The 57,671-nt window shown below is 66.2% G+C and carries 42 protein-coding genes (1 of these 42 running past the window's edge); 8 read left to right on the plus strand and 34 right to left on the minus strand.

From position 1 onward, the window contains the following. Positions 1-129: 129 nt before the first annotated feature. Both trpD and KF724_12555 read right to left on the minus strand, forming a co-directional pair. The gene (gene trpD / locus KF724_12550; protein MBX3356518.1) at positions 130-1,254 is read right to left on the minus strand and encodes an anthranilate phosphoribosyltransferase; all 1,125 of its coding nucleotides are present in this window, start codon (positions 1,252-1,254) and stop codon (positions 130-132) included. Next, entirely contained in the window at positions 1,251-2,426 is a 1,176-nt protein-coding gene (locus KF724_12555) for a tetratricopeptide repeat protein (protein ID MBX3356519.1), read from the minus strand. The genes trpD and KF724_12555 overlap by 4 nt, the downstream gene beginning before the upstream one ends. A 53-nt stretch (positions 2,427-2,479) precedes the next feature. Here KF724_12555 and KF724_12560 point away from each other — a divergent pair, with 53 nt between their 5' ends. Continuing rightward, positions 2,480-2,806 (plus strand): hypothetical protein, encoded by a 327-nt coding sequence (locus KF724_12560; GenBank protein MBX3356520.1) that lies wholly within the window; start codon positions 2,480-2,482, stop codon positions 2,804-2,806. 484 nt (positions 2,807-3,290) lie between these two features. Here the strand turns inward: KF724_12560 and KF724_12565 are convergent, their stop codons facing one another. From KF724_12565 to radA, 10 genes are all read right to left on the minus strand, one after another. Further along, the gene (locus KF724_12565; protein MBX3356521.1) at positions 3,291-4,364 is read right to left on the minus strand and encodes a deoxyribonuclease IV; all 1,074 of its coding nucleotides are present in this window, start codon (positions 4,362-4,364) and stop codon (positions 3,291-3,293) included. Beyond that, positions 4,361-5,404: a Gfo/Idh/MocA family oxidoreductase gene (locus tag KF724_12570; protein ID MBX3356522.1), complete on the minus strand. Its 1,044-nt coding sequence runs from the start codon at positions 5,402-5,404 to the stop codon at positions 4,361-4,363. The genes KF724_12565 and KF724_12570 overlap by 4 nt, the downstream gene beginning before the upstream one ends. A gap of 12 nt (positions 5,405-5,416) precedes the next feature. Further along, on the minus strand, positions 5,417-7,123 hold the full coding sequence (locus KF724_12575; GenBank protein ID MBX3356523.1) for a tail fiber domain-containing protein: 1,707 nt from the start codon (positions 7,121-7,123) through the stop codon (positions 5,417-5,419). 228 nt (positions 7,124-7,351) lie between these two features. Further along, complete coding sequence (locus tag KF724_12580) at positions 7,352-8,170, minus strand: hypothetical protein (protein MBX3356524.1); 819 nt, start codon at positions 8,168-8,170, stop codon at positions 7,352-7,354. A 53-nt stretch (positions 8,171-8,223) separates the two neighbouring features. Continuing rightward, the gene (locus KF724_12585) at positions 8,224-9,057 is read right to left on the minus strand and encodes a phosphoribosylformylglycinamidine synthase subunit PurQ (protein ID MBX3356525.1); all 834 of its coding nucleotides are present in this window, start codon (positions 9,055-9,057) and stop codon (positions 8,224-8,226) included. Then, positions 9,054-12,170, minus strand: a complete 3,117-nt coding sequence (locus KF724_12590; protein ID MBX3356526.1) for a hypothetical protein — start codon at positions 12,168-12,170, stop codon at positions 9,054-9,056. Before KF724_12590 ends, KF724_12585 begins: the two co-directional genes overlap by 4 nt. Positions 12,171-12,223: 53 nt before the next feature. Continuing rightward, a complete protein-coding gene (locus KF724_12595; protein ID MBX3356527.1) occupies positions 12,224-13,744 on the minus strand; it encodes a hypothetical protein in 1,521 nt (506 codons plus the stop codon). A gap of 239 nt (positions 13,745-13,983) precedes the next feature. Then, positions 13,984-16,038 carry a hypothetical protein gene (locus KF724_12600; GenBank protein MBX3356528.1) on the minus strand — a complete coding sequence of 685 codons (2,055 nt, stop codon included), beginning with the start codon at positions 16,036-16,038 and terminating at the stop codon, positions 13,984-13,986. Between the two features lie 470 nt (positions 16,039-16,508). After that, positions 16,509-18,605: a hypothetical protein gene (locus tag KF724_12605; protein ID MBX3356529.1), complete on the minus strand. Its 2,097-nt coding sequence runs from the start codon at positions 18,603-18,605 to the stop codon at positions 16,509-16,511. 140 nt (positions 18,606-18,745) lie between these two features. Next, the gene (gene radA / locus KF724_12610) at positions 18,746-20,197 is read right to left on the minus strand and encodes a DNA repair protein RadA (protein ID MBX3356530.1); all 1,452 of its coding nucleotides are present in this window, start codon (positions 20,195-20,197) and stop codon (positions 18,746-18,748) included. 235 nt (positions 20,198-20,432) lie between these two features. On the opposite strand from radA, the gene KF724_12615 reads away from it, so the two are divergent. Further along, entirely contained in the window at positions 20,433-20,660 is a 228-nt protein-coding gene (locus tag KF724_12615; protein ID MBX3356531.1) for a hypothetical protein, read from the plus strand. Positions 20,661-20,744: 84 nt separating this feature from the next. On the opposite strand, the gene KF724_12620 is transcribed toward KF724_12615, so the two are convergent. The 4 genes from KF724_12620 to carB form a co-directional block, all read right to left on the minus strand. Next, the gene (locus KF724_12620) at positions 20,745-23,504 is read right to left on the minus strand and encodes a VWA domain-containing protein (protein ID MBX3356532.1); all 2,760 of its coding nucleotides are present in this window, start codon (positions 23,502-23,504) and stop codon (positions 20,745-20,747) included. Between the two features lie 165 nt (positions 23,505-23,669). Next, the gene (gene nuoH / locus KF724_12625) at positions 23,670-24,944 is read right to left on the minus strand and encodes an NADH-quinone oxidoreductase subunit NuoH (GenBank protein MBX3356533.1); all 1,275 of its coding nucleotides are present in this window, start codon (positions 24,942-24,944) and stop codon (positions 23,670-23,672) included. Positions 24,945-25,199: 255 nt separating this feature from the next. Continuing rightward, entirely contained in the window at positions 25,200-25,886 is a 687-nt protein-coding gene (locus KF724_12630) for a 2-amino-4-hydroxy-6-hydroxymethyldihydropteridine diphosphokinase (GenBank protein MBX3356534.1), read from the minus strand. After that, positions 25,886-29,434, minus strand: coding sequence for a carbamoyl-phosphate synthase large subunit (gene carB / locus KF724_12635; protein ID MBX3356535.1), 3,549 nt, complete (start codon positions 29,432-29,434; stop codon positions 25,886-25,888). Before carB ends, KF724_12630 begins: the two co-directional genes overlap by 1 nt. A 222-nt stretch (positions 29,435-29,656) precedes the next feature. On the opposite strand from carB, the gene KF724_12640 reads away from it, so the two are divergent. After that, positions 29,657-30,832, plus strand: coding sequence for a hypothetical protein (locus KF724_12640; GenBank protein MBX3356536.1), 1,176 nt, complete (start codon positions 29,657-29,659; stop codon positions 30,830-30,832). 198 nt (positions 30,833-31,030) lie between these two features. On the opposite strand, the gene KF724_12645 is transcribed toward KF724_12640, so the two are convergent. Both KF724_12645 and KF724_12650 read right to left on the minus strand, forming a co-directional pair. Beyond that, a complete protein-coding gene (locus KF724_12645) occupies positions 31,031-31,657 on the minus strand; it encodes a choice-of-anchor E domain-containing protein (protein ID MBX3356537.1) in 627 nt (208 codons plus the stop codon). A gap of 330 nt (positions 31,658-31,987) precedes the next feature. Next, the gene (locus KF724_12650) at positions 31,988-32,845 is read right to left on the minus strand and encodes a hypothetical protein (GenBank protein MBX3356538.1); all 858 of its coding nucleotides are present in this window, start codon (positions 32,843-32,845) and stop codon (positions 31,988-31,990) included. A 192-nt stretch (positions 32,846-33,037) separates the two neighbouring features. On the opposite strand from KF724_12650, the gene KF724_12655 reads away from it, so the two are divergent. Both KF724_12655 and KF724_12660 read left to right on the plus strand, forming a co-directional pair. Next, positions 33,038-34,231, plus strand: coding sequence for a site-2 protease family protein (locus KF724_12655; GenBank protein ID MBX3356539.1), 1,194 nt, complete (start codon positions 33,038-33,040; stop codon positions 34,229-34,231). Positions 34,232-34,263: 32 nt separating this feature from the next. After that, complete coding sequence (locus tag KF724_12660; GenBank protein ID MBX3356540.1) at positions 34,264-35,073, plus strand: 1-acyl-sn-glycerol-3-phosphate acyltransferase; 810 nt, start codon at positions 34,264-34,266, stop codon at positions 35,071-35,073. A 49-nt stretch (positions 35,074-35,122) separates the two neighbouring features. Here the strand turns inward: KF724_12660 and KF724_12665 are convergent, their stop codons facing one another. After that, positions 35,123-37,045, minus strand: coding sequence for an ABC-F family ATP-binding cassette domain-containing protein (locus KF724_12665; protein ID MBX3356541.1), 1,923 nt, complete (start codon positions 37,043-37,045; stop codon positions 35,123-35,125). 100 nt (positions 37,046-37,145) lie between these two features. Between KF724_12665 and KF724_12670 the strand changes: the two genes are divergently transcribed. Both KF724_12670 and KF724_12675 read left to right on the plus strand, forming a co-directional pair. Then, a complete protein-coding gene (locus KF724_12670) occupies positions 37,146-37,868 on the plus strand; it encodes a hypothetical protein (protein ID MBX3356542.1) in 723 nt (240 codons plus the stop codon). A 32-nt stretch (positions 37,869-37,900) separates the two neighbouring features. Then, positions 37,901-39,046, plus strand: a complete 1,146-nt coding sequence (locus tag KF724_12675) for an NTP transferase domain-containing protein (GenBank protein MBX3356543.1) — start codon at positions 37,901-37,903, stop codon at positions 39,044-39,046. A gap of 51 nt (positions 39,047-39,097) precedes the next feature. On the opposite strand, the gene ruvX is transcribed toward KF724_12675, so the two are convergent. From ruvX to KF724_12725, 10 genes are all read right to left on the minus strand, one after another. Further along, positions 39,098-39,514, minus strand: coding sequence for a Holliday junction resolvase RuvX (gene ruvX, locus KF724_12680; GenBank protein ID MBX3356544.1), 417 nt, complete (start codon positions 39,512-39,514; stop codon positions 39,098-39,100). Positions 39,515-39,562: 48 nt separating this feature from the next. Beyond that, a complete protein-coding gene (pgl, locus tag KF724_12685) occupies positions 39,563-40,417 on the minus strand; it encodes a 6-phosphogluconolactonase (protein ID MBX3356545.1) in 855 nt (284 codons plus the stop codon). Between the two features lie 48 nt (positions 40,418-40,465). After that, positions 40,466-41,497 carry a carboxypeptidase regulatory-like domain-containing protein gene (locus KF724_12690; protein ID MBX3356546.1) on the minus strand — a complete coding sequence of 344 codons (1,032 nt, stop codon included), beginning with the start codon at positions 41,495-41,497 and terminating at the stop codon, positions 40,466-40,468. A 59-nt stretch (positions 41,498-41,556) separates the two neighbouring features. Next, a complete protein-coding gene (locus KF724_12695) occupies positions 41,557-42,381 on the minus strand; it encodes a hypothetical protein (GenBank protein MBX3356547.1) in 825 nt (274 codons plus the stop codon). Then, entirely contained in the window at positions 42,378-43,214 is an 837-nt protein-coding gene (locus KF724_12700; GenBank protein MBX3356548.1) for a hypothetical protein, read from the minus strand. Before KF724_12700 ends, KF724_12695 begins: the two co-directional genes overlap by 4 nt. A 6-nt stretch (positions 43,215-43,220) precedes the next feature. Further along, positions 43,221-44,198 carry a MotA/TolQ/ExbB proton channel family protein gene (locus tag KF724_12705; protein MBX3356549.1) on the minus strand — a complete coding sequence of 326 codons (978 nt, stop codon included), beginning with the start codon at positions 44,196-44,198 and terminating at the stop codon, positions 43,221-43,223. After that, positions 44,198-44,926 (minus strand): hypothetical protein, encoded by a 729-nt coding sequence (locus KF724_12710; GenBank protein ID MBX3356550.1) that lies wholly within the window; start codon positions 44,924-44,926, stop codon positions 44,198-44,200. The genes KF724_12705 and KF724_12710 overlap by 1 nt, the downstream gene beginning before the upstream one ends. A 104-nt stretch (positions 44,927-45,030) precedes the next feature. Continuing rightward, the gene (locus KF724_12715) at positions 45,031-47,985 is read right to left on the minus strand and encodes a hypothetical protein (GenBank protein MBX3356551.1); all 2,955 of its coding nucleotides are present in this window, start codon (positions 47,983-47,985) and stop codon (positions 45,031-45,033) included. Next, positions 47,982-50,390, minus strand: coding sequence for a hypothetical protein (locus tag KF724_12720; GenBank protein MBX3356552.1), 2,409 nt, complete (start codon positions 50,388-50,390; stop codon positions 47,982-47,984). The genes KF724_12715 and KF724_12720 overlap by 4 nt, the downstream gene beginning before the upstream one ends. A gap of 1 nt (position 50,391) precedes the next feature. Continuing rightward, positions 50,392-51,708: a hypothetical protein gene (locus KF724_12725; GenBank protein ID MBX3356553.1), complete on the minus strand. Its 1,317-nt coding sequence runs from the start codon at positions 51,706-51,708 to the stop codon at positions 50,392-50,394. Between the two features lie 130 nt (positions 51,709-51,838). On the opposite strand from KF724_12725, the gene KF724_12730 reads away from it, so the two are divergent. Further along, positions 51,839-52,834 (plus strand): hypothetical protein, encoded by a 996-nt coding sequence (locus tag KF724_12730; protein ID MBX3356554.1) that lies wholly within the window; start codon positions 51,839-51,841, stop codon positions 52,832-52,834. Positions 52,835-52,846: 12 nt separating this feature from the next. On the opposite strand, the gene xylA is transcribed toward KF724_12730, so the two are convergent. From xylA to fliD, 5 genes are all read right to left on the minus strand, one after another. Next, the gene (gene xylA / locus KF724_12735) at positions 52,847-54,160 is read right to left on the minus strand and encodes a xylose isomerase (protein ID MBX3356555.1); all 1,314 of its coding nucleotides are present in this window, start codon (positions 54,158-54,160) and stop codon (positions 52,847-52,849) included. A gap of 39 nt (positions 54,161-54,199) precedes the next feature. Further along, positions 54,200-55,129 carry a hypothetical protein gene (locus tag KF724_12740; protein MBX3356556.1) on the minus strand — a complete coding sequence of 310 codons (930 nt, stop codon included), beginning with the start codon at positions 55,127-55,129 and terminating at the stop codon, positions 54,200-54,202. Positions 55,130-55,237: 108 nt separating this feature from the next. Then, positions 55,238-55,951, minus strand: a complete 714-nt coding sequence (locus KF724_12745) for a YceI family protein (GenBank protein ID MBX3356557.1) — start codon at positions 55,949-55,951, stop codon at positions 55,238-55,240. Positions 55,952-56,106: 155 nt separating this feature from the next. Further along, the gene (locus KF724_12750) at positions 56,107-56,571 is read right to left on the minus strand and encodes a flagellar protein FliS (GenBank protein ID MBX3356558.1); all 465 of its coding nucleotides are present in this window, start codon (positions 56,569-56,571) and stop codon (positions 56,107-56,109) included. Then, positions 56,568-57,671, minus strand: partial view of a flagellar filament capping protein FliD gene (gene fliD, locus KF724_12755; protein ID MBX3356559.1) — the 3' end only. It continues 1,647 nt past the right edge of the window; only the last 1,104 of its 2,751 coding nucleotides appear in the window; its start codon lies beyond the right edge, outside the window; the stop codon is at positions 56,568-56,570. Before fliD ends, KF724_12750 begins: the two co-directional genes overlap by 4 nt.

Below are 57,671 nucleotides of genomic sequence, written 5' to 3' on the forward strand. Positions count from 1 at the left end.
GGGGGCGTGAGAACAGGCCGGAGGTCGCCCGCCGAGCGGCCTCCGGGTCCCGGAGGGTTGAGCGATTCGGCGGAAACTACTCACTTGAGATCTAGATACACCATTACTCCGTCCCATCGGCCCTCTTGTTCAGGTGTCACGAAGGTCGATCAGCCGGCCCCCGGAGCTCTCGGCGAGCGCACCAAGCGTGCGCCACGCATCCCCGAAGTCGATTGCGCTCGCGGCCGCGGCGATGCCCTCCTCGAGCGCACGCACACGCTCGGCGGCAAGGAGCGCGGCGCCCGCATTCAGGAGCACCATGCGCCGAGCGTCGCCGCGCTCATCGCCATGCAGGACCGCTTGGAAAAGCGAGGCCGCTTCGCGAAGAGAGCTCGGATTGATCGAACGACTGGAGGTCGACTTGGAATCGGGCGGAACCACTCGCTGTGGATCAACGCGCCACTCGGAAATCGTGCCCTGCCTGACCTCGACCACGCGGCTGGACGCATGAATGCTCAGTTCATCAAGGCCATCATCGGAGTGGAGGACAAGGGCTCGCCTCGAACCGAGTCGCGCGAGGGCCGCAGCCATCGGGTCGACCAGTGCCGGGTGGTAGACCCCCACCACCTGGCGCTCAGCGCCAGCGGGGTTCACCAGCGGCCCCACAAGATTGAAGATGGTGGGAATGCCCAGCGCCTTGCGGGCGCCAAGCGCATGCCGAGCCGCAGGATGGTGATGCACGGCGAAGGCGAAGCAGATGTTGCAATGCTCGAGTGAGCGAACCTGCGCCTCGCGCCCCGCTTCGACATTCACACCGACTGCCGACAGGACTTCCGCGCTCCCGCGGCCCGTTCGACTTCGATTGCCATGCTTCGCCACGCGGGCGCCAACCGACGCCGCCACAATCGCGGCGGCTGTCGAGACATTGAAGGTCTTGGGTGCGCCGCCAGTTCCCGCGGTGTCAAGGATCTCCTCCGGCGCAATCGCGGTGGGGATGCGATCAACTCGACCTCGCATGACGCGCACGGCGCCAGCGAGTTCATCGGCAGTGGGAACCCGAGTGGCCAGGAGCGCGAGCAATGCGCCAATCTCCGGTTCGCTGGCGCGTCCATCGGCGATCACTTCGAACGCGGCGGCTGCGTCCGACTCCGAGAGCGAACGACCAGCAACAAGTGCCGCCAGTTGCGGCGTGAGCGCACCGGGGTCGGGCTTCGAAGCGCCCGCAAACTCGGGAGGCCCGGGCAAACCGCTTTGAGCGTTGTGCGGTGCGCTCACAGGCCGTAGCTGGTGACCAGCCGGACCACCTTCGGCTGGTCGGGATTGAGTTGAAGGCTTCGCCGGAAGTAGCTCGAGGCCTCGGCGGCGGCGGCTCGATCCTGTCGGCCGGAGAGGAGCCAACGGTTGATCGCGTTCACCGCCAGACCGTTGATGCTCACCCAGTTGGATGGGTCAATCTCCGTCGACTTGCGATAGAAGCTCGAACTCTTCTCAAAGTCGCCGAGCTTGAAGTGGGCCCACCCGAGACGCTCGAAGTTGTCGCTCGATGGATCGAGGCGCACCAGGGCGTCGGCGGTGTTGGCCGCCTCCTGATAGCGCTGCGCCGAGGCATACGCATTCAGCAGATTGCGCAGGATCTGCGGGGTCGGCTCGATGAGTTCGAGCGCCTTCTCGTACTGCGTGATCGCGTCGTTCATGCGATCGAGGCGCTCATACGCCACGCCGAGATTGACGCGCGCCGGGCCGCTGCGAGGATCGAGCCGGACCGCGCGCTCCGCGAAGGGAATTGCTCCGGGAGCATTGTCGAGCTGGAGATACGCAAGCGCCATCGCCATGTTGGTGACGGCAGAGTCCTGATCGATCACCAGAGCCTTGTGATAGGCGTTGATCGCATCGAGCAGCTTGTTCTGCCGGTGCAGCGAGCGGCCGAGGCCGAGTTGAGCGTCAAAGTTGTCGGGAGAAACCGCCAGAGCCTGACGGAAGGCACGCTCGGCAGCCGCAGGATCTCCCTGCGCGAGGAGTGTCTCGCCGATTCCGATGTATCCCGCGGGCAGATTGGGGTTGTCGCGGAGGATCTCTTCGAAGATGCGGATTGCTTCGCGATAGTCGCCCGCGCGGCGCGACTCGGTGGCGCGATTGATCTTCTCCTCGAGGGGCGAGAGCTGGGGCGCTTCTCCGGGCTCGCCGGGCGCAGATGATGGCGCTGCTGATGGAGCGGGTGCGGGCGGCGGCGTCGGCTCGCGCGCGGGCTGCGGTTCCGGCTCAGGTGCTGGCGCGGGGGCAGGGGCTGGCGCTGGTGTTGGCGCTGGCTCGGGAGCTGTCGCAGGTTCCGGTCCTGGCTCTGGCGTCGGCTCGCGCGCGGGCTGTGGTTGCGGCTCAGGTGCTGGCGCGGGTTCGGGCGCGGGCGCTGGTGCAGGTTCTGGTTCCGGCGCTGGAGCCGGTTCGGGCATCGGTGTTGGCGCGGGTTCCGGTTCTGGCTCTGGCGTCGGCTCGCGCGCGGGTTGTGGTTCCGGCTCCGGTGCTGGCGCGGGTTCAGGGGCCGGCGCGGGTGTTGGTGCTGGTTCGGGCACCGGTGTTGGCGAAGGGGCAGGCTCTGGCGCGGGTGATGGAGCAGGTTCCGGTGCTGGCTCCGGCGCAGGCTCGCGCGGGGGCTGCGGTTGCGGCTCTGGTGCTGGCGCCGGTTCGGGAGCCGGCGCTGGTGCTGGCGCGGGCGCTGGTGCTGGCGCCGGTGCCGGTTGCGGTTCAGGTACCCCTGCGGGTGTCGGAGCTGGCGTCGGCGCAGCAGTCGCCGCTGGTTCGGGAGTTGGCGCCAGTGTCCGCGTTGGCGTAAGTGACGGCGCGGGCGTCACCGTCGGCGTGGTGCGCGGCGCAATCTCTCGCGCGGGCTGGGGGTCAGGCTGCGGCTCCGGCGTCGGGCCGAGCGCAATCTGGCGCTGCCACTCCGGCGGAGGAGTCAGTTCCGCGCGAGGCCCAGGTCGAACGCCTTCGCTCGACGCAAACGCGCGCGGGCCTTCGACTGTGGGCTGTTGACGATCAGTGGGTGAAGTCGATGGGTCCGATGCCGAGGCTGTTGAGGCGGCCGGGGAGGCGCTCTGCGGCCGCCCGTCGACCATCGCGCCCCGATCGGTCGAGTCGCTTCGGGGCCACGCCCACTCCTCGACGGGAATGTCGGTGCGATGGGCGGTGCCCGAGTCCTGACTCCAGTTGCCGCAACCGGCGATGAGCGCGCCCGCCGCAAGCCACGGGGTGACCCAATAGACGCGACGCCATCTCAGACCTTGTGTTCGTGATGTCGCGGCGTTCACGAAGTCAGTCTAGCGACGCGACCCTGCGCCGGTTCGGGTCGATCGCGGCTTCTTCGCACCTGCCGCGATTGGACGGCCGCGTCTCGTGGTGGCTGAAGGCGCCAGCGCACGAAGCCGACGGACATTCTCAACATCCCAAGGGCGCTCCTTGAAGGAGCCTTCCTTCGGGGTTTCGAGAATGCCAGGGCAGTCGGCGAAGGCGCTGGTCGCCAGGAGCGCTCGAAAGCACGCCTTGCCGCAGACGCCGTCACCGATGTGTTCATGACGATCGAGTCGCGATCCACACGCGCCCTTTGAGTCGTTCAGATGGAAGACGAGGCGATCGCGCGGAGCTTCGCGCGAACCCTTCGCCACCCGCGTGCGAGTTCTGGTTCCCGCGACGGGCGCCGTGCCCAGGTCGAGGTTCAGGACTTCCCCAAGCAACTGAACGGTCTCGGCCGCGCCAGCATCGGTGTGCATGTCGTATCCGGCGGCGGTGGCATGACAGGTGTCGAAGCAGAAGCCCACGCGCTCCGGAGTCTTCATTATCTCCCGGATCATGGCGAGGTGCCGCAGGTCATAGCCGAGCGTGCTGCCGGCGCCCGCCGTGTTCTCAAGACAGGTCAGGACCTTGAACCCCGCGGTGGATGCGTGCAGCTCGTCAAGAGATCGAGCCAGCCGCTCGAGGCCCTCGCGCTCCTCTGGTGAACAAGGCTCGTCGCGCTTCGGTGGCGCGACGCGCGGCGCGGGAGTCCCGAGGTGCGCCCCCGGGTGCATGACGCACCGTCGAATCGCAAGGGCTTCGCAGCGCTCGAGCTCCGCGCGCTGAAGGGCGAGCGAACGAGCTCGCGCGCCTGCATCAGGTGATGCAAGATTCACCAGGTAGCTGTTGTGACTCACGACGCGGATGTCATCGGGATCCCCCCAGCCCGCTTCGCGCAATGCGTCGAACCACTCCGCAATCTGCGCTTCTGACGGTGGCTTGGGTGCCCACTGCCGCTGATTGGCGGTGAAGACTTGCACACTTTCGAGCCCAAGCTCGACGGCCTCGCGCACGGCGTTCGCCACGCCGCCAGCCACGCTCAAGTGCGAGCCGAATCTCACGGAGTGCTCCCGAGTTCCACCATCTTGGCGCCCATCTGCTTGGCGGCGGCCACGATCCGCTCGGCCGTGCGCACAGCGGCGAAGCCATCTTCGGCGTCGACGAAGGGTCGTCGCCCCTCACGAATGGCGGCGACGAACTCCTCGAACTGGAGACGCAGCGGTTCACCGGCCCCCACTTCGAGCGGCTCCACGGCCACCAGCTCCAAGTAGTTGACGCTGGAGAGATCCGCGCCGCCGCGAAGCTGTTCGCGCACCTCGGCGATCTTTGCGGAGTTCGCGGTCTTCCGAATGAGCGTCCCCTTCTTCTCCGCGAAGTCGGCGGAGAGATAGGCGTCCTCGCTGATGATCCGAATTCGGCGCTCGGTCTTGAGCGCCAGCCGACTGGCCGTCACATTGGCGACGCATCGGCGACCTGCTTCATCGGGCGGGAAGACGAGCCGGGCGTTGCAGACATCCTCGGCATCACCAAGCACGCTCACCGCGCTCGCGTGCACCTCCTCGGGCTCGCGGCCAAGGAGCATCAGAAGGACATCGATGTCGTGAATCATCATGTCGAGCACCACACCGACATCGACACTGCGGAAGGTCATGGGGCTGATTCGATCGACTTCGACGAAGCGCGGTGCGTGGGTCATGACCTTGCGAATGGCGACCATGACCGGGTCGTAGCGCACGACATGACCCACCTGGAGCACCACGCCCGCCTTGGCGGCGGCATCAGCAATGGCACGGGCCTCCTTGACGCTCGGGGCCAGGGGCTTCTCGATGAGGCAGTGCACCTTTGCGGCGAGCAGTGCTTCCGCCGCCGCTCGGTGGTGCACCGTCGGCGTGGCGATGATGGCGCAGTCGATCCCGAGGGCGATGAGCGCCTCAACCGAATCGACTCCGGCGCCCCCATACTGCTCGGTCACCGCGGCGCGCCGCTCGGGGTCTCGATCGACGACTCCGACGAGCTCGCAGCCTTCTGTGAGCGAACAGATCCGCGCATGATGACGGCCCATTCGGCCGACGCCGACAACACCGCAACGAAGTGTCTTCATCGTGGGTGAAGCCTACCGCACCGGAGCGAACCGACCCTCTTCGGATCGGCGCAGCAGTTCTTCGACGGCCCTCTCCAGTTGCGCCACGCGGCCTCGCAGCTCCTCATTCTCATTGGAGAGACGGGTGTTGCTCTGCTCCAGCTCGCGCAGTGCCTCGACCACAAGACCCTCGAAGCCGATGACCGTGAGCGTCTTGAAGCCGCGCGAATCCTCGCCGATCCACTCGGGAAAGATCGCCTCGACCTCCTGCGCGATCAGACCTGTGTAGACACCATCCATCCCGCCCTGCGCGAGGGGGTCGTTCCAGCGGTAGGTCACGCCGCGCAGCGCGAGCAGTCGATCGAGCGCACCCTCGATGGTGTGAATGTCGTGTTTGAGACGGGCATCAGAGGAGATCGTCCAGGTGTTGCTTGTGGGCTTCGCCGCAGAGTTGTTCGAGAGCTGAAGCTGGAAGGTCGGCTCGATGCCGATGCCCACATTGCCTGAGACGCGCATGCCACTCTCAGGAACGGCGCCCGCGAAGTTGCCGCCCACGGACACACCACCATTGGCATGCACCCGGAACCTGGTGACCCCGCCGACCTGCACGCGCAAGCCGTCCTCGCCGGAGTCGGCATTGATCTGGAGTCGATCGGTGGGATTGGTCACGCCGACCCCGAGGCGACCTCCTGCGGTCAGACGCATGCGCTCGGCAAGTCCCGAGTCGGAGCGCGTGGCGAAGGTCATCACTGAGTCGAAGGCGGCTGCGGACTGCCACCCGACTCCGATCTCACCGCTAAGCGCCATGCCCCCGTTCGTGGCCTTGAGATGGAACCCGATCGTGCCTGCCATTCCCGTCGCGGGTGTGAACGGCGTCCACCGCACCAGGTCGAGCATTCGCGCCGCGGTGTTTGGAGCATCGACAACGGCGGAGACCGCCACCGGAGTGTCATTGGTTCCACCCAGCCGTGTGATTGCCGGAGGCCAGACTCCCGTTCCCACTTCGAGGGCCTCGGTCCAAGTGAGACCGTGAACCGTGAAGAGACCGTTGGTGCTTTGCGATCCAACCGCGACCGGGCCCTGCGTGTAGTACGCCGTCGTGCCGGAGAGGAGCCATGGCGATGCGCCGATGGGACCTTGCGGACCCTGTGGCCCGGTCGGACCGACAGGGCCCTGCGGACCGGTTGCGCCGACGGGGCCCTGTGGGCCCGTGGGACCAATCGGCCCCTGCGGTCCGGTCGCCCCTGCGGGGCCCTGTGCACCTTGTGGTCCATCGGGACCCTGGGGCCCGATCGGCCCCTGCGGTCCCTGGTTGCCATTGAGCGCGAAGAGCGCGTAGGGCGCTGGCAGGAGCGGCGTGCGCGGCTGAAGAAGCTGGCCATTCACCGTGATCTCGAGCCATCGCGGTGAACCGTTGAACGCCCCGGGCCCGAAGTCGAGGTCAATCGTGAGCAGGCCGTTGGTGATGAGCGCACCGTTGATGATCAAGTGTGGCGCGACTTCGTTCCCCCCCGGTCCAGGGGCATCGAAGAGTCCGAACTTGAGGTTGGCGACTCCGTTGAATGGAGTACCGTTCAAGTCGATCCGCCCTTGGTAGGTGAAAGCCGTGCCAGCAGACGGCGCGCCAAGGGCGCTCCGCTCCAGCGTCAGCATTGGGGTGAACGCGACCAGGGCGGCCGCCACAGCGACCACACCGCCCAGCACTCCGGCGCATCGGCTCATGTCCGTTGCTCGACGCATTCTCGTCTCCTTGGCGCATTCGCGCTCGATGGTGTCAACCTGCGGCGAAGCCGAGTCACCCGCGCCGCGATCGGCGAGCCCAGGGTCGCGACCTACTCCGTCGCGCTCCGAGGCAGTCGCGAAGGAGGCTACGAGATCACCCTCGCGCAGGGAAGCGCGGCGCGGCGCTTTCGCGCCGTGCGAATCCGATGCCAATACACGCTTCCGCCGGGCCTTGACCGCGCGGAGTCACGGTAAGCGTGACCGCTCTTCCCGGGCGCGCTCGGCCCTTCGCTGGGCGCGAGCAACCTCTTCGTACGCGCCAACGAGGGCTGCCATCATGTCGCGGGAGAGCTGGATGGCGACCACGATCTCACCGAGGATGACCGCGAGAACAATGACCGCGATCGCAAGGAAGAACGGGGCAAGTGATGCCACGAAGAAGGCGACCAGAAGCGCGATGATGATCGTCAGCAGCGCTGTGCCGACGCAGATGTTGAGCACCGTGTGGGGGCCTTCATCGGCGATCGCCAGCCCGAGGTCGGCCATCCAGCAGAGGTGCAGATAGGCACTCGCACCGGCACCGACCAAGGCGAGCAGCGCGATGATGACAGAGAGCATTCCGCCTGCCCCGTAGGTGATCACTCCAATGAAGATCCACCAGCACAGGGAGAAGGCCAGGGCAAGAAGATGAATGGGCTGGCCGAGAAGCTTGGCGCGCGTGACCTCGACAGGAGAACTCTCGCCTCCGAGAGCGCCCGGTCCGATCGGCATCGAGAGGAGCACCACCACAGGCAGAACACCCATCAGGATCTTGATGGCGGCTCCGAAGCTGACGCCAGGTCCGAAATCAAGGGTCCAGTGAAGCAGGAGGCCGACGATCACGATGAGCGGACCCATCGCAGCCACGCCGCCCATCAGGGCGAAGCGGATCGCAATGGGCCAGACCACCGACGGCCCGGCCTGCTGAAGCTGCGTGATGGCGTAACGCGCCCGAGGCGCGGAGGCATCGACGCCACACTCGGGGCAACGCTTCTGACCTGCCAGCAGCGCGTAGCCGCACTTCACGCAGCGACGCGTCTCGGTCTTCGGCGATTGGCGCCCGGCACCCCCCAGAAAGCTCACCGGCACGGTGCAAGACCCTTGGTGGAGGAAGTGTGGCTCGGACGGCCGCGCCTCACCCAATCGACGGCGTTGCGGAAGATGGCAAGACCCGGTGTTTCGTGTTGGCGCACTCCCGGGTCCAGACGCGTCCACCAAGGATGTTGCGTCCAGCGCGTGTAGCGCTCAGGGTGCGGCATGAGACCGAGGATGAGCCCGGTGGGATCGCAGATGCCGGCGATGCGGCGCTCGGAGCCGTTGAAGTTCTCTCCCTCGGCGTAGCGCATCGCGACCTGCCCCGCGCATTCCAATGCATCGAGCACGGAAGCTGGCGCGACGAAGCGGCCTTCGCCATGTGCGCTCGGAAGGAGACCTGTCTCCTGATCGAACTGAAGTCCGCGCGTCCAGAGGCAGATGGTCTCGTCGGGCACTTCGATGCGCGTCCAGCGATCGTGAAAGCGTGCATCGAGGTTCTCCGCGAGGGCGACCACCGGAAGGGCCGCCGAGCCGCCTTCAAACGAAGGCAGCAGGCCAGCCTGAACCGCGATCTGGAAGCCGTTGCAGGGGCAGATCATGGGGACCCGTCGCTTCACCGCCTCGTGCAACGCCGGCAGGATCGAGCGCCGGATGAGCTGCGCCATGATGCGGCCTGCGGCAATGTCGTCGCCGTAACTGAAGCCGCCCGGTAGACCGATGAGGTCGAAGCGGTCGATGATCGACGGCGTGCGCATCAACTCCCGCAGGAGATGAGATTCCGGGTGGGCGCCCGCAGCTTCGAAAGCACGAGCGAGTTCGAGGTCGCAGTTGATGCCCGGTGCGGTGATGATCAGCGCGCGGGGTCCGGTTTCACTCATGGCAGCACCGCTCCCTTCGTCCACGCCTCGCGCAGCCGCCAAAGCGGAGTCGACGCCACGGCGCCGCCGACGAGGATGGTGAACTCGGTGCTCTCCTCGACCCTGCCGATGACGGCATGCGGAACATCATCGAGAGCCGCGCCGAGCGCGGCAAGCGACCCGGGCTCAACTTCGAGCAGATAGCGCGATGGATCCTCGGCGAAGGCGAGGGCCTCTGGAGAGAGCTGGCGCCCTCCCGTCGGAAGTCCGTCAAGTTCGACGGAGCAACCGAGCTCGCCCGCGAAGGCCATCTCGGCGAGCGCCACGAGCAGCCCGCCCTCGCTTGCGTCATGCGCGCTGCGCACGAGATTCGCGGCAATGGCCCGAGCGACGGCAGCCGCACAGCGTGGGCCAAGCACGAGATCAACCTCCGGCAAGGCGACTCCGCCATCGGCGCTTCGCGTGACGGCACCATCGGTCGCAGGGCGACGGTGGCTGGCGCCGGCGAGATCGGGGTTGAGCGCAAGCCAATGCGACCCACCAAGCCGACCGTGGGTGACTCCGACCGCCACGATCAGGTTGCCTGCGCGCTTCAGGTCCATCGAGATCGCGCGCGACGCATCGGGCACGATGCCGAGACCGCTGATGAGCAGCGTGGGCGGAATCTGGATGACTCGCCCGTCCTGCGTGACGAACTGGTTGTTGAGGCTGTCCTTGCCGCTGATGAATGGAGTGCGATAGGCGACGGCGCCGTCGTAACACGCCTCCGCGGCGCGAACGAGCGAGCCGAGATTGCGCTCGTCGCGGCAGCTCGGCCAGCAGAAGTTGTCGAGAATGGCGATCCGGGTCGGGTCGGCGCCGACGCAGACAAGATTGCGCACGCACTCATCGATGGCTGCGAGCCCCATCAAGTAGGGATCGGCGCAGAGACCGGTCGCGAGGCCGTTCGCAACGGCGAGCCCCTGTTCGGAGCGCTCCACCGGAAGGATGACTGCGGCATCGCCCGGACCGCCTTCGCCCGGACCGACGATCGGCTTGAGAACCGAGCCGCCCTGCACCTCGTGGTCATACTGACGGATGATCCAGGCGCGGCTCGCGATGTTCGGATGCGCGAGGAGCGCCGCGGTGCCCTCGATGAGCGCTTCCGCAGGCGAGCGCTCGGCTTCCGCGCCGCGCGACAGTGGAGCGCTCCCGCAGCGCACGCCACCGGCGGCTGCGCCCCACGCGGCGTCCCAGGTGGCGTCGCGCGTGGGCGTGGGAATGCCATCGTGCAGGAAGTGCATGTCGAGGCGACCGACTTCGGTGCCGTGCCAAAGGAGTCGAAGCGATCGATCGGGCGTTCCGAAGGTGCCGAGCTCGCACATCTCGACTTCGTGCAGGTCGCAGAGCGCCCGAAGCGCGTCGAGCTGCTGCGGAGCCACCGCCAGCACCATGCGCTCCTGCGCCTCGGAGATCCACACTTCCGTTGGCGAGAGGCCGTCGTACTTGAGCGGTGCCCGGTCGAGGTGAACTTCGGCGCCGAGTTCACTGCCCATCTCGCCGACGGCGCTTGAGAAGCCGCCGGCGCCGCAATCGGTGACGGCGTGGAAGAGCGGACCACCCGCATGGTCGCGCGCCGCGAGTAGGACATCGAGGCACTTCTTCTCGGTGATGGCGTTACCGATCTGAACGGCATGGCCGAACTCGTCGGCGTGCGTGTCGGTGAGTTCGGCGCTCGAAAAGGTGGCGCCGTGAATGCCATCGCGTCCAGTCCGACCGCCGAGGGCGACGATGCGATCCCCTGCCTGCGCTGAGCCGCGGATCCGATCGCGCGGAAGCACGCCGACCGTGCCGCAGTAGACGAGCGGGTTGCCGATATGGCGTTCATCGAACCAGACCGCGCCGTTGAGCGTGGGAATGCCCATGCGGTTGCCGTAGTCGCGCACACCGGAGACGACCTGCTCGAGAATGCGAGCGGGCGGAAGGCAGCCGCGCGGAAGCTCGGGACCTCCCGGTCGCCCCGTGTGAAGTGGCGCCACGCAGAAGACATCGGTCGCCGCGATCGGCTTCGCCACCAGGCCCGTGCCCATCACATCGCGGATGCAGCCGCCGATGCCTGTGGCCGCACCGCCGTAAGGCTCGATCGCGCTCGGATGGTTGTGGGTCTCCACCTTGAAGCAGACGGCATGCTGCGCATCGAAGGCGATGACCCCCGCGTTGTCGACGAAGACCGAGAGACACCAGTCGATGGCCGGTCCGTGCTTCCCCGCCATGAGTTCATGGGTGGCCGCCGCCACCGTGGACTTGAGCAGGTTGTGGATGATGACCGAGCCGTCGGGCTGGGGTTCGTGCCCCGGACGGGGCGCGCCGGCGGTGGTGCGCCCGGCAAAGGCGCGCATCCCAGCAGGGAGCGCCGTCTCGCGATAGCGGATGGTGCTCTTGAGCGTCTTGTGCACGCAATGCTCGCTCCAGGTCTGGGCGAGCGTCTCCAGTTCGATCTCCCGCGGCTCTCGTCCGAGGCGCCGATACTCATCGCGGATCGCGCGCATTTCCTCGAGGGAGAGAAAGAGATGAGCTTCGCGGCTCAGGCGCTCAAGCGCCGTGTCGTCGAGCGAGGCGAGCGGAACCTCGCGAATCGAGAGCTCATAGTGGCGCCCGACGGGAAGGCGCTCCGGATGGAAGGGCGCCGTGTGCACGGCGTGAATGACGGTGTTTGCGAGCAGGCGCTCGCCGATCACCCGCGCTTCGTCGGCGGTCACACCAGCGAGGTCATAGCGCTCCGCCGTTTGGGCACGAATGCGCTGACCGGTCATCGCAAGGACTGCCAGCTCCACGCTCTCGGCGGCGGGGTCGGTGACTCCCGGCAATGGGTGCACTTCGACCGTTGCCGACGACGCGGCCCCCGCTGCGCCGTCCACCAGCGACGCGACCTGCGTCACTGGGTCGGCGAGAAGTTCATGCGCCACGCGCTCCGCGTCAGCATGGCTGAGCGAGCCTTCGATCAGGTACACCGACGCATGGCGCACCGCCGAGGGCATGGCGGGCAGCTCCGACGATGCACTGCGAAGCCGCCGAAGGAATCGCTCGGCGCGAACATCGCGCTGTCCCGGACGGGGGCGAACTTCGATGCGATGAAGCGGCGGCGAACCCGACATGGCCGCCAGTGTACGAGCCTTGCTGCGACTGTCCGCGACGGTGGCCGAACGGCTCAGAACATGAGTTGCAGACGAGTTCGGAAGACGAACTGATCCGAACTCGCGGTGCGCCAGCCAGCTTGGAGATCGCTCGTCTGCGGCTCGGTTGCCGTGAACGAGTACCCGATGTCCGTGGTCAGCTTCACATCCTGACCGTTGATGTACCAGTTGACGCCGACGGTGGCGACATTGAGCATCGACGGACTTCGGAACGCAAGCGGCAGGGAGTTCTGGTTGGTGGCGCGCCAGTTGGAGAGCTCATATCGAGCGAAGAGCTCCCACTTCGGCGCGATGTAAATGGCCCCCTGCAAGACGAGGCCCCAGATGTTGATGAAGCCCAGATTGACTGGCTGCGGTGGGTTGAACCCGGTCCGAAGGTACGCCGCCGGCGATTCCAGATAGTTGTAATAGAACGAGCCGAAGAGGCTCGCGCCACCGAAGTTGTACTGCGAGTCGACGGTCCAGGCGTACCACTCGTTGTAGCCGCCGAGGTTGTTGATGACCGGCGAGTTCAGGATGGGCAACTGCGACTGCTGGTAGTGGAAGGCAGCACCGAGCAACCAACCCTGCGCCTGTCCCATGGGGCTCGTGAAGCTGGCGAAGTCCTGCCACGCGCCAAAGGGCTTCCACTCGAGGCGCGTGGTCACCGAGATGTCGGAATCCTGGCGGAACCACGGCGAGTTGGCGGGATTACCGTCGACGGTCGAAAGCGCTGGGCCGCTCAGGTTGTCGTTGCCGCCGTCATCGAGGCTCAAAAGCCAGCGGATGTCATCGCTGATGAACTGGAGCTCGACGCCCTGTGTGTAGCCAAGCCCCATGTGGAAGTCGACGATGGAGCGATTCACCGCGAGCTGGTACTGCTCGGGAATGAGGAACTCGCGGCTGTACGGCGATCGATACTGACCGGCCCGTACGCTCCAGTTGTCAGTCAACTGAAAGCGGATCCACGCGTCCATGAGCTGGAGCGTGCCACTGCCGTCACCGAGCGGGACCGGGCCCTGCTCACCGAGGAAGATGGCGGTGTTGTTGGTGAAGCGAGCCTTCACCATGTACTGGACGCTCGGCCCGAAGACATGGCCGCGGAACCACAACTGGGTGTTCGGAAGGTCGAAGGCGTAACGATCCTGCTTTCGATCCTGAACCGTAGGATCGGTCTGCCCCGTGCGAATGTTGCTCCAGACGAAGCGCGTCTGAAGAAGCCCGCCGACCTGGAGCTTGAAGCGCCCATCGGGGCTGGCCATGAAGAAGCCGTCATTCCAGCCGGCGGTCATGCCGTCCTGACGAAGGCTCGCGCGGCTGCCGGCGTCGACGAGCACATCCTCAACGATCTGCCTGATCTGGGCGGCGCGCTCCTCGGTGAGCCACTCCTCGCCCTGGCTGGTTCGAAGGACGGCAACTTCGCTCGCCAGGTCGCGATTGCGCCGCTCGAGCTCATCATTGCGTCGCTCGAGGGCCTCAAGTCGCTTCAGGATGTCCTCATCAACCGGTCCGGCCGCGTGCAGAGGTGTCGCGGCGACGAGGGAGGCAAGAACCATCGATCCGGCGAGGAGTGCGCGGACCCGTGGTGACTCAATTGCGGATCCGGGGACAAGTCTTCCGAGGGTGATTCGGGACATGCGATGCGGAGCTTATCGACGCATGCCCCCGCTGTCACTTGAGGAAGTGAGCGCCCACGCCAACGAAAAACCGGCCGGCTCCTTGCGGAGCCGGCCGGCATGGTCGGACTTGGCGGGAAGGTCCCGCCGAACTGGATGCAATCAGGAGCGTGCAGCGCTCAGAAGAGAAGCTGCAGCTGGACGCGGGAGACCCACTGGCCGCCGCCGTTCTGACCGCCGTCCGAGCGGAAGTCAGTGATGGCGATGTTGCGGCCGTAGATGCCCTGATTGAAGAGCACCGGGTTGATCGAGTAGCTCAGGTCACCCGAGAGCTTGATGTTCCGGTTCTTCACGCCCGCGGGATACCAGTTGGCACCGAAGGTGACGACCTGGTTCATCTGCGCGGCGTAGGGGTTGCCACCGAGGTTGTAGGCGTAGTAGGGGTTCGTCTGCGAACCCTCGTAGCCATTGTCGGTCGGCGTGTTGATGCCAGCGTTCGGCCCGGGGAATCCGGGGTTGACACCGTTGGAGTTCGTGTTGTTGGCAAACGGCGAGCTGCCGCCTGGGACCCAGCCCCAGAAGGTCGGCGTGTTGCCTGCGTAGCCGTTCGCGTTGTTGTTGACGGTGGTGTAGTACTCGTAGCGACCGAAGAGCTCGAGGTCGTCAACGATGAACCAACCAGCCTGCACCACGACACCGTGGCTGAAGATGGGCGAGTTGCCGTAGCCGTAGCCGGGCACAAAGACATTCGAAGTTCCACCGCCCCATGCCGCGGGCACGAGGGAGAGGTTGTTCGGGGTGTTGCCGTTGTCACCGGTGAAGCCGCCGCTTGGGTTGGCCACCCAGCCAGCCGGGATGCCGTAGGCCACATTGCCGACATAGGCCGCGTAGAGGCTCACGCCGCCGAGCTCCCACGAGATGTCAGCCGTGTAGGTCAGGTTCTTGACATCGCTGTTGGCGCTGGTCGGCAGGTTGTTCGGGTACTGGTTGTTGAACACGGGCTGGAGCGGGAAGCCCTGGAGGTTGCCGAAGTTGCCGCTGAGCGAGTTCGGTGCCGTCCAGCTGTTCGCCGTGTTGTTGAGGTCGTTGGCGCCACCGCTCTGCCAGTTGGCCGCAGCACCGATGAGCAGACCGCTGCCGGTGCCGTTCGGGCTGGAGAAGTCATTGAACTGCTCCCAGGTACCGAAGGCCAGCCACTCCACGCGACCGGTCACGGCCCACTGGGTGAAGTTGCCGAACTGGTTGCTGTTGCCGATGGTCGACGAGGTGTTGGCGTTGTTGCCACCGTCGTTGTAGCTCACCATCGCGCGGAAGCAATCATTCTGGAAGGTGAGCTCGATGCCCTGCGTGAACTCAGTGCTGAAGAACTGGTTCACAAGCGAACGCTCAACCGCGAGCTGGTACTTGCTGGAGACGAGCTCCTCGCGAAGCAGCGGTGCCTTGAACTGACCGACCTTGATGGACCAGTTCGGATCGAGCACCTTGACGATGTAGGCATCCTCAAGTCCGAAGTTCGAACCGAGAGAGCCATTACCGGCGGGGTTGTTCCAGCCGTAGGTGCCAGACGGAGCATTGAAGGTGTAGGACTGGCCGTCGCCGAAGGCGATCGTCTGCGAGAACGGAGCTTGGGTCGTCTGCTGTTCGAAAGCGCCGACGATGCGGTACTGCCAGCTCGGGTCGACCACATGGCCGGAGAACTCAAGCTTCGCGCGGGGCACGCTGAAGCCGCGAGCGGTCCGCTGGATGCCGTTGCTGTTGCCCTGACCGAAGAAGCCCTGGTAGCCCTTGTTCTCGAATCCGCCCGGGAACTCATTCTGGGCCCCCGTCTCCGGCGGCTGGAAGCTGCCAGGATCGAGCTGACCCAGGCTGCGGCTGCTGAGGCGGCTCATCGCCCAGCGGACCTGCAGCTCGCCGTTGACCACGAGCTTGAAGTTGCCATCGGGGCTGGCGATGAAGAAGCCGTTGTCATAGCCGGCCGTTGCGCCGGACGACTGGAGGCTGGCGCGGGTGTCCGCATCGGCCAGCACATCCTGAACGATCGAGCGGATCTCCTTCGCGCGCTCTTCGGTGAGCCACTGCTGGCCCTGAGCGGCCTTCAACTCAGCGACTTCTCGGCGAAGCTCGGCGAGCTGGGAGAGCGTGTCGTTCGAGGCCTCCACCGACGAGGCGAACGCGGCGGCCGTGAGGCCGAGCGTACTACCCGCGAGGAGACCGACATATCTGGTCAGACTCATGTGTTGTGCTCCTGAAACGAGTTCTGAAACTGGATCGCGACCAAGCGATCCGACTCATGCATCCACCCAGCCGTGCGTGTCATCGCCCCAGTGGGATGACCGGCTGGGCCAACGGTCCGTCAACCGAGTGCCGTCACACAACGGCACGCGGGCGGCATTCATGAAGATCTCGGGGAAGCGTTGGTCCATGTCGTGTGCTTCTGGCCAGTGAGCTTTCGAGGATCTCTCCTGAATGACGCAACCAAAGGGATCGGCATGTTCAGGCCGGTCTCTTCGAAGGTGCGGAGGATAGCGGATGTAAAGGCTGGGTGTGCGGCACGCGTAAATCTCTGTTCTACAAGCACTTGCAGAAATTCATGGGATCGCAAAAAAATGGCCGGCAGTCCTTGCGGAACTGCCGACCAGATGCCATCACGGCTCATTCGGCGGCATGAGCGCCGCCTCAATCATTCAGTGGCAACCTCTTCTCATTAGAAGAGGAGCTGCAACTGGAGGCGGCCGACCCACTGTCCGCCACCGTCGCGACCGCCGTCGTAGCGATAGTCAGCCCCGGTGATGCTCTGACCGTAGATGCCATTGGTGAAGAGCACCGGGTTGAACGAGTACGCCAGATCGCCGGTGACCTTGATCATCCTGTTCTTGTATCCCGCGGGGTACCAGTTCGCACCTACAGTGACGATCTGGTTGAACTGAGCAGCGAACGGATTGCCGCCGAAGTTATAGGCGTAGTAGGGATTGGTGTTGCCGCCGACATAGTTGTCGTTGGGCGTGTTGGCGCCCTCAGGCACCGCACCGGCGTTGTTGGTTCGCGTGTTGTTCGCGAAGGGCGAACTTCCGCCCGGCAATGCGCCCCAGAAGGTGGGCGTGTTGCCTGCGTAGCCGTTCGCGCCGTTGTTGATCGTGGAATAGAACTCGTAGCGGCCGAAGAGCTCGACATCATCCACGATGAACCAGCCGGCCTGGACCACCGCACCGTAGCTGAAGATGGGGGAGTTTCCGTAGCCGTATCCGGGCACGAAGGCGTAGACGCCGCCATCGCTGCCGTTGCTGGGGATCAGGCTGACATTGTTGGGCACCACATTGAGACCGTTCCCGGTGCCCGCGAGCGGTGTGTAGCCGCCACTCGGGTTCGCCACCCATCCGGCGGGGATGTTGTAGGCGACATTGCCGACGAAGGCGCCGAAGATGCTGAAACCTCCGAAGTCCATCATCGTGTCGACGGTCCAGCTGAGGTTCGTGACCTCATCGTTCCCGTTGACGGGGATGTTGTTCGGGTAGCGCAGGGCGGCGGCGGGAATCATGATCGGGATGCCGCTCCCAGACACCGTGGCGCCACTGGCGACAAGGTTTCCGTTCGCCCCGCTGCCCATGGTCCAGGTGTTGTTCTCCATGGATCCGGAGTTGCGACTGCCTCGCTGCCAGTTCACGCCACCGCCGATGTACATCGCGAAGGACTCGCCCACGAAGCTCGACATGTCGCTGAACTGGCGCCAGTCGCCGGCGATCTTGTACTCCACGCGACCGGAGAGAGCCCAGTCGGTGTCGCTGCCGAGATACTCGTTGCTGCCGATGATCGCGCTGGTGTTCGCGTTGTTGCCGCCGTCGTTGAACGACCCAATGACTCGCAGGCAGTCATTCTGGAAGGTGAGCTCGATGCCTTGGGTGAACTTGGTCGAGAAGAACTGGTTCACCAGCGAGCGCTCCGCAGCGAGCTGATTGCGGGAGCTGACCAGCTCCTCCTTCAGGAACGGGCTCTTGAACTGACCGACCTTGACCGACCAGTTCTCGTCCAGCTTCTTGTTGATCCATGCGTCCTCAAGACCCGCGCTGGCGCCGCTCGCTCCGGGGCCCTGCGGGTTGTTGGCGGCGCCGGTCATGCCGGTGCTCTGGACTCCAAACTGGCTGTTGCTCGTGCCGACCGTGGGGAAGGTGCCCTGCGCCGAGGTCTGGCTGTACGACAGAACGACCTTGTACTGCCAGGAGGGGTCCACCACATGGCCGTTGAAGTCGAGCTTCATGCGACGAACTTCGAAGCCGCGAGCGATGCGCTGGATGTTGTTGCTGCCACCGACATAGCCCTGATAACCCTTGATCTCGTTGCCACCCGGGAATGAACCCTGCGGACCAACCGCCGGATTCTGATAGGTCCCGGGGTCAAGCTGATTGATGGAGCGAGTGCTCAGTCGGCTGGCGGCGTAGCGAATCTGAAGCTGGCCGCTGAGATTCAACCGGAAGTTGCCGTCTGGGCTGGCCAGGAAGAACCCCCGGTTGTAGCCCGCAGTCGCGCCGTCGGACTGGAGGCTGGCGCGTGAGTCGGCGTCGGCGAGAACATCCTGCACGATGCCGCGAATCTCCTTCGCGCGCTCCTCGCTGAGCCACTGCTCGCCCTGCTCAGCCTTCATGCGGTTGATCTCCGCATCCTGATTCTTCACCTTGCTCTTGAGGGCCTCGACCTCCGATCGAAGCACGCTCGGGTCATCGCTGCGCTCCGCGCTCGCGGCCATCGCCGCAGGGGCGATGGACAGGGTTGTGATGGCCAGGAGGCCGAGATATCGAGTGAGACTCATGTGTCCTTGTTCCTTGTGGGTGATTGAGTCGAACCAGATTGACGCGCCGGGATCGATACCAGGCAGAGGGCAGGGAAGATATCGACCCCAAGAGCGGCGGAGTTGTCTCAGGGGAATGTGAGCGCCGCGTTCAGACGCCTTCAGATCTTTGGAAGGGGCGCAGAGGTTGACCGGCCGCTTCGACCCGTCGTGCCGGGAGCACCGCGCGAGGCTGGGGCGAGGCAGTCGATGGCATCGCTGATCCGACGAATTGGTCGCAAGGTGAGGCCCTCGGCGCTCATCGCGTTCGCCGCCGGGACGAGGATCGTGTCGATGCCTCGGCGTCGGGCTGCGGCGAGGCGGGCCTCGATCTGACGCACCGGGCGAACCTCGCCGGCGAGCGAGACCTCGCCAATCACCGCCGTGCGAGGTGGGAGCGTGCGCCGCAGGTGCGACCCGGCGATGGCCAGGGCGATGCCAAGGTCAACCGCAGGCTCCGTCACGCGAAGACCTCCGGCGCAGGCGACATAGACATCCTGGTCGGCGAGGCGAAGGCCGCCATGCTTCTCGAGGACCGCGATCAGCATGCTGGTGCGCGCGGCATCCACGCCGCTCGTCTTGCGCTTCGCACTGCCGAGGAAGCCGGTCGCGGTCAGTGCCTGCACTTCCGCGAGGATCGCGCGTGAACCGGCCAGCGGCACGACCAGCGCGGCACCGGGTCGCGGTTCGAGCGCCGCCTCGGCGGTGAGCGCGGAGTCATCCACCGGCATGAGTCCGTTCCCCGACATCTCGAAGAGGCCGACCTCCTGCGTCGATCCGAAGCGGTTCTTGGTGGCGCGGACCGCGCGGTGAAGGTGATGGCGGTCGCCCTCGAAGGAGAGCACCGCGTCGACCATGTGTTCGAGCGTCTTCGGACCTGAGAGAAGACCTTCCTTGGTCACATGGCCCACGATGATCACCGTGCAACCCTGCTGCTTGGCGAAGTGGACGAGGTCCATGCAGCAGCGCCGGAGCTGCACGATCGACCCCGGCGCCGCGTCGAGCCCGCTTCGCGCCACGAGCTGAATGGAGTCGATCGCGAGCACGGCGGGTGGTCGTCGCCGCGCATGCTCAAGGACTCGATCGAGCAGCGATTCGGCGTGAAGAAGCAGGTTCTCCGACGGCTCCTCCGAAGCGTCGGTGCGAAGCCGATCGGCTCGAAGCTTGACTTGATGAGCACTCTCTTCGCTGGTGGCGTAGTGGGCCAGGTGTCCTCGCCTCGCCACGGACAGGAGGGCCTGAAGCAGAAGAGTGCTCTTGCCGATGCCTGGCTCGCCACCGAGCAGAATGGTGCTTCCCGGAACGAATCCGCCGCCGAGCACGCGATCGAGTTCAGCCACGCCGGTTTCAAGACGCGGTGCGGCGTCGGTGGATATTGACGCGAGAGGTTGCGGCCCGGCGGGCGAGCGCGCGCCCGGCGCTCCAGCGCGAGCGGCATCATCGATCTCGTTCACCGCCGGCTCGACGAAGCGCTCGAGCGTGTCCCAACCTCCGCACTCGGGACAGCGGCCCACCCACTTCGGCTGCACCGCGCCGCATGAACCGCAGAGGAAGCTGACGCGCGCGCGAGCCACGGCAGGAGTGTACGGCTCGACCGCACTCGCTCTTGCGCACCCGCCGGAAGCTTCGAGAAGAAACGAACAGGCGCCGATCGGGTCGGAGGTTCGATCGGCGCCTGAGAAGGACGGCTCACGATGGTCGCGACGAACAGCGGGTCGCCATGTCGCTGCGCACCTCTCGCAACGACGCACACTCTACGCCGAAGGGTGCGCGTCGTTCAAGTGGGGGGGCGCGAGGTAGCATGTCGGCATGCGACGCGCAAGCGCATGGTTGACGCTTGAACCCTGGCGAGCGCTCTGGCAGTTGGCGCGATTGGCGTGGGCGGTTCGCTTTCGATTGAATGGCCCCTACCTGCGCTGGCGGCGCGAAACCGCATTTGGGCACGACCCCTCGAAGTGGCCCTCTCCTGCGGAGCGTCGGGCGGCGGTGCTTCGATACGGGGCGTGGATGTCGCAGATGAAGCGACTGGGGCGCTGAGGCGCTCCTCGCACGCACGGCGAGTCATTCGAAGCGGTTCCATCGGCGATCACCCCCCGAGGGGAGTGATCCGCTCGCCCTCGCTCACTTCGGGTCATTCGAGGCAGCGCGGCGTCGCTGGAGCGCCGCAAGGCGAAGGGCCAGCGGTGCCGCGGTCCTTGTCGGGGTGACCATGCTCGACGCAGTGTCCACCATCGAGCCGTCGAAGTGCAGTCGGCGCACCGCAACATCGACCACCAGAAGCAGGGCGGCGATCATGGCCAGCAGCGGCCAGATGACTCGATCGCGGGTGACTGGGGCGATTCCCGTGGGGACGAAGAGCGGCGAAGGCTCCTGCGACAGGCTCAGCGATCGACCTCCCGTCGCCTCCGCCACACGGAGAAGGGGGATCGAGTCATCCTGAAACGAGCGATGCTCGCGATTCGCCCGCGCGGTGAAGGCAGCTTGCGCTGAGTGCGTGGTGCCGCCCGTGCGCCAGCGCACCGCCACGAGATGGAGGGGCGCCTCCGGCAACTCGACGCGACCCTGGAAGTGCCCGCGCGACACCTGCGCGAGGGGAAGCGAGATCGCGGCATGCCCCTGCGGCACGATGATCGCCACGGCACCATCCACGATCTCTCCGGCACCAAGTGATGCACCGAGATCAACCGAAAGGAGCCCGCTCCCCGGAGTGGTCGCCAGATCAAGGCGGGCCAATCTTGACGCGGGCTTCGCGGTCCATCGAACCTGACGAGTCCAGAAGAGATCGAAGCCGGGCCAGCGGACCCATGACGAGGCCCAGCGCGGCGAGGCATCGCTCGTGAAGCAGAGGACTCGACCGACGCCATGATTCCATCGAGCGGCGATGGGATCACCGCCGGGACCTCGCAAGGTCACCTCCGCGAGTCCGCCGCGATCGGCCGTGACGACATAGCCCTCGAGCGCCGGCAGCGGCGCGATCTCGGTGATCCACGGGTCGAGGCCCGTCGGTGCGGGTTCAAAGGGGTCGACTTCGGCAATCAGCGTGCGACGGAGGAAGTTCGCCTCCTGGATGAAGATGGAGGTGATCGCATCGCGGCCCTCACTTCCGACGACCGGATGGAAGTTGCCACCACCAGCTTCAGAGATGGCTCGAAGCGTCTCCGCGCCAGCACCTTCCGCAATGCCGACGGCGCTCACCGTGATGCCCGCACGCGCGAGTGTGGAGGCAATGGCGATCCCCTCGCCGACGGTCCCCATCGTCTCTCCATCGGAGACGACAAGGATGTGCCGCACACTCCCGCGATCCTGGAGGAGCATTGATCCCGCGGATTCAAGCGCGGGGAAGAGATTGGTTCCACCGCCCGGCCGAATAGTCCTGATGGCCGTTGCGAGGCGCGATGGATTGGAGTTCGCCATCAGCGGCTGCACAACGGAGTGACTCCCCGCGAACGCGATGACTCCAACAAGGTCCTGCCGGGAGAGCGTGTTGAGCGCCGCAACGGCGGCGTCGCAGGCGACATCGATACGGCTCGCGTTGGCGCCAGGAACCGTCGCGCTCATCGACCCCGAGACATCGATCACGATGACGAGTGCGCCGCGCAGGACCTGCCGTTCCACCTTCGGCTCAAGGAGCACCGGGAGGACGCCTTCCACGGGAGAGCCCTGCCAGCCGCCTGCGCCGAAACTTCGCGGCCCACCCACGACGAGCAATCCCACGCCGAAGTCGTGGACCGCACTGGCAAGGTCTCGCGTCTGCTGCGGCAAGAACGACCAGATGGGTTGGTCAACCATGACGACGGCATCGAAGGAGATCCACTCGGCGAGCGTCTCCGGCGCCTCGCGCCCGCTCGCCTCGATGACTTCCATGTCCGAGTTCTGGAGCGCGCGAACCAACGGTCGGGCGTCATCGGTCGAGTCGGTGAGAAGAAGGATGCGCTGGCGGCCCGGGGTCACGAAGGTGACCGCCGTCGCTTCGTTGTTCTCCATGCGCGTGTCCCACGACACTCCCGCCTCATCGCGCGCGGGCTCGAACACCGCGCGAGCGCGGACGGGACCGCCATCACCCACGACCGCGCGCGTGTTCACTTCATTGAGACCGACGCGGAGCGAAACTGGCACGGAGATCTGCTCGGGAGACCCGCCGGCAACGATGATCCTCAGCACGCCCTCGGCCTCGGTGGCCGAGCGCAACAGCGTGCGCAGGCGAATCTCGCTGCCGGGCGTCGCCGATGCCGGGACATCCAATGACTCGACGACAACCTCGCGTTCGAGTCGGTAGGTGAGGGGAAGCACATCGATCGGAATGCCGAGGGCCGCGGCGATCGGCGCGAGGCGCTCGACTTCGCCCGCGGTCTCGTTGCCATCGCTCGCAAGCACGAGGCGCGTGGCGGCATCGCCGGGCACGATCGTGAGCGCAAGCCGGAGGGCCTCCTCGAGGTTCGTCTGGCTGGGATCCGCCTGAACTCCGCTGAAGAGTGGCTCGGCGCCTGGCGCTGGGAGCTGTCGAATGACCGGCGCGGCACCGGCGGAGACGACACCCACGCGCAGACCCGGCGGCGCGTCGACCCCGGCGCTCCGTCGCAGCCACTCTTCGGCTTGCGAGGCCACGGACCGAGGAACACTGGCCGAGTCATCGATGATCACGATCACCGCGTGATCGCGCGCGGTCCACTGCACGCGCGGTTGCGAGAGGGCCGCCATGAGCAGCACCATGATCGAGAGGCGCAGCATCGATGAGAGGCGCCATCGCCACGGCTCGATGACTGAGCCGCTTCGCCATGCGACGGCGAGCACCATGATGATCGCCAGCACGATGCCGATCAGCCAGAGCGGCTGTTCGAAGCGCAAGCCAAGGAAGGCGAATGAGCCCGCGGTGCCGGTCATGCCTGGCGATCTTAGCGCATGGGACGAGGCTTCCAAGTGGTCAAAGCGAGGTGGCGCTATGGGTTCAACGCGACGCCTCGCCGCCTTGCGCTTCTCGCGTGGTTGTCGCATGACCGCGGTCATGCGCCTCGAGCGACTCACTCAACCTGCAGCGAATGCTGACAATCAGGCACCGCGCGTCGGCGGAACCGGCGAGTCGACGAATGCCAGCGGATCGGATGACTGAGCCGGGCCTTCCCCATCGTGCAGCGGGCTGAAGCGACTGCCGACGAGCGCGATGCGTCGATTGGGGTTCGGCTGCCGAGGCAGGTAGGGCCACACGAGGTAGACGATGGCCACGCACGCCACCGAACCGAGCCAGGTCCAGCCCGTCCAGCCCATGAAGACGAAGAGCGCCGTCATCGAGAGGATGAGAAGCGCGGCGGGGATCATCCCCTCCCACGCCAGTCGCATGAGCTGATCGAAGCGGAATCGCGGAAGCGTCCATCGCAGCGCCATGGCGAAGGCAATCAGCAGGAAGACCTTCGCCATGACGACCAGCCACTGAATCAGGATGAGACCGAGACCGCCTTCGAGCGGGAGATCGGGCCCGAACGGCAGCGGGTTGATGCTGAAGCCACCGAGGAAGAGCAGCGTGAAGAAGGCCGCGCCGGTGACCATGTGGAAGTACTCACCCAGGAAAAAGACCGCGAACTTCATGCTCGAGTACTCGGTGTGGTAGCCACCGACGAGTTCGCTCTCCGCCTCGGCCATGTCGAAGGGCGCGCGATTGCTCTCGGCCAGCATGCACGCGTAGAAGATGATGGCCGCGACCGGCTGATGCAGCAGGTTCCACCCCTGCCCTCGCTGGCTCTCGATGATCCCGTACGGCTCGACCGTGCCCGCGACGAGCACCACGCAGAGGAGCGCGAGCCCCATTGGGATCTCGTAGGAGATCATCTGAGCGCTCGCCCGCAACCCGCCGAGGAAGCTGTACTTGCTGTTGCTCGCCCAGCCGCCCAGCGCGACGCCGTATACCGAAAGGCTCGCGGCGGCGAGCAGATAGATCAGACCGACATTGACATCGGCACCGGTGATCTTGACGGTCATGCCCTCGACGCCGAGCCTCTCCGCCAAGCCGAAAGGAAGCGTTGAGAGGTCGAGCATTCCCGCCCAGGGAATGATCACGAAGGCAATGATCGCCGGCACCATGATGAAGCCCGGCGCCATCTTGAAGAGGGCGACATCAACCCCGCGTGGGTTGTAGTCCTCCTTCATGATGAACTTGAGGCCATCGGCGATCGGCTGAAGGAGGCCCTTCGGTCCCACCCGGTTCGGCCCCACGCGGTCCTGCATCCATGCACTCAGCTTGCGCTCCAGCAGAATCGCGTAGGCGCAGCAGACCAGGATCACATGGAGCATCACGAAGATGACGATGATGCTCACGATCACCTGGAGCATCACCGGCGAGAGGCTCGTCGAGGTGGATGCAAGGGGCCCCGGCGCGGTGAAGAGGGACGAGACCGGCATGGCGGCGTCGGCAAGGGCGCCGACCGGGGGCGGGGTCATGGGGGAGGCATCTTAGAGTCTGCCCGGAGCCTGCGCGGCCGGTGATTGGCGGGGCGGGGGCGGGCTACGCGAAGCCACGATCGGACACGCCTGCGCTTGCGGAGTTGACGACCCGGGAGGTTCCGCGCCGCAATCTCCGGGGAGTCATCACCGGGGATTTCGTGAGACCTCGACCGGGAGTTGTGCCAGGAGTTGCCGAATGGCAAGGCCGAGCGTCGGATGCGTCAGGTCCGGAGCAATCTCAGCAAGTGGCGCAAGGACGAAGCGGCGCTCATGAAGCCGAGGGTGGGGCATTCGAAGCTCGGGAAGCTCGATGATGACCGCAGTCGGGGCCGGCTGAGTGTGGGGCAATCGATCGGATGCGTGTGCCCCGTCGGGCGCGCCGGTGTCGCCTTCGGCCACGGTCTCCATCAGCAGCAGGTCGAGATCGATGGTGCGAGGTTCGTTGCGAAGTCCGGGTGATCGCTCTCGGCCAAGAGAGCGCTCGATGTCGAGGAGTGCATTGAGCAGAGTGACGGCGACCGCCGCGGGTGAGGCAACATCGCCGGGCGACTCATGGCCGGTGAGTGTCGCGCTGCCGCCATCACCCGTGACAAGCAGTTCCGCCGCCGCGTTCAGGTAGAGCCCCTGCACGGCGGGTCCGCCGACGGGTGTCGTCTCGTGAAGTGCGCTGCGGGCCACGACGCGCACGCCGGGCAGCCGATCGATCCGCTGGAGCGCGTCGGAGATCGAGGCGCGCCGATCGCCGAGGTTCGAGCCGAGTGCGATCCACGCGCGATACCGCGTGGCGCATCCGGCGGTCTGGCGACGGCCGTCGGCGCCGATCTCGCCCATCACACTCTCGCGGGATCGCGACCAGCCGCGGCCGGCGCGGCGCGCGGTCGAGCGAGCGCGGGGAAGTAGTCCTGCACGGCGCTCACATCCCAGCGCCCCTGCCGAAGCGCGGAGATCGCCTGCACCGCCGCTCGCATTCCGGCGATGGTGGTCACGATCGGAATTCCCGAGCGCACGGCACTGGCGCGGATGATGCCTTCGTCGGTGTTCCCGCCCTTGCGAGTGGGCGTGTTGAGGATGAGGTTGATCTCTCCGCTGCGGACCTTGTCGAGCACATTCGGGCGGGTGCCTTCGGAGATCTTCGCGATGACGGTTGTCTCGACGCCGAAGTTCTCGAGTTCGGCGTGGGTGCCGCTGGTCGCAAAGACCTTGAAGCCCATGCTCAGCAGCGAGCGCGCGACATCGACGACCTGGGCCTTGTCCTCGCTGCGGACCGAGAGGAAGACATTGCCGCTGGTTGGCAGGAAGACGCCGGTGGCGGCTTGCGCCTTCGCGAAGGCGACGGGCAATGATCGGTCGGCGCCCATCACCTCGCCCGTCGAGCGCATCTCGGGACCGAGGATGACATCGACGCCGGGGAACTTCGTGAAGGGGAAGACAGACTCCTTCACCGCGAAGAAGCCGGTCCCGGTGACTTCCTTCACGCCCAGTTCGTCGAGTGTCGCGCCCATCATCGCCTGCGCGGCCAATCGGGCAAAGGGCACGCCCTTCGCCTTGCTGATGAAGGGCGCGGTTCGACTGGCGCGAGGATTCACCTCGAGGATGTAGAGCGACTCGTCCTTCACGGCCATCTGCACATTCATCAGGCCGCGGACTCGCAGCTTGCGGGCGAGTTCCATCGCCTGCTCGCGAATGCGCTTCACCATGGCCGGTGGCAGCGAGTAGGGCGGCGTGGTGCAGGTCGAGTCGCCGGAGTGAATGCCTGCCTCCTCGATGTGCTCCATCACGCCGCAGACGACGGCGCGTGGCTTCGGCGAGCGCTGCGGCACGAGCGCGCTTCGAGTCCCCTCGTGCGGCTCAAAGTCGGCCACGACATCGACATCGACCTCGATCGCATCGGAGAGGAAGCGATCAATGAGCACCGGGGCGTCCTTGAGTTCGCTCACATTGACGGCGCTCGTCATGTAGCGGCGCAGCGAGGCCTCGTCGAAACAGGTCTCCATGCCGCGCCCGCCGAGGACATAGCTCGGACGCACCAGCACGGGGTAGCCGATGTCGCCCGCGATTCGGACCGCCTCATCGAGCGATCGTGCAATGCCCGCCTCGGGCTGGCGGAAGCCGACATCGTGGAGAAGGGCCTTGAAGCGATCGCGATCCTCCGCAAGGTCGATCGAATCGAGGCCGGTCCCAAGGAGCGGCACGCCCGCCTTCGCCAATCCATGCGCCAGATTGAGCGGCGTCTGCCCTCCGAACTGCACGATGCAACCGACGACTCGGCCCGGTCTGTCGCTCTTGCCTGGCCCACCGCCGTTGAGCCGCTCGACGACATTGAGAACATCTTCGAGCGTCAGCGGCTCGAAGAACAGCAGATCGCTCGTGTCGTAGTCGGTCGACACGGTCTCGGGATTCGAGTTGATCATCACGCTCTCGAAGCCCATGTCGCGGCAGGCGAAGGCCGCCTGGCAGCAGCAGTAGTCGAACTCGATGCCCTGACCGATCCGGTTGGGTCCGCCGCCGAGAATGACCACCTTCGGACGATCAGTGCGGCGCACTTCGTCGTCCGCAGCCGGGGTGCCGGGCGCCGCGTGCCCGCGGCCCTTGGACGAGGCGGAGCGTTCACTTCCAACCTCGGCGCCGGGAGCGAATGGACGCTCGTAGGTGCTGTAGTAGTAGGGCGTGACCGCTTCGAACTCTGCGGCGCAGGTGTCGACCAGCTTGTAGACCGGCTCGATGCCGAGCGCCTGGCGATGCGCGCGCACCCTCAAGATGGTGTCCGGCGTGATCTCGCCGAGGTAGAGGTTGGCAAGCTGGGCGTCGGAGTAGCCGAGCGCCTTCGCCTCGAAGAGCGTCTCCTTCGGCAGGTCCTCGAGTTTCGCATGACGCGTCAGCTCATCCTCGAACTCGACGAGTTGGGCCATCTGGTCGAGGAACCACGGATCCACGCCGGAAAGCTCGTGAATTCGCTCGATCGACCACCCCATCTTGAGGGCGTAGCGGATGTAGGAGAGGCGACCCTGACTCGGCACGCTGAGTTTGCGCACCAGCTTCGCCTCGGGAATCGGGAAGATCGGTTCGCCCTCGGGTGTCGCCGCAGCGCCGTCGCCGCTCGGGCGCCGCGCCTCGAGCCACTTGTCATGGCGATCGAGTCCGAAGCCGAAGCGCTTCACCTCCATGCTGCGGATGGCCTTCTGAAGCGCTTCCTTGAAGGTGCGCCCGATGCTCATCGCCTCGCCGACTGACTTCATCTGCGTTGTCAGCGTCTCGTCAGCCTCCGGGAACTTCTCGAAGGTCCAGCGCGGCATCTTGACCACGACATAGTCGATCGACGGCTCGAAGCAGGCGCTGGTGTTGCCGGTGATGTCGTTGCGAAGCTCGTCGAGCGTGTAGCCCACGGCGAGCTTGGCGGCGATCTTGGCGATGGGGAAGCCGGTGGCCTTCGAGGCCAGTGCCGAGCTTCGGCTCACGCGCGGGTTCATCTCCACCACCACCATCTCCCCATCCTTCGGGTTGATGGCGAACTGCACATTGGAGCCACCAGTCTCGACGCCGACGGCGCGCATGATCGCGAACGCCGCGTCGCGCATGCGCTGGTACTCCTTGTCCGTGAGCGTCATGATCGGCGCCACGGTGATCGAGTCGCCCGTGTGCACACCCATGGCGTCGATGTTCTCGATCCCGCAGACGATGATGCAGTTGTCGCGCTTGTCGCGGACGACCTCGAGCTCGTACTCCTTCCAGCCGAGCACGCTCTTGTCGATCAGCACCTGGCCGATCATGCTCGCGGCGATGCCGCGACGGACGATCTCCTCAAACTCCTCGAGGTTGTAGGCAATGCCTCCGCCGGTCCCGCCCAGCGTGAACGCGGGGCGGATGATGGCGGGAAGGCCGATCTCCTGGAGGAAGGCACGGGCATCGTCAAGGTTCGTGACCGTGCGCGAGGGCGGCTGCTTCAACCCCAGCCGTTCGACGATGGCGCGGAACTCCTCCCGATCCTCGGCGCGCTGGATGGCCGCGCGGTTTGCACCGATCAACTCGACGCCGAACTCCTTCAGCGTGCCTTCATCGTGCAATCGGCAGGCGCAGTTGAGCGCCGTCTGGCCGCCGAGCGTCGGCAGAAGCGCATCGATCGGCGTGCCGAGCGCCTGCTCCTTGGCGAGGATCTTGCGAACCGCCTCGGGGGTGATCGGCTCAATGTAAGTTCGATCGCTGAACCCGGGATCGGTCATGATCGTGGCCGGGTTCGAGTTGATGAGCACGACCCGGTAGCCCTCTTCGCGCAGTGCCTTGCACGCCTGGGTTCCGGAGTAGTCGAACTCGCAGCCCTGACCAATGACGATCGGGCCTGATCCGATGATGAGGATGGTGTGGATGTCGTCGCGTCGCGGCATGGAGCGATCCGCGACGGGGTCGGGCTGGCTCGGAAGGGCGGCGGACCCCCGCTCATGCCCGATCCGAGTCCTGTCCGCGCGAATCCTGCCCACTATACAGGGCCTTTGGTCGAAAGATGGGCCATGGTGTGCCGCCCGAGCAGGTTGGCCGAGATTCCAGCGAGTCAGACGCACGGATTCGGCCATTGGCGACGACAATCTCTGCGTAGAAACGAGGTGACCATGGTGAGCCGCATCGCAGGACCGTCGGTGTTCGCCTCGGGGACAAGCCCGCTGGCTGCCGCATGGCGACGGTTCGGCGTGTCGGCGGTTGTGATGGTCGCAGTAGTTCCCGCGTCGGCCGTCAGAGCGGCCTGGGCAGTCGAGATGGCGGAGAACTCCGCGGCTCGGCTGACCACGCTGACCGCGCCGACCACGCAGGCAGCGACGCCACCGAGTCCCGACCGAGCGCCAGCCAAGGCTCCCGGTTCTCCGAGCCCCGATGCGCCGACGACGCCCTCGCCCGATCGAACTGTTCCGGATCCTGCGGCTCAGCCGGCTGCGCCTGAAGATCGGTCTGCTCCGCCTTCAACCAGGTCCGTTCCCGCTTCTAGACCGGTGATCTGTGACATCGTGGTGCGGGGCTACGACCGTACCCGCCCCGCCGACGCCGTCGTCGAACCCGGGCCTGCGGTGATCTCAGGCGCGCTCGTCTATACGCGCGTCGATGTTGATCTCGACGAAGCACCCCTCGCGAGCGCCCTGAGTGCGCTCGCCCGGGCGGCGAAAGTGAACATTCTGCCGATCTTCAGACCGGCGCCCGATCGACCCGGGCTTGATCGCGCGGTAACCGTGTCACTCTCGCTCGACAATGTCACTGCGCTCGAAGCGCTCGAGTCAATCCTTCTGGCGGGCACTGGGCTCATCGATGCCACCTGGCAGATTCGTGGCAACATCATCGAGTGCGCCCCGAAGGTGATCCTCGCCGATTCGAGCCGGCGCGAGATCCGTACCCATGACATCAGCGACTTGCGCTTCGAGATTCCGAACTTCAGTCCAAGACTTCCGAAGGGAACCGATCGACGGAAGCCCAAGGAGGTCACCGCGGACTTCGTGCGGATGATCGTGACTCAGGTCGAGCCGGATGCGTGGCGCGAGCCCACCGGCGGCAGCGACGACCCTTCGTCCCTCGGCCAAGCAACCCCCTCCGGTGCCGCACCGACCCCTGCCCACAACCTCTTCACCGACGACACCGACGAACAGCGCAAGGAATTCTTTGTCCGGGGTCAATGGGCATCGCTTCACCTGAAGAACGACCGCTTGCTTGTGATCAACGCACCGGGCTTCATCCACCGCCAGCTCGAGGGAATGGGCCCGCTCGTACCCCCGGCGGCGAGTGCCGAGCCCCGCCGCAGGTGATGACCGCGGTGATTGCCCCCCGGGGGCGGGGAGCGCGATGAAGCAACGGCGCTCGCCACCTGAGCACCGAACACCCATCCGAACAACGGGAGGTCGGCCGCGGGCATGAAACAACGACGCCCGCCACCTGAGTGACGGGCGTCGTGTCATCTCTCTCCTGCTACCGGGGGCGAGCCCCGAGAAGGAAAACAGTCTCAATCAGTTGCGTCGACGGCGAGCCACGAGGCCAGCCAGGCCGACGAGCGCGAGGGCGCCCGGGGCCGGGATCACATTGTAGTCGTAGATCACCGAGATCGTGCCCTCGGCCTCGAAGTCGAAGATGTCGAGAATGGCGTTGCCACCACCGACGATGCCGAAGATTCCGGTGCCGCTGTAGTTGACATCGAAGGTCTGGCCGGCGCCGGTGTACAGCGGGAAGAAGATCGCGTTCGCTGTCGAGAAGCTGTCGAGGAAAATGCCCTTGATGGTGCCGAAGTCGTAGATGTCGCCATCGTTGAGCACGGGCGAATCAGCCGTCTCGAAGATGCCGCCGCCGAGGTTGAAGAGCAGGCCGTCGCTGGCGTTCGTGCTGCCCGAGACTCCAACGGTGATGACCTGCGGACCGGCGAAGCTCTCCGCGATCACGCTGGCGCGCATCGAAACATCGTAAATGAAGGTGATCGACTTCAGGACATGGAGGCCGCCGTTGTCATCGAACTTGTCGAGGGCAACGACTCCACCGAAGGGAACCGACGACGGGCCAAATGTAGCGCTGCTGATCTGGATGTCCGCTGACGCGGCTGCCGAGATCGCAAGCATCGAACCGAGGGCAAGAATCTTCTTCATGGGGGAACACTTTCTCCAGTTGTCCACGCACTTGCGTGGGGCTTTTCCTCTGCTGCGTACGGAAGGCGGTAACAACCGCCGACCCAACTGGCCGCTGCCTGATCGCAGCCGGACCAGAGCCGAGAGATTACTCTTTCGGCCCGCAATGGCAAGATCGGTGAGGAACTTTGTGCAAAAAGCACACTCGCTGCGGACAGCATGTTGACAATGCCCGGGCGGTGTCCTGCCGGATCAGGTGACCCGATCGGGTCGATGACCGAATGGCCACTTGTCCCCCGGAAGTTTCCGTGGGAATGCGATCAAGGTGCCGAAAAGCCGACCGTCTGAAGGTCAGCCTCGCGGTGCGTTCAGTGCATCGCGACGGGCCTGCTTCCGCTTGCCCTGGGCCTTCACATGGCCAAGGATGCGAGTTTCAAGGCCGCGCGTCTTGAGCCTTCGCGCCTTGACGGCAGAATCTGCGCCTTCCAGCGGCGAGCGGACCTTCCCACGGCCCTTGAGCCTGGGGAGCCGCGGCGCGAGCGAAGCGGTCGACGAACCGAGGTCGTTGCTGGGCAGGAGGACTGTCGCCGGGAGGTTCAAGCCACGCGCTGCCTTCCCCTTGGCGCGACCGGCCCGAGGGCTCTGAGAGTTCGACGCCTTGGTCCCCGCCGAGCTCTTGCCGCTGCCGGACGATGCCGACTGGCCAGCCCGGGCGCTTGCCTTGGTGCCCTTGGCGACACCCTTGGATGTGCCCTTGGACCGCGGGGCAACGGCTCCCTTCCCGGGGCGGGCTCCGCCGGAATCGTCGAGGGTCTCCCGGAGGGCATGGCGCGTGATGGCTCGGGTTCGTCGGTGCTTCATGGCCTTGCTCGCCGCGGCATCGCGCTCCGTTCGTGCCGCTGTCGGCTTCGCGCCGACGCGGGCGATCTGCTGTTCAACGCGCTCAAGCGCCTCGGCGAACGCCTGCCGCTTGGTGTCGCTTCGGCTGGCGGTCACAAGCGCCGCGCCGCCGCGCGCGGAGCGCTCCTTGCGACGCTGCGAGGTGGTCTGAGTGCGCCACTTGTCCCGCATGCCGCGAAGAAGCTTGCGGCGTCGCAGCAGCTCCGCTTCGCTGGCACCCTGGAGCGCCGCGAGCGTGCTCGACTCGAGCAGGCGGTACTCGGCCGAGGTGCAGAGGGACTTCACTCTTCGAAGGGGGATGGCAGCCATGACTTCTCCAGGCAGGCGTGATGATCGAATCGGTGCAGCCCTCGGCTTTCAGACTCCGTGGGCGGACACGGCAGAGGTGGATTGTGCAGTGCACCCCTGCCTTGCAGCGGACTGACTAATCTAGCACGAGCGCGACGATCGAGGCGCTGGGCAGCGAGGCGCAGGCCCCGTCGCCGTGCCTTGGAGCCATGCATGTTGCGAGGATCTCTCAAGCTCGGATCGCTCTTCGGCGTGCCGATCTTCATTCACTGGACCTTCCTCCTGCTGCTCGCGTGGTTCATGTCGGGGCCCCTGTTGGCGGGAGGGCCCGACGCCGTCGGCGCCAGCCTTCGCGTGGGGTTCTTTGTGCTGGCCATTTTCGGCTGCGTGCTGCTGCACGAGTTCGGCCATGTGCTTGCCGCCCGGGGCTTCGGCGTTCCGACGCGCGATGTCACACTGCTGCCCATCGGAGGCGTCGCGAGGCTGGAGCGCATGCCGGAGAAGCCGGCGCAGGAGCTCCTCGTGGCACTCGCGGGGCCGGCGGTGAATGTGGTCATCGCGGCGGTGCTGATTCCGTTGGTGCTCATCCTTGGAGGAGGCGCGGCGCTGGTTTCAGGCGAGGCCGGTGCCGAGGGCGCGGCGCGAAGCGATGTGGCCGGAGCGCTCCTGGGGCACCACGCGAACTTCCTTGCCGCGCTCGCGAAAGTGAATGTCCTGCTGGTCATCTTCAACATGATTCCCGCGCTGCCGATGGATGGCGGTCGCGTTCTGCGATCGCTGCTCGCGATGGTCACGGATCGAGCGCGGGCGACGGCAGTGTCGGCGGTGCTCGGGCAGCTTCTTGCGGTCGGGTTCGCGCTCCTCGGCGTTCTCTCGGGCAACATTCTGTTGATCGTGATTGCGGCGTTTGTCTTCCTCGGCGCGGGTGGTGAAGCGCAGGCGGAGCAGATCCGCTCCGCGCTCGTGGGATTGCCGGTTCGCGCGGCCATGATCACGCACTTCAAGTGCCTTCGAGCGTCGCAGCGACTCCGAGAGGCGGCTGGAGAGCTGCTTGCCGGAAGCCAGCAGGATTTCCCCGTGCTGCGTGATGACGCGATGGACCTCGACGCGACGGCGCTCGTGGGCGTGCTCACTCGATCGGATCTCGTGCGCGCCGTGGCCGCCGGACAGATGGACGATCGTGTTTCGACAGTGATGACGCCACTTGGGCCGTTCGCGCGCGAGGATGACGATCTGCGCGAGGTCTTGGAGCGAGCGCGACAGGGCGAGGGTGGCGTGCCACCCATCATCGGTGTGGTGCGCAGCGACCATGTCGGTGCACCTCTTCGCCTGGTCGGTTTGATCACGGCGGAGAATGTCACGGAACTCGTGATGCTCCGGCATGCCGCGATGGCCTCACGCCGATGAGTGGCGGCGGCACAACAACGACAGCCACGCCGATGGGACGAGTGGATCGTCGCGGGTGGGCGCCGCGCCTTCCGAGGCGCGGAGTGCGTCGCGTGGAGCGGTGGATTCAGACCTTCTTCGATTACCCGATCCGCGTGGTCCATCGACTTCACTTCGTCGGGTGGGAGCGCGTGCCGAGGGAGGTCGGGCCTGAGGGACTGATCATTGCGTCGAACCACACGGCCGAGGCCGATCCCGTCCTTCTTCAGACCCGCGTGGGTGCCACGATTCGCTGGATGATGGACCGAACGCAGATGACCCGCGCGGCCGCATGGCTCTGGCGTCAGCTCCAGATCATCCCCGTGGAGTTCAATCGACGCGATCGATCAGCGCTTCAGGATGGACTCGCGCACCTTCGGAGTGGTGGCGTGCTCGGCGTGTTTCCCGAGGGCGGCATCGAGGAGCCGCCGGAGCGCCTGCGCCCCTTTCAGCCGGGTGTCGGCGTACTGGCGGCGCGCAGTGGAGCGCCGGTGCTGCTCGTCTGGATGCACGGCACGCCTCGGGTTCGAGGTGTGCTTCGATCACTCTTCTCTCGGAGCCGAAGCGTGGTGCATGTGGTCGGGCTCTATCGATTCACCCGCGATGATGGGGATGGCGCGAGCGCCTCACCCGAACGAGGGGCCACGGATCCCGTGGTCGTGCGCATCGAGCCGCGCGGAATCGCGGAGTTCCTTCGACAGGAGCTCGCGAAGGTGAGCGGCTGGCCGATCGAGGCGGAGCCTCTGCCGCACTTGTTGCCGGCGGCGGCGAACCCCGAGAGAGCAGCGTCGTCACAGGCCGAGAGGCCATCGCCAGGCGATTGAAGGTCCAGCACCGAGCGAGGCGAAACACTCTTCCGCTCGCTGCGCGCGGTCACCCGTTGCGGCGCGACTCGAGGTCCTGCCAGCGATCAAAGAGCGCTCGCTCGTGCGCCTGCGCGCGATCGAGTTCTGCGCAGGCCTCGGCGAGCTTCGCGTGATCGGCGGTGACGGCGGGATTGCCGAGGCGCTGCTCCGCTCGAGTGACGGCCTCCTGCGCCGCGATGATGGCGGCTTCCATGCCGTCAAGCTCGCGCTGCTCGTTGTAGCTCAGCTTGCGACCGCTGCGACGGGGCGCCGAAACAGTGGATGACTCAGACGCACCGTCAGTCGGCGATTCGACCGCGGAGGATGGCACGCTGGGAGGTGACACCGGTTGAAGCGCCGACGCGCGGCTCGCCTCGGCGCGCCGTTCAAAGCGATGGAGCGCCGCGAGCGCCTGGACGAGATCGGTGACCACGGCGACTTCGCCACCGGGACCGCCGAGGACGACGATCTTCTGCGCCAGTCGTTCGAGCAGGGCCCGGTCATGGGTGACGAGGAGCACCGCACCCGGAAAGGAGGCGATCGTCTCCTCGAGCACCTCGAGTGTGGGAATGTCGAGATCGTTGGTCGGCTCGTCGAGCACGATCAAGTCCGCCGGGACGAGCATCATGCGCGCGAGTGAGACGCGCGCGAGCTCACCGCCTGAAAGTGATCGCAGCGGCTGGAGCAGTTGCTCATCGCGGAAGAGGAAGTGGCGGGCCCACGCCTTGACATGCATCGCGCGGTCGCGGAAGTAGATCACCTCTCCGCCGGGAGCGAGCGCATCGCGCAGGAGCATGTCCGGCGGCAGCACCTGTCGATGCTGTTCAAGCGTGGCCACGCGCGGCGGTGGATCGGCGAAGCGAATCGATCCGGAGTCAGGGGCGAGCAGACCCGTCAGCACACGGATGAGGGTGGTCTTGCCCGCACCGTTCGGGGCGAGCAGGCCAACTCGATCTCCGGGACCCAGTTCCAGATCGAGGTCGCGCAGGAGCGTGGCCTCGCTGAAGCCCTTGCTGATCTGCACCGCCTGCACCAGTCGGCGGGTCCGGCGGCCGCTCGAAGAGAAGTCGATTGATGGTCCCGAGGCGCGGGCTGCGGCGTTGCGTGCCGCGAGGTCGGCGAGGTCATCGCGGCGTTCAGCGCTCTCATCGATGCGCGAGCGGTTCTTCGTGCGCTGCGCCTCGACATTGCGATTGAGCCAGAGATCGTCGCGCCGGACCTCGTTGGCGAGCGCCGCGTGGGTGCGCTGCTGCGCATCGAGCGTTTCCCGCCGACGGCGCAGGAACTCGCGATAGTCACCACTCACGGAGAGCATGCCCCCGGCGAACGCGGGACTCACTTCGATCACGCGGGTGGCGACTCCGTCAATGAAAGCGCGGTCGTGCGAGATGAAGACGCACGCATTCGCACGAAGATCGCCACACCCGTGCACGAGCAGCGACTCGAGCCACTCCATGCCCGCGACATCGAGGTGGTTCGTCGGCTCATCGAGCAGAAGAAGATCGGGCGCCCCGTCGGCGCGGGCGAGCCCGCAGGCGATCGAGAGGCGCTTGCGCCAGCCACCGGAGAGAAGATCGACGGGTGTCTCCATCATCGACTCGGGGAATCCGACCTGCGCGAGGATCATGCGCCCGAGTACTTCCGCTTCGTGGAGATCGCCGTGGACTGAGGCGCTCTCTCGCGCGGCGAGCGCCGCCGCCGAGAGCGGTGTCGACTCGACCGGAAAGAGATCGACCTGCTCGACATGCACTCGACGCAGACCGCGCGGCACGATGACCTGCCCCGTGTCCGGTGTCTCGATGCCCGCCAGCATCCGCAGGAGCGTGCTCTTTCCTCCACCGTTCGGGCCGATGAGGGCCACGCGCTCGCCCTGGGCGACGAAGAACCCGAGCCCTCGAAAGAGCGTTCGGGCGGCGAGCGATCGCGAGAGATCGGTGGCGGTGAGCAGCATGCGGTGGCGCGCCGCATCGACCGTGGCGGCGACGGATGGCGCGCTTGGACAGGGTAGCGGGCGTCCGCGGGGAGTCTTCTTCCGTCTACGATCCGGTCCCGTGATCTCGCGACTTCGAGGCGAAGTGGTGCGTGTGGACGATGGCGTCGCGGAGATTCGCGCGGGGGACATCGTCTACGAGGTGATGATCCCTTCGGCCGATGAAGAGCGGCTTCGCGGCCAGGTGGGCGAGACGATCGAGTTTCACACGCTGCACTACCTTGAAGGTCAGGGCCAGGGGTCGAGTTACTGGCCGAAGCTGATCGGCTTCCGGACCTCGCTCGATCGTGAGTTCTTCGAGCTCTTTACGACGGTGAAGGGAATTGGCAATCGCAAGGCGCTTCGAGCGCTCCAGATGCCGTTCGGCATGGTGGCCGAGCTGATTGTGCGTCGCGATGTCTCGATGTTGACGACGCTGCCCGAGATCGGTCGCCGGACCGCGGAGGCGATCGTCGTTGAACTGAAGGGCAAGGCGGAGCGTTTCGCGTCGCTCGGTGTCGATGGTCCGGCGCCGGGTCAGGTGCAGAGTCAGGTGCAGAATCCGAAGTTGAACACCGCGCCAGGTGCGGCCGCGACATCGAGGTCCGCAGGTGGCGCGAAGCGGGCGGCTCCACAGGGGGCGGTGCGCTCCGCGGGGAGCGCCTTCACCGATGCGATTGAGATTCTGGTGCAACTGGGGGAGTCGAAGCCATCGGCGCGCCAACTTGTCGAGCGGGCGCTTGATCGCGAGCCTGAACTCGTGAGCGCCGACGCGATCGTGGCCGCCGCACTCCGTGGGCGGTGAGTCGCGGCGATCGGCTCGCTACGATCCGAAGCATGCGCTACGCCATGATCATGGCCGGCGGCTCGGGAACGCGCCTCTGGCCCCGTTCGCGCCGCTCGGAGCCCAAACAGTTGCTGCGGTTTGTTGGTGGAAAGTCGCTCCTCGAGATCGCGGGCGAGCGTCTGCACTCGGTGGTTCCGCAGGAGCGGCGCTTGGTCTGCGCGGCGGACGCCTATCGCGCGCGCATCCTTGCTGATCTCGCGTGGCTCTCGCCCTCGCGCTACCTCGGCGAGCCCGAGGGGCGCGACACGCTCAACGCGGTGGGTTTCGCGGCGGCGGTGCTGGCGAAGGAGGACCCTGAGGCGATCTTCGCGGTGCTGACGGCGGATCATGTCATCGAGCCGCAGGATGAGTTCGCGCGACGGCTTGACCTCGGCTTCCGGCTGGTCGAAGAGGAGTCGAGCCGCTTCGTCACCTTCGGCATCACACCGACCTTCCCGGCCACGGGCTATGGCTATGTGGAGCGCGGCGCGCCGATCCCGGGATCGGACGCGGCCAGCGACAACGGAGCTCCAGTCGTGGCCGACGCCACCAGCGGAAGCCGAGCCGCGGCAGGTGCGTTCCGCGCGAAGCGCTTCGTCGAGAAGCCCGATCGCGCGCGGGCGGAGGAGTACCTCGCGAGCGGCGACTTCTTCTGGAACAGCGGCATGTTCATCTTCCACGCTCGGAGCGTGCTCAAGGCCATCGAGTGGTTTGCGCCGGAGTCGGCCCGCGGACTGCACGAGATCGCGGGCGCATGGGGAAGTTCGGCACAGGAAGCGACAGTGGCGTCGGTCTACCCTCGCCTGCCGCGCATCAGCATCGACTATGGAGTCATGGAGCCGGCGTCAAAGGACCCGCGCATCTCGATCGTGGTGGTGCCCATGAATGTCCGGTGGATGGATGTCGGGAGTTGGCCGAGTTTCGCGGAGACGCTGGCAGCGGATGAGCAGGGGCACCGCGCTTCGAACGCGCGCGTGGTCCACCTCGGCTCCCATCGCGTGCTGGCCGTGAGTGACGATCCCAACCACATCATCGCCACCGTTGGGTGTGATGACCTGATCGTGGTCCGGACAAAGGATGCGACACTCATCTGTCGAGCAGACCAGGCCGAGAAGGTGAAGGAGATCGCAAGTCTCGTCCCGCGCGAAGTGCAGTGAGCGCATGAACGGTCGTGGCAGCGCCCCTCGGGCGGAGTCCGCACCATGTGTTCAGGGCCCGGGCTCGCGTCGCAGAAAGTCCTCGAGAATGGCGGCGGCGGCGAGGGCGTCTCGAAGCGCCTTCTTCTGGCCGTGCGTGCGCCCGCTTCGGGCCATGCGCGCGTCGGCTTCGCTGCTGGTGAGGCGCTCATCCTGAAGGTGAACCGGGAGAGAGAACTTCGCGGCGAGGTCCCGCGCGAGTTCCTGAATCGACTTCGCCGCAGGTCCCTCGCTTCCATCCATATTGAGCGGGAGTCCGACCACCAGTGCGTCGGGGGCGTGTTCGCACAGGAGTGTGGCGAGCGCATGAAGGAGCGGCGGCCCGATCGGCGCTTGGAGCACGGTCAGCGGTTGGACCAGCCGCACGACATCGTCACCGGCCGCCACGCCAGTGCGCTTCGCTCCGATGTCGAGGGCCAGGTAGCGCATGATTGGCAGCGGATCACCGTTTCCCGAGGGCGACGGCGCACTCCGCGCTCACCGGGACGGAGGTGCCTTCGTTCGGGGTCCGCCGGGGTGGGCGCCGGGGTCGATCGGAGTCTGATCGCCGCAGGCCGCACGGTCGAGGTACCAGCGCATCTCGCCCGCAACGGGATGAATGCCCTTGATGGGCAGCGCGTGGTAGTCATCGCTGCCCGTGGCGACGCGCGAGATCATTGATGCCTTGTTCGCGCCGACCACCAGCACGGCGATGAAGCGAGCCGCGTTCAGCAGCGGATATGTCATGGTGACGCGGGGCGGTGGCGTGACCGTAGGACCATCGCAGATGCCGACCCACCGTTCGCGTTCATTCAATACTTCGGTCTCCGGAAAGAGACTCGCCGTGTGCCCGTTGTCACCCATGCCGAGCAGCACGAAGTCGAGTCGATCCTGCCCTCGCTCGCGCCATCCCAGCGCCTCGCGAAGGGAGCGCTCGTAGCGCGCGGCGGCGTCCTCTTCCATGGCCAGCATTGGATGGACCTGGTCCGCGGGAATGTCCGAGTGTTCCACGATGATCTCGTGAATGTGACGATAGTTGCTCTTCTCATCTTCGAATGGAACGCGCCGCTCGTCGACGATCCAGAGGTGCGTGCGACGCCACGGCATGGAGCGGTAGTTCGGGTCGGTCATCAGCCGCTCGTAGAACGGCAACGGCGTTCCACCGCCGGAGAGCGCCAGGTGGAAGTCACCGAGCTGGCGCACACAGTTGAGGGCGTGCGCGATCAAGTCGCCCGCGAGGCGTTCATGCAGGCGCTCCGGTGTGTTGGCGGCGAAGACGCCACCGGGAAGCGCCGGCGTGATGATCGGCGGATCCTCGGCAATCCGGATTGGATCGGGGACGGACGCGTCCATTGCTCGAATGCTACCGCGACCTGCTCAAGGGAAGTCCCGTGCGGCGAACTACTTCCGGTCCATGATGACGCGCCAGGTTCCGCCATCATCGATGGCTCGCCAGAGCGGAGCCGCGAGCCGATCCTTGTAGCCGCGGGCCTTCACCTGAAGCAGGAGCGTCTCTGAACTGGGCAGGCGAAGCTCGGGGGTGAACCCGTCGGCGTCGGTGGTGACCTCAAAGGCATGGGGACTCTCGGGGAGTCCATTCCTCAGGCGACCGAAGGTGACGGTGGCGCCAGAGATCGGGCGCCGCTTCTGGTCGAGAACGCGCATGCGCTGCGCCTTCCATTCAAGCGGCTGGATCCGCAACTCCACCGACGAGGTCTGGGCACCATTGAGGTCCACGAAGACATCGTCATGATTCGCCAGGCGAGCCGTGTACCGGTTGCGAAAGCCCGACCAGGAGTCGAGGACGGCGCGGCCGGTGGCGTCGGTGAAGACGCGCTGCAATGGAGGAAACCCCCACTCTGGCTCATCGCCGGGAAGGGGCAGGTAAAGGAAGGTCGACCCCAGCACCTCGCACCCCGCCACCGGTCTCCCCGAGTGATCGACGACGAAGACTTCAACCATGCCGCGCCGAAGCGGGCGCATGACCACGGGCACCTCGATCTTCGGCATCAGGTCATCCCAGAGCAGGATGCGCTGCCACGGCGCATCGGGATCGGGTTCGCTCGAGGCGTCCGCGCGGAGGGCCATGGCCGTCGGCATTCGACGAAAGACACCGACGGCGGTCGGCTCATACCCCTGTCTGAGGAAGGTCAGGTTGGTCGGGTTCGGTGGAATCGGCACCGTGGCTGTGCCGGTGAAGTCACTCTCGTGAGGCGGTCGTCGCGAAGGCAGCGGAGAGAAGATTGAGACGCTGTGGCGATAGATGCGCACTCCCTCGAGCGGGAGTTGTGAATCGGTGTCAGCCACCTGGAAGGGAATGGGCTTTGCGCACCCTGATGCTGCGACTGTGGCGAGAAGCACTCCGATCACCGCGGCGACGCGAATGAGGCGAGCGGAGTCCCAACCCCAACCTGGCAGTCGGAGCTTGCGCATGCAAGTCGCAGGAACGGCACGATCCATCGGAAGGTTGTATCACCTTCGCCGGGTGAAGTTCACTGGATGCCCGACGCCCCGGCTTCAAGCGCCTTGCCCGTGGGCACGGGGAGTGGATTGAGGTCATAGCCCGCTTCGACCAAGGTCCGTTCGAGCCGTTTGTAGGCCGCGAAGGCATCGTCCCAGACGCCGACCTCGAGCCGGTGCGTCGACGGCGCCGTTCCGCGAAGAAGCTCAGGAAGCGCCATGAGCGCCTGCTCGTTGGTCTCGATGGCGAAGATGTGGCGGCCGCCAGGGCGAATGGTCGTCTCGCCGGGTACCGGCTCGGCTCGCTCGACCCCCTGCGCGGAGACGAGGAGCAGCACGGGGCGCCGTTCATCCTGCCTGAAGCGGCTCAGTCGCACGAATGATGACGATTGCCCGAGCGCGGCGGTGCGGCGCTCGACCTCCTGGCGCCGCGCTTCGAGACCGCGGGTTCTCGCGTCGGTCTCGCGCGTCAACCGTCGTGTGTCTCGCAGCGCGTCAGCCGCTTCCGCGGTCGCCTGAAGTGTTCGAGCCAACGCGTCACGCACCTCCTGGAGCTCCGCTTCAAGGGCGACCATGCGCGCGACGAGCTCGGGGTCACCCTGCGGCGGCAACTGTTCCAGCTCCGACTCAAGCGCGGCGAGACGCTCGAGCAACTCGGCCACCTGAGCCGCCTCCGAGCTTGGCACACGCGGCGTGGCCGGCGCCGGTGGCTTGGGCGGCGCAGCGAAGAGCACCACCATGAGCGCGATGAACATGATGACGCCAAGCGTGTTCGCCATCGCGTCGAGGAAGAGGTCGAAGGCATCCTCGACCATGTCCCAGCGGCGCCCTGCGGCGCGTCGTCGTCGTCGCGTCATGGCAGCGGCTCCAGCTTCGGCGGATCGAAGAAGCCACCCTCGGCGGCATCCCAGAGTTGCCAGCCGACCTCCCAGCCGAGCGTGAAGGCGTTGTCGCGAAGCGAGAGCCCCTCTTCGAGGGCGTCCTGTCGAATGACCACGATCAACTGGTGGGTCTGCGGGGAGCGAGTCCCGAGCAGACGCAAGAGCGACTCGATCGATGGCGCCCGGCCTCGCTCCTCGGAGATGAGCGTCATGGTGCCGTGCTCATCGAAGCCTCCGAGTGCAAGACCATCGGGTCGTGCCTCAACAAGGAGAGGCGTCTTCTCGTAGCGCTCACCGGGAAGGAAGCGCACGCGAGTTCGGCGCGATTCGCGATCGAGGCGCTCGAGCGCAACTTCGAGCGACGCGGCGGCCACGGTCTCGGCGCGGTGGGCCGCATCGAGCTCCTGGTTCGCTCGCTCGCGCGCCTCCTCGACACGGACCAGGCGGGCGCGCGCCTCGTTTTCCACCTGGGAGAGTGCGGCAAGCTGCGCCTCGAGGGCCTCGATCGTCGAGCGCTCGACCACAGGAGTCGCTCGCCGCGTCGCGATCTGCGCCTCAAGTTCCGCGACGGCCTGCTGTGCAATCTCGCGCGCCATGGTTGGCGCGTCCACTTCATCGTCGAGCTTGGGAGCCGGCGGGACCTCAGGCGCCTGCGGCGCGGGCTGCTCGCGGAGGATCTCGTCGGCGAGAGGTTCGAGCGCGAGCAACAGCGTGATCAGGATCATGACTCCGGTGACGGCGGCCATGATGTCCTGAAATGAGAAGAGCGAGATGGGCGGCGATTGATTCGCGGCGGCGCGGCGCGACATGGGCAATCACAGGTCGGTGAGCTTCAGCCGGCTGATGACATGGTCATTGCAATACTGTGTGCAGCCGTCGAGGAGATCCTCTTCGCGACGATAGACGAAGGTGGTGATGAGCTGAATGGCAACCGCGACGAGCAGCGCGACGAGAGTCGTCTCGAAGGCGGTGCGCAGGCCGAGGACGACGGGTGTCAGGCGATCGCGAAGCGATGCGGCATCGGCCCCCTCCGGCCTCTCAAGGACCCCTTGGAAGCTACCGATCGCCTCGGAGAGTCCGATGACCGTGCCGATGAAGCCGAGCACGGGAATCACCCAGATGAGCGCGCGGATGGAGGTGTAGCTCGACTGCACGGCGCTGGCATCCGCGTCGGCCTGACTCTCCAGCACGGCGCCGACATCGCGCACCTCACCGATGTTGCCGAGATTGGAGAGCGCCATGTTCAGCCGATTGAAGAGCAGGAACTCACGCGGGCGGTCGCATCGAGCTCGAATCGACTGGAGTACTTCCTGGGCCGTCGCCGGACTCAGAACGAAGTCGGCGCGGTTGGGGAAGAGATCTTCAAGCTTCAGCGCTCGCTCCTGAATGCGCGTCTTGTTGAGCTTGTTGGCGAGCATCAGGACGCACCAGAGGCCAAGGAACATCACGACGCCGTTGGTCCAGCTCTGAAACATGACGCGCGTGAGAGGCCATTCGGGAACCATGCTCAGCCCCCAGAGGCCGAGCGAGGTCAGGAGGGCCGACACCGTGAACCAGAGCGCTCCGCTCGGCCGCGTGTATCGACCAGTGGAGAAGCCAATCCACGACTCGATGTCACCGCTTGAAGCGTCAAGTCGTCGGCCGTCATCGTGGTCGCTCCACTCCCCGTCGAGCCGATCCGTGAGATTCTCCGAGGTGATCGAGCTCGTGCCGGACGGCGGCGAGACCTCGCCGCGGCGTGGCGTGCGAGGTTCCGTGGGCGGCATGTCGAAGGGGTCATCGCGATCGGTCATCAGGTGTCTCCGGTCGATCGAGGCATGGCCGTTCGCGGGGCTGGCACGGCCGCCAAGAGCGCGGCGAGTGCCGCAGTTGAAGTGATCAGAAGCATGACGACTCGTGCCGAGAGCATCGCGTCGCTTCGAGTTGCTCCCCCGAGCAGCGCAAGACAGTGCACGAGCCCGGTCAGGGTGGCGAGGATGACCGCGGTTGCACCAAGTGTTCGCCGGCGCTGTAGAGCGCGGCGGTCGCCCGTGTCAGCGTGCAGCGCGATGACGACGATGGCGAGCGGCGCGAGGGCGGCGCAGATGAGACCGAGACTCGTGAGGACGGTGCCCCCGGAGAACGAGGTGAGCAGCAGGGTCATCGCCCCTATCGACAGCGCCGCCGCAGCCATGCCGAGCGTCCACCACGGCATCCATGGTGCCCGTCGCCATGCACCGGGACCGGCCAGCTCGGCGGCAGGCCCGATCAGCATCATGGCCATGACGACCAGCATCACAGCTCCGCGCGGGGCGGACAGCGCCCAGATCGCGGCGGCGAGCATGGTCAGCGCGGCTCCGGAAACGGCCATCCTTCGCCCGGTTCGATCGAACGACGCTCGAACGAGCAGCGGCACCGCGATGATGGCCACGGCGCCGCCAAGGATTGATGCCGCGTCGCCACTCCACCACCAGATGAGCGAGCCTGCGCGACGCCCTTCGGGCAGAATGAGCGCGGCGATGCACGCGACGCCAGCAATCACCAGCAGGGAGTGGGTGCGGTCAAGGTTTGTAGGCCCGCGAGCTGAGGACGACGGCACCGCACGCGGAGGGTCGGTCGTGCCGCGCCCCATGGGAACCGACGCATTCAACGCGGTGGTCCCTGGTCGGAGGGCGCTGAAGGCGCGGGGTTCGCCGAGGCGGAGGGCATCTGCGAGAGAGATCGCTGGAAGAGCAGCGTGCCCGAGGGGAGATCGCCAAGCGACTTGAGCGAGAGCTCCGGAAGCAGGGCCGCATTGACGGAGCCGACTTCGGTAATCGCCATCGCGCCGCTGCGGCTCACCACCGCGAAGAGCGGGCCCGGTGCGAGACGCTCACCGGGCTGAAGCGTTGCTGACTCCGCAGTGCGGAGAAGGATGCCCACTGGTTCGAAGGCCTCAAGGAGGTTCTGTTCAGCCTGCCGAGTCTCCTGGTGCCAGCGTTCGCGCCACCGATCCGACTCGATGATCCGCGGCAGCGCCGCGGCTGCCTCCCGCGAACGATCGCGCGCGTCGGAGATGCGCGGATCAAGCCACGATGCGTTGGCGGGCTGGAAGGTCACCAATCGACGCTCCGCCTCGTCGATGCTTCCCGCGAGACCCGGGAGCGCACGGGAGACTTGTCGCAGCAGTCCCACCAGTAACTCGGTTCGGACCAGGGCGTCGATGTCCGTGCTGTCACGAACGCGCCCCATGACCGTGAAGGCGCCATCAAAACCCCCGAACGCGCCGGCCCGAAGATCGGCTCGATACTGCGTCGCGAAGCGCCGCTGCGGGCTGTCACCATCGAAGACGATGTCGCGCGGATTGATTCGAAGGAACTCGGTCTCAAAGAGACCGCGCGCCGGATCTCGAAGACCGCGAACGACTCGGTAGACGCGATGATCTTCGGTGGCCGGCGTCGGCGGACTCTGCTCCTCGTAGTAGTAGCGCTCGCCGTTGCGAAGCTCGACCATGCGCAATGCGAAGAGTGGACTTCCATCGAGCACGCCGGAGAACCATCGTCTCCAGTCCCCCTGCGGATTGAGCCATTGCAGGGCGCCCTCCGCAGCGGACGCATGGGCGGACTGGGGATGGGCGTCGATGTAGGCGCGCAAGCGGCGTCGCGCTTCGGCGCGTTCATCTTCGCCACCGGTCCGCAGGAGACCTCGTGCCGAGGCGGCGGCGGCAGGCCACGCCATCGCCGCCTCCCACATGCGACGGTCCATCGACGCCACTCGGAATCCATCGGCGTGAACCGAATCGGGGAAGCGCTCGCTGAACCGGTCCATCGCCATGGCCAGTTCGGAGGGTCGATCAACCAGCGGGCGAAGCTGTTCGAGTGCCTGTGACTCCTCGGCAAGGCGCCTCGCGAGAGCGACCTGCTCCTTCGCCACTCGTTCGATGGTGTCGAGGCGCAGACGAACAGGCCCCGTTCGCGCCCGCGCTGCCATGGAGAGTTCTGGCAACGACTCGATGGCCTCGACCCTCGCGAGGAGTTGCGCGACCCGAGTGGCAACTGTCTCGGGCGACTGCGGCGCCGAACTGGCGAGAAGATCGACTTCGCGCTCGAGCTGCGTGAGCGACTCCGCAAACGCAGCGTCAGCCTGACGGCGGCGCTCGACCATGGCCCTTGCCCGCATCAACTGCCACTGCTCGAGTGCGGCCCGATGCTCCGGCGTGCGCGACAGTTGCTCCAGTGTCTCGACTCGTCGCAGATCGGCATCAGGTGAGGCGGGATCACCAAGGGCTTCCAACTGCTGAGCAAAGGCTTCGTCGCGCCGCACGATGGCGGCGGCGGCGGCGGCAATGCGGGCCGACGCGACCTGGAGCGAAGGATGATCGGCGAGCGTCGGCTCACTCTCCCGCTTCTCCGCAAGCACGCGCCGGGCTCCATCGAGGTCATCCTGGGAGAGCCGCTCGCCCACGGTCAGCAGCAGCTTCTCTCCCGCAATGTTGCGCGCGTGTCGATCAAGCATCGTCTTGGCGGCGAGGCCGAGGAAGGCGGCGAGGAAGAGTCCGGCGGCGATGAGCAGCGTGCGCCGTCGCGCCCGCGCGCGTCGCAACGCGCCGATTCGCCGCCTCGCTGCGGTTCCGAGCGCGGTGGATGGCGGTTCGGGACCGGCCGACACTCGTGCGTAGAGCGAGGACAGTTCATCGAGCGTGATGGTGGGAGACTCGACTGCGGCCGCAAGCTCGGCGAGGCGGTTCCGGTGCTCAACGAGGCGCTGCGCCGTTTCCTGGCGCTCGTGGATCCACTCAAGCACGGGTTGAAGGCTCTGTGTGAGATCCTGAGGCAACTCCACGCCACTGTCAGCGAGGAAGGCTCGAAGCGCTTCCCACTCGCGCAGGTGACCCTGCGCGGCATCGATCGACTCCGCCATGTACTCCTGATGCAGACGATCGACAACGATGCGGGCTCGTTCAAGGGCGGAACGCCCCGAAAGCTCTCGGATGCGGCGACGCAAGATGACCGCGGTCTCATGGGCTGGCGCCTGAAGCCACTCGCCGGCCTCGATCCACGCCACGACGCTCTCGACGCGATCGAGTTCCCACAGGGCGAGCGCCCGTTCGCACGCCTCGTTGGCCTCGCGAAGTGCAGCCTGCTCAAGTGCCGGCGCCAGTTCAAGCCAGGTTGGATTGATTGGATCGACGGCACGCAATCGCCGAAGCTGATCGAGGCGCTCGGTCGCCGGCGCACGACCAAGATTGAGCTTGCGCCAGCGCGCGAGCAAGTCTCGCAAGGGCTCGAGTTGCACGAAGCACTCGCGCAGTCGATCAAGCGACTGCACCGGCAATTCCGGCGGCTGAGGGAGGCCCTCCCGCTTACAGAAGTTCCTCCAGATCGACATCGCCGGATCGCGCGCTGATTCGGCAACCTCGAAGACCGAAGGCGACGCCTCGGCGAGCGCCATGGCCTCAGTGCGGAGACCGCGCCTCGCCCACTCCCCTGCGCGCTCGATGCGACGAATGCAATCTTCCACCACTTCGCACCAGCGCTGCGCCAAGGCCTGAAGTTCAGCACCGCTCGCCGTGCGTCCCTGGGCGTAGGTTCTCAGCCGTGCGGTGAAGTCGGCGATGTTCATCGAGAGCGCCCCCCCCGATCAACCTTCAGCGAGGGCTTGATGAGAAGCACCGGGCGCTGAAGGAGGGAGTTCTCCACGACGATCACGGGCATGATGGACGGTCGCTGCGCGATCTCGTTCGTCATGCGTCGTCGGAGACCTTCCAACTCGCTCTCCTTCTCACGGATCTTCGCATCATGGAACTCATGCTCCTCAGCGAGGGTCAAGGCATCTCGGTCGCGACGCAGCCGCGCGAGCTCACGCTCAGTCGCCTCCACCTGGGCGCGAAGGGGCGAGATGAAGAGAACCACCACGACTCCGCGTGTCCTGTCGAGACTCGCGCTGAGCTGTCCGCCAGCGTGGGACGCGGTCGCTTGCGTGGGGTCGGTTGAGGTCGGAGAGGTGGTCCATCCCGGCGCGGGCTCAAGACGCAGCGTCAGTTCGGGCGATGGCGGGTCCAGCAGCACGGTGGCCTCGGTCCCGCGGTGAAGTTCGAGAGAGAGCGTGCGCGGGCTGGCGGAGAGCCGTTGGATCGAACCGTCGGAGAGGGTGACCACGATGGTCATGACCGAGATTGCGGTGTCAGCCTGACTCAGCCATCGCTCGTGCGTGCGTGGCGCGTTGGTGCCATCCCATTGGATGAAGAGTTGGGCATCCACTGGCACGATGGTGGCCATCGCGCGCGGCTGATCCGGTGGCCCCGCGGCGATCAGGATGATCGAGTGAGGTTCTGTCCCCCGCTGTGTCGAGACGGCGGAGAGTTCGCGCGGCAACTCGATGGCCATCGACTGGATGGGCGCACGGAGCGTCACGAGGAGTTGGCGATCGGCCTCGATCGATCCGAGGATTGGCGAGACTCGACGCTGGAAGCGCTCGAAGGGAATCACCACCTCGGCACCGGTCACGGGAGTGGTCGCCGGTGGAACGGCTGGTGGTCGCGCGGACGGCGGCGGTGTCGACTCAGGGGGGCCGGACTGCCCCGCGAGTTCACCCGAGGGCGCTGCTGGACCATTCGGTGATGGTGGTGCCGTGGTCGAAGCCGGCGCGTCGGTGCGACCATCACCTTCGCGTGAAACCGCGCGCGCCTGGTTGTCGGCGGCACTCTCTGGTGGCCGGGCCTTGGCCAACATCTCCTGTGTGAGCCGCTCGATCGTCTTCGTCGCCTGCGTGGAGTCGTCACGAGCCTTGGCAAGATCGACCTCGAGCATCCTGGCCCGCGCCTCTTCGGAGTGAAGGGCGCGCTCTCCATCGCGGAGGGCCTGCGTCAATGCTTCGATCTCCCGACGAGCGGCCTGAAGGTCGAGGCGAGCGCTGTTCAACTCGGCGGCGAGGGGTTCGGAGCCGAAGGGCTTCCATGAGCGATCGATCGCGAGGGCGGCTGCGGCGGTGAGGAGCGCAACGACCGCCACCAACGCGATGGTCTGCGCGACTCGCGCCGAAGACCTTCGGGGTGAGACGGCCGCGATCGCAGGCCTCGGCTCGTTGACGCGCGCTCCGGGCGCCGCCACGGCAAGGTTCGGCGCGGAGTCTTGCACCATCCCCTGCCCCGGCGACTCTGATGACCGCGCGCGCTGCGCCCGCTCGGCCACGCGCTGCGCCTTCGTTTCTTCAACCAGATCACTCCACCACGCGGCGTGACCCTCGCGCGCGAGCTCCGCGTAGCGCCCATGGCCTGCACGCAGGCCCTTCACTCGAGTTTCGCGAAGATCAAGGAAGAGACCGTTGGCGCGGCGCGACGCCTCGAGCGCGGCTGGCGTTCCCTCAAGGCAGAAGCGCCACGCGCAGTGCACTCCGGCGATGGCGCTCTGGAAGTGCGTCGAGAAGGTGACGCGCCAGCGATCCTCTGGCGGCATGAGTGCGAGCGCTTCGTCGATGAGTTCGAGTGGATCGCACTCGGGACCGTAGATCACCGCCGACAGGCGCGAGGCATCGAGCAGGAAGCGATTCACCAACTCACCCGCCCAGCCCGCATCACCGCAGGCCCGCTCCCATGCCTCAGAGCGGCGCGGCGACACCGATGGACTCTTCGGAAGCGTGCGCGGCTCGGGAATCCAGCGAGGCGGACCCTCGAAGCGATCGACCACCACGCCGGGCTGACGAAGGATCCACGCGGGGCCCGCGTGCGTGAGTTCGGCGCTTGACAGCACCAGAAAGTGCGCCAGCTTGTTCGCTCGCCCGCTCGCATCGGGGAGCGCCGGGCGCACGGACATCAGCACATGCTGGGAGTGACCGCCGATCTCCAGTCTGAGGTGAGAGAACGATGGTTCGGCATGAAGGGAATCGCCGTGCGGTCGATAGCCGCCCAGCGTTTCGAGGCGCTCCTCAAGGATCGTCGGCATGCCCGTGGTCATGGCCACGGTGCAGAACCCCCCCGACTCCTGGCGGAGGCCGCGAGAGGCCGAGGTATGGATCAGTTCGAACGCCATGTCATGCGTTCCGTGCCGCCTCGACAATGGACTGGATCGAGTCGAGGGCATCCGGCGAGCCTGCGCTCTTGTTGCTGCCGATGAGCGTGGTGCCCCAGCGAGCGATCGCATACGCGAAGGGGACCGTGACCCAGCGCGGCTGGATGTCTCGCGGCCGGATGGTCAGGAGACCCGTGGTTGGGTCGCGCTGCGGGCTGGTCCCGAACGCGCTCACGGGAATGTAGATGACGCGCTCGCACGCATCTTCCGCGGTGGCGACGAACTCCGGTGCGAAGCGAACGAGCATCTCGCGCACCGCGGCCGAGACTCGATCGACGCGCTTCACATCGACGAAGCCAAGCTCGCGATCGCCACGCCGCTTGACCCAGTAGGGATCGCTCTCGATGTCCTCGGGAATGAGCTTCGACCAGGTGTCGCTCTTGCCCACCAGCACCATGAGCACCTTTCGCAGGCGCTCAGTGGCTGGCAGGCCCGAGTGATGACGGATCCGCTGCGCCATCTCCATGAGCAGGCGCTCCTGGAGGTCGGAGGTTTGCCCGTTGGTGATCTGTGGATCGCGACTCACGGCACCGAGGATCTCGCGGAAGCGAAGATCCTGTGTCGGATCGAAGAGGAACATCAGCACGCTTGCGTGCGCGAGGTGCTGCGTGCCGGGCTGAAGGACGGAGTCGCTGCCGGGACGGAAGTGCTCGCCTGCGTTGTCGTAGAGGCACATCAGGTGAGCGCATTGATCCGCGGCGGCGGCGTTCGGATGGCGCCCCTGCGGCCTGATGATGAAGATGAACGGCCGAGGCAAGAGCATGCTGACGCCCACTTCGCGCTGCACCGAGCGATACGGCCCCTCGGCGAGTTCAGTCTTGGCGATTGACACCGGCTCGTCCGTGCGGCTCGGCATGAAGAGCATCGCCTCGTTTCGAGCGAGCGGTGCCGAGGCGATCGGGTCGGCATCGACCATCGCCAAGGCGAAGTGCGTGGCGCAGCGACGACGCCACTCCGTGGCCGCCGCCGCGAGGAAGCAGCTCTTCCCAGCCGCCGGCGGCCCGGCAATTGAGTAAATGACAAGCGGCCGCTCCAGGGCCACCTGAGGAATGGTGAGATGGCAGCGTGGGCATGCGATCTCCGAACAGATGCTTCCGAGGGGATCGATGGCATCGCCCGCAGCCGTGAAGCGCGAGGGCAGGAACCGCACTCCATCATCGGCGGTCAGCTTGGAGTCGCCCCTCAGATCGGGGTGCGTGGCGACCCATGGCATCTCATCGGCCCGGAATCGGTGCCAGCAATGAGGACAGGTGAGCTGCGCCAGAAGCTTGCGTGCCACCGTGCGTATAAGGTAGCGAGCGGGCGGCGTTTCACCTTGCTTGCGGAGGGAAACACGCGCCGCGAAATCGACGAGGACCGAGCCGTCTATCCGGCGTGTCGGTCTGATGGGATGCTTCGAGACAGCCCGCATGAGCCGCGTTGCCGAGCTTCCACCTCGACCTCCCCCCTGGGTCATCCTGCGCGCCTATGGACAAGGTGCGCGGCGCCTGGGAGTGATGGCGATTGCGCTCTTTGTCTTGCTGGCGCTCTTGCTTCTATCGCCCAGCGAAACGGCCGGCGGTGGGAGTGGCGGAGGCGAGGGCGGTGGCACCGGAACTGGTGTTGGCATCGGTGCGGGACCAGGAAGTGGCGCTGGCTTCTTGGCGAGCGGTGGGACAGGTGGGGGCGCTTCGACAGGTGATCTCGCCGCGAGCGCAGAGACGAACTCGGAGAGCGCCGAGCCGGCGGCGAGTGCGCCGGCGTCGCCTGCCGCGGCTGCATCGAGAGCGCCGGTGCGCATCGGGTTCACCGCCGCGGAGGAGCAGGTCGCCGAGCCTACGCCGGTGGCGGTGACACCAGCCGGAGGCGCGGCGTCGGGAGGTTCGACGGCGGGTGGCGGCGGCCGTGGCGATGCGCCGTCCTTCATGGGAGTCACGGGGCGAGGATCGCGCGTCGTCTATGTCATCGACTGTAGCGGCAGCATGAGCACGGGAAATCGCTTTGCCCATGCTCGATACGAACTGAAGCAGTCCATTCGTGCCCTGCCCCGTGATGGCGAGTTTTTCGTGATCTTCTTCGATCACGAGTCGCATCCGATGCCCGCGCAGGCGCTCGTCCGCGCGACTCCAGCCACCATCGATCGCTACAGCAAGTGGATCGACGAGCAGCGGCCGCTCGGAGGGACCGACCCGACCGAGGCGATGAAGTATGCGATCGGGCTGGCACCGGACACGATCTTCCTGATGAGCGACGGCATCTTTGCGGAGTCCGCCGCGACTGAGATCAGGGCCGCGAATCGAAGGAACATCTCGATCTGCACCATCGCGTTCCATGACCCGAGTGGCGGACCGCTCCTTGAGCGCATCGCCAGGGAGAACGAGGGAACCTATCGATTTGTGGCGCCGCCTTCGGCGCGGGCTCCGTGACCGGGCGGGTGGTCACCTCGCCTCTTCGAGAAGTGACTCAAGCCACTCCTGACGACCGCTTTCGAGCGTGGGTTCCGGGGCCTCGCGCATGATCCGGTCGCAGTCGGCCAGTGACATGGTACCGGCGTCGATTCGACGACCTTCATCGTCGGCCCAGCTTCGATATCGATGTCGCAGGAAGGAGTCGAGTTCACCTCGCGCCCTGATCGCCGCGGCCATGCGAAGGCCGCGCGCGAACGCGTCCATGCCGGCGCGATGCGCGTGGAAGAGGTCGACAGGCTCGAAGCTCTCACGGCGACGCTTCGCATCGAAGTTGAGACCGCCGGGAGCGAGGCCGCCCGCCCCGAGCACCACCAGCATCACGCGCGTGGCCAGGGAAGCATCGATGGGAAACTGGTCGGTGTCCCAACCGAGGTTCGGAGTGCCCATGTTGGCGTCGATCGAGCCAAGTCGGCCGGCGACCGCGGCCATGGTGAGTTCGTGCTCCATCGTGTGCCCGGCGAGCGTGGCGTGATTCGTCTCCACATTGAGCCAGAAGCGATCAAAGAGATCGAAGGCGCGGAGGAACTCGAGGGTCGCCGCGACATCGCTGTCGTACTGGTGCGTGGAGGGCTCCTTCGGTTTCGGTTCGATGTAGAGGCGACCGCGAAAGCCGATGGAATCCGCGTGCTCCGCCGCCATCCGCAGAAAGCGTGCGCGGTGTCGCTGCTCGAGCGCGACATCGGTGTTGAGCAGCGTGGTGTAGCCCTCGCGCCCGCCCCAGAAGACGAAACCGGCGCCGTCCAAACGCTGAGTGGCCTCCATGGCATGCTTCACCTGCGCGGCGGCGTGCATGAAGACGCGAACCTGCGGAGAGGTGGCGGCGCCTGAGACATAGCGCGGGTGGGAGAAGAGGTTCGCAGTGCCCCAGAGGAGGCGCACACCCGTCGCCTGCTGGTGCTGGACGCAATGGTCGACGACGGCCTGAAGGTGGCGCTCGCTCTCGGCGAGCGTGCGACCCTCGGGAGCGATGTCGCGATCGTGGAAGCACCAGAAGTCGATGCGGCACTTCACGAGGAACTCGAAGAAGGCGTCGATGCGCCGCTTGGCATCATCGATCGTGTCGCCTCCTCGCTCCCACGGCATGATCGCGGTCGGAGCGCCGAAGGGGTCGGCAAGGCCGTTGCGCATCGTGTGCCAGAAGCATGCGGCAAAGCGAAGATGCTCGCGCATGGTGCGACCCTCGATGAGCTCAGCCGAATCGGGGTCGTAGCAGCGGAACGCCAGCGGATCGCTCGAAGCGGGGTCGCTGAACGAGAGTCGAGGGACTTCCGGGAAGTACGCCATGGCGCGTGCAGGCTACGCGAGCGCCGCGCGGTCGACGGATCAGGGCGGAGGGAAGTCGCCGCGCGCAATCAACGGAGCCAGCGCGGCGCCGGCATTTCCGAATGCGACGAGTGACACGGCGCCAAGTCGGACGACGGCGGCAAGAGTGGGCCGGCGCTTCCAGAGGTCTGGCGGCACTTCCGCGACGAGAGCGGCCAGTGGCGCCGCGACGGCGACGGGCCAGTGCCAGAAGGGGAAGTCTTCAGGACCGTACCCGGCGCCGATGACCGCAATGCCGACAAGGAGCGCCGCGACGAGCGGTGCCAGCGCGGAACTCGCGCGCACCGACGCGAAGATCAGTGAGAGAAGTGCGGCGACGACCGCGAAGAGCGCGAGGGCAGCCGTGTTCGTGGTCAGCTTCTCGAATCCGCTCGCAATCACGACGCCTGCAAGACCGGCGAAGGGAACAGCGACCGTGAGGCATGCGAGCGCACGGGAGGTTCGCGAGTGCCGCTCCGCGCCACCCTTGCGCCAGAGGAAGACGAGGACGAGCGCGAGAAGCAGCACGCACACGCCGATCCCGATCCGCGAGTTGGTGTCGCGGAGTCCCGGGACCAGGAGCGCCCACCCCGTAATGGCGCCCGCGCCGGCCGCGGCAAGCCAGCCCGGCATGAACCACGCCACGAGCGCAATCGCCGCAACAGCGGGCGCGAACCACTCCCATGCCGTGGGCGGCGGCCATCGAAGTCCCTGCCGAGCATGGAAACTGAGAATGAAGACGAGCGCCATCGCTGGAACTATCGCCAGCCATCCGGACGCCCGGACCTCAAGCCAGGAGAGGAACTTCCGCGCCGCCCCACCGCCGCCTCCGCCAGCGCGGCGCCCCGCGAGGATGCGCAGCACTGCATCGATGAGCAGGAGAAGAAGCAAGAGCGCTCCACCCGCAGCCGCGGGGATGAGCACTCCATGAATGGCGATCTGCTGAGGCATGGCGGGGCCGTCGCAGGAAGTGAGCGGATTCCAAGAGATCCGGCACTGTCGCCCATTCGCAGCGATCAGTGCCGGACCCAATGTCGCTCAAGATCGAGCGGAAGCCGATTACTGCTCCAAGATGCCTTCGAGCGCCACAATCACGCGGACATCGTCACCCAGCGCACCATTCTCGACGCCGTAGCTGACGCCGAACTCGCTGCGCTTGATGTTGAAGGTCGCTTCGAAGCCAATCCTGCGTCCCATGCCCTTGTCCCCTGTGCCGGTCCACTCCACTCGCGCGGTGATGGGCTTGGTCACTCCGCGCATCGTGAGGTCGCCGGTGACATCGTAGAAGTTGCCGTCAACCTTCTTCGCCGATGTGCTCTTGAAGGTCATCGTCGGGAACTCCCGAGCGCTGAAGAAGTCGGGCGCACGAAGGTGATTGTCCCGCGGCGTCGAGGCGGTGTTGACGCTGTTGACATCGATGGTGATGTCGAAGGAGAGACCGTCGGCGGAGGCGCTGTCGGACTTGATCGTTCCCGTGACCGTATCGAAGCGTCCCCAGAAGTACGCCACACCGAGGTGTTGCACTCGGAAGAGCGCCGTCGAGTGGCCGGTGTCAACTTTGAAGGTCTCGACCGCTGCCGCGTGCGCCGGGGCCGCGGTGACAGCCGGAACGACCGCAGCGATCGTGGTTGAACGGAGGGAGCTCGACGCCATGGCCCCGGCGACGGCAACGGCCGCTGTGCCGAGCAGCGCAGTGGCGACGAGCGCAGGATGGCGACGCAGCTTGGCGGTCGCGGTGCGGATGATGCAGGTGGGAAGGGGTTGGTTCGTCATGGAATTGGTCTCCAGTGATGGGATGCGAGTGTGACGGCGTGCAAGATGCCGGCCCGGCAGGACCGCTGCCGCGTTCGAGCCCCACGATACCGACCGGGGCCGTGCAGGATTCGCCGCCGAAGGGACTCTGGATGTTGCGAGATTCGCAGGGCGAACTACGCGACGGCGTCTGCCCGGCGAGTGGGGCTCGCGGCACCGCGCGCCGGCTCGGGGGTAGCCCCCGTTCGAGGCAGCATGCGCAGTCGATCCGCCCACGCGTTCCGCTCGCTCTCGAGGAGGCGCGCCACATTGCGAGCGTGCGCCGCTTCGCGTTGCGTGGTGCAGCGGACCATCAGCCCGTGCAGGTAGACAGTCAAGCCATTCATGGCCCCCGCGACAGGCGACGGCGCTTCCGTGCGGAGCATGGTGGTCAGCTCGAGCAGCAGGCCTCGGCAGATGGCCGCGCGGTCGTGGGCCTCGTCGAGCGCGTTGCGCTCGATGGCGTCGGCCGCGGATATCGCCGCGGCGATGGCGCCGTCGAGCAGCATGAGGCGCTGCTGAACTGGATCGGCCGAGATCAGGCTGGAGGCTGCGTAGTGGTTGGCGGGAAGGTTCGATCCCGATGAATGTGCCTGCGTCATGAGCGAGATCCCAGCGAGCCCATGATGGAGAGCAGTGTCGACTGCTGCCATCGCAGGCGTTCAATGGTCGATTCCATGGCGGCAAAGCGCGCGAGAAGGACGGTTCGTCGGCGCTCGATGGCCTGGTCAATGCGATCGATGCGGGCGCTGGCGTTCCCCGCCACGCGCTCGAGCCGCGCGTCATCGCCATCGATCGCGCCGCTTCCGGGCTCGACGAGCGTGGCGAGCAGCGACTCGACTCGAGCGGAGAGCCCCTGCGGTCCCTCGATCATGGCGCGAACGCCGTCGGGGTCCGCCGCTACCGCCTCTTCGAGCGCCGCCTGGTTGATGTTCACCCCGCCATTGGCGCCGAGCGTGATTCCGAGCGACGAGAGGCGTCGACCATCGGGGCCGAAGGTTCGGCCGACCAACGCGCGCAGGGCGTCGCGCATGCGCGTGGCGAGGGAGTTTCCGTAGAGAGCGCCGCGTGTACCGGCCTCGGGATCAACGGCTGTTCCGCTGTGAAGCCCATTGAGGGCCGCGTTGAGCAGCGCGGCGAAGGAAGCAAGCGAGGTCTTCAGCGGCTGAAGCGACGCTTCGACCGCGATGAGAATGTTCTCACTGCTCTCGCCCTTCAACTCTAGGGCCACTCCAGGGATGATGTCGTTCAGCATGTTCGACGCGCTCGTGACGAGCGTGCCGTTGCCATCCTGCGCGTTGACGAGCACCCGCGCGTCGCGCGCCTGGGTGATGGTTGACCAGCCGAGATCAACGCCATCGATGGCGAGCTTCACACCGTGCCGCGCGCCAGTGTGAGACGCCGTGACCATCAACGCCGCGCTCCCGTCGTCATTGGTGACTATCTCCGAGGAGACGCCGGCGAATCCGTTGAGGAGGGCCGCGAGTTGCGCGGCGCTCTCGCTTCCAGTGAGCTTGAAGGCGACGCTTCGCGTGCCGTCGATTCGGCCGTTGAGAGAAGTGCCGGCGAGACCGAGTGCGGTCGCGGCATTGCCAGACTCATTGACGATGGAGAGCGGGCCGGTCGCTCCGGAGTGATCGATCACTTCCACAGCGTCACCGAGTGCGTTGATGGTGAGTGAGACCGGAAGCCCGGACTTGGC

This window comes from Phycisphaeraceae bacterium, assembly GCA_019636735.1.
In the GTDB taxonomy this organism is placed as follows: domain Bacteria; phylum Planctomycetota; class Phycisphaerae; order Phycisphaerales; family SM1A02; genus VGXK01.

Excerpts from the sequence above, each read along its gene's own strand:
- KF724_12695 (MBX3356547.1), bottom strand. The coding sequence starts at position 42,381 with ATGACGCGACGACGACGACGCGCCGCAGGGCGCCGCTGGGACATGGTC.
- KF724_12595 (MBX3356527.1), bottom strand. The coding sequence starts at position 13,744 with ATGGTTCTTGCCTCCCTCGTCGCCGCGACACCTCTGCACGCGGCCGGA.
- KF724_12570 (MBX3356522.1), bottom strand. The coding sequence starts at position 5,404 with ATGAAGACACTTCGTTGCGGTGTTGTCGGCGTCGGCCGAATGGGCCGT.
- KF724_12555 (MBX3356519.1), bottom strand. The coding sequence starts at position 2,426 with ATGCCCGAACCGGCTCCAGCGCCGGAACCAGAACCTGCACCAGCGCCC.
- KF724_12615 (MBX3356531.1), top strand. The coding sequence starts at position 20,433 with ATGCGACGCGCAAGCGCATGGTTGACGCTTGAACCCTGGCGAGCGCTC.
- KF724_12745 (MBX3356557.1), bottom strand. The coding sequence starts at position 55,951 with ATGACGAACCAACCCCTTCCCACCTGCATCATCCGCACCGCGACCGCC.
- KF724_12660 (MBX3356540.1), top strand. The coding sequence starts at position 34,264 with ATGGGACGAGTGGATCGTCGCGGGTGGGCGCCGCGCCTTCCGAGGCGC.
- carB (MBX3356535.1), bottom strand. The coding sequence starts at position 29,434 with ATGCCGCGACGCGACGACATCCACACCATCCTCATCATCGGATCAGGC.
- KF724_12700 (MBX3356548.1), bottom strand. The coding sequence starts at position 43,214 with ATGTCGCGCCGCGCCGCCGCGAATCAATCGCCGCCCATCTCGCTCTTC.
- KF724_12740 (MBX3356556.1), bottom strand. The coding sequence starts at position 55,129 with ATGCCTCAGCAGATCGCCATTCATGGAGTGCTCATCCCCGCGGCTGCG.
- nuoH (MBX3356533.1), bottom strand. The coding sequence starts at position 24,944 with ATGCTCCAGGTGATCGTGAGCATCATCGTCATCTTCGTGATGCTCCAT.
- KF724_12590 (MBX3356526.1), bottom strand. The coding sequence starts at position 12,170 with ATGTCGGGTTCGCCGCCGCTTCATCGCATCGAAGTTCGCCCCCGTCCG.
- KF724_12705 (MBX3356549.1), bottom strand. The coding sequence starts at position 44,198 with ATGACCGATCGCGATGACCCCTTCGACATGCCGCCCACGGAACCTCGC.
- KF724_12640 (MBX3356536.1), top strand. The coding sequence starts at position 29,657 with ATGGTGAGCCGCATCGCAGGACCGTCGGTGTTCGCCTCGGGGACAAGC.
- KF724_12585 (MBX3356525.1), bottom strand. The coding sequence starts at position 9,057 with ATGAGTGAAACCGGACCCCGCGCGCTGATCATCACCGCACCGGGCATC.
- KF724_12665 (MBX3356541.1), bottom strand. The coding sequence starts at position 37,045 with ATGCTGCTCACCGCCACCGATCTCTCGCGATCGCTCGCCGCCCGAACG.
- KF724_12730 (MBX3356554.1), top strand. The coding sequence starts at position 51,839 with ATGAGCCGCGTTGCCGAGCTTCCACCTCGACCTCCCCCCTGGGTCATC.
- ruvX (MBX3356544.1), bottom strand. The coding sequence starts at position 39,514 with ATGCGCTACCTGGCCCTCGACATCGGAGCGAAGCGCACTGGCGTGGCG.
- KF724_12675 (MBX3356543.1), top strand. The coding sequence starts at position 37,901 with ATGCGCTACGCCATGATCATGGCCGGCGGCTCGGGAACGCGCCTCTGG.
- pgl (MBX3356545.1), bottom strand. The coding sequence starts at position 40,417 with ATGGACGCGTCCGTCCCCGATCCAATCCGGATTGCCGAGGATCCGCCG.
- KF724_12655 (MBX3356539.1), top strand. The coding sequence starts at position 33,038 with ATGTTGCGAGGATCTCTCAAGCTCGGATCGCTCTTCGGCGTGCCGATC.
- xylA (MBX3356555.1), bottom strand. The coding sequence starts at position 54,160 with ATGGCGTACTTCCCGGAAGTCCCTCGACTCTCGTTCAGCGACCCCGCT.
- KF724_12600 (MBX3356528.1), bottom strand. The coding sequence starts at position 16,038 with ATGAGTCTGACCAGATATGTCGGTCTCCTCGCGGGTAGTACGCTCGGC.
- KF724_12650 (MBX3356538.1), bottom strand. The coding sequence starts at position 32,845 with ATGGCTGCCATCCCCCTTCGAAGAGTGAAGTCCCTCTGCACCTCGGCC.
- KF724_12645 (MBX3356537.1), bottom strand. The coding sequence starts at position 31,657 with ATGAAGAAGATTCTTGCCCTCGGTTCGATGCTTGCGATCTCGGCAGCC.
- KF724_12690 (MBX3356546.1), bottom strand. The coding sequence starts at position 41,497 with ATGCGCAAGCTCCGACTGCCAGGTTGGGGTTGGGACTCCGCTCGCCTC.
- KF724_12630 (MBX3356534.1), bottom strand. The coding sequence starts at position 25,886 with ATGGGCGAGATCGGCGCCGACGGCCGTCGCCAGACCGCCGGATGCGCC.
- KF724_12575 (MBX3356523.1), bottom strand. The coding sequence starts at position 7,123 with ATGCGTCGAGCAACGGACATGAGCCGATGCGCCGGAGTGCTGGGCGGT.
- KF724_12715 (MBX3356551.1), bottom strand. The coding sequence starts at position 47,985 with ATGAACATCGCCGACTTCACCGCACGGCTGAGAACCTACGCCCAGGGA.
- KF724_12750 (MBX3356558.1), bottom strand. The coding sequence starts at position 56,571 with ATGACGCAGGCACATTCATCGGGATCGAACCTTCCCGCCAACCACTAC.
- KF724_12620 (MBX3356532.1), bottom strand. The coding sequence starts at position 23,504 with ATGACCGGCACCGCGGGCTCATTCGCCTTCCTTGGCTTGCGCTTCGAA.
- KF724_12720 (MBX3356552.1), bottom strand. The coding sequence starts at position 50,390 with ATGGCGTTCGAACTGATCCATACCTCGGCCTCTCGCGGCCTCCGCCAG.
- KF724_12605 (MBX3356529.1), bottom strand. The coding sequence starts at position 18,605 with ATGAGTCTCACTCGATATCTCGGCCTCCTGGCCATCACAACCCTGTCC.